44 protein-coding genes (2 of these 44 cut by a window edge) are annotated in these 57,671 nt (G+C 40.2%); 15 read left to right on the top strand and 29 right to left on the bottom strand.

The features are described from left to right. The 20 genes from AC5JM2_RS25275 to aspS form a co-directional block, all read right to left on the bottom strand. Positions 1–1,153 carry the 5' portion of a sugar transferase gene (locus tag AC5JM2_RS25275; protein WP_495837568.1) on the bottom strand. Its footprint begins 275 nt before the window's first position, so only the first 1,153 of its 1,428 coding nucleotides appear in the window; it begins with the start codon at positions 1,151–1,153; its stop codon lies beyond the left edge, outside the window. A 134-nt stretch (positions 1,154–1,287) separates the two neighbouring features. Next, on the bottom strand, positions 1,288–2,454 hold the full coding sequence (locus AC5JM2_RS25270; protein ID WP_495837567.1) for an endo-1,4-beta-xylanase: 1,167 nt from the start codon (positions 2,452–2,454) through the stop codon (positions 1,288–1,290). Positions 2,455–2,466: 12 nt separating this feature from the next. After that, a complete protein-coding gene (locus tag AC5JM2_RS25265) occupies positions 2,467–3,612 on the bottom strand; it encodes a glycosyltransferase family 4 protein (protein WP_495837566.1) in 1,146 nt (381 codons plus the stop codon). Positions 3,613–3,690: 78 nt separating this feature from the next. Continuing rightward, the gene (locus tag AC5JM2_RS25260; RefSeq protein WP_495837565.1) at positions 3,691–4,500 is read right to left on the bottom strand and encodes a WecB/TagA/CpsF family glycosyltransferase; all 810 of its coding nucleotides are present in this window, start codon (positions 4,498–4,500) and stop codon (positions 3,691–3,693) included. A gap of 162 nt (positions 4,501–4,662) precedes the next feature. Further along, on the bottom strand, positions 4,663–5,835 hold the full coding sequence (locus AC5JM2_RS25255; protein ID WP_495837564.1) for a glycosyltransferase family 4 protein: 1,173 nt from the start codon (positions 5,833–5,835) through the stop codon (positions 4,663–4,665). A gap of 20 nt (positions 5,836–5,855) precedes the next feature. Then, positions 5,856–6,683 carry a glycosyltransferase family 2 protein gene (locus AC5JM2_RS25250; protein WP_495837563.1) on the bottom strand — a complete coding sequence of 276 codons (828 nt, stop codon included), beginning with the start codon at positions 6,681–6,683 and terminating at the stop codon, positions 5,856–5,858. An 80-nt stretch (positions 6,684–6,763) separates the two neighbouring features. Beyond that, positions 6,764–8,032 (bottom strand): glycosyltransferase family 4 protein, encoded by a 1,269-nt coding sequence (locus AC5JM2_RS25245; protein ID WP_495837562.1) that lies wholly within the window; start codon positions 8,030–8,032, stop codon positions 6,764–6,766. A 118-nt stretch (positions 8,033–8,150) separates the two neighbouring features. Continuing rightward, positions 8,151–9,458, bottom strand: coding sequence for an O-antigen ligase family protein (locus tag AC5JM2_RS25240; protein WP_495837561.1), 1,308 nt, complete (start codon positions 9,456–9,458; stop codon positions 8,151–8,153). A gap of 436 nt (positions 9,459–9,894) precedes the next feature. Beyond that, positions 9,895–10,809 (bottom strand): glycosyltransferase family 2 protein, encoded by a 915-nt coding sequence (locus AC5JM2_RS25235; RefSeq protein ID WP_495837560.1) that lies wholly within the window; start codon positions 10,807–10,809, stop codon positions 9,895–9,897. A gap of 265 nt (positions 10,810–11,074) precedes the next feature. Next, entirely contained in the window at positions 11,075–12,040 is a 966-nt protein-coding gene (locus AC5JM2_RS25230) for a glycosyltransferase family 2 protein (protein WP_495837559.1), read from the bottom strand. Between the two features lie 31 nt (positions 12,041–12,071). Next, on the bottom strand, positions 12,072–13,082 hold the full coding sequence (locus tag AC5JM2_RS25225; RefSeq protein ID WP_495837558.1) for a glycosyltransferase family 2 protein: 1,011 nt from the start codon (positions 13,080–13,082) through the stop codon (positions 12,072–12,074). Between the two features lie 109 nt (positions 13,083–13,191). Next, a complete protein-coding gene (locus AC5JM2_RS25220) occupies positions 13,192–14,184 on the bottom strand; it encodes a polysaccharide deacetylase family protein (RefSeq protein WP_495837557.1) in 993 nt (330 codons plus the stop codon). Positions 14,185–14,225: 41 nt separating this feature from the next. Next, entirely contained in the window at positions 14,226–15,881 is a 1,656-nt protein-coding gene (locus AC5JM2_RS25215; RefSeq protein WP_495837556.1) for a glycosyltransferase, read from the bottom strand. A gap of 425 nt (positions 15,882–16,306) precedes the next feature. Then, positions 16,307–17,074: a class I SAM-dependent DNA methyltransferase gene (locus tag AC5JM2_RS25210; RefSeq protein WP_495837555.1), complete on the bottom strand. Its 768-nt coding sequence runs from the start codon at positions 17,072–17,074 to the stop codon at positions 16,307–16,309. A gap of 326 nt (positions 17,075–17,400) precedes the next feature. Beyond that, positions 17,401–18,516: a DegT/DnrJ/EryC1/StrS family aminotransferase gene (locus AC5JM2_RS25205; RefSeq protein ID WP_495837554.1), complete on the bottom strand. Its 1,116-nt coding sequence runs from the start codon at positions 18,514–18,516 to the stop codon at positions 17,401–17,403. Beyond that, a complete protein-coding gene (locus AC5JM2_RS25200) occupies positions 18,513–18,956 on the bottom strand; it encodes a cupin domain-containing protein (protein ID WP_495837553.1) in 444 nt (147 codons plus the stop codon). The genes AC5JM2_RS25205 and AC5JM2_RS25200 overlap by 4 nt, the downstream gene beginning before the upstream one ends. 622 nt (positions 18,957–19,578) lie before the next feature. Then, positions 19,579–21,408 (bottom strand): ABC transporter ATP-binding protein, encoded by a 1,830-nt coding sequence (locus AC5JM2_RS25195; RefSeq protein ID WP_495837552.1) that lies wholly within the window; start codon positions 21,406–21,408, stop codon positions 19,579–19,581. 372 nt (positions 21,409–21,780) lie between these two features. Continuing rightward, positions 21,781–23,979 (bottom strand): GumC family protein, encoded by a 2,199-nt coding sequence (locus tag AC5JM2_RS25190; RefSeq protein WP_495837614.1) that lies wholly within the window; start codon positions 23,977–23,979, stop codon positions 21,781–21,783. Positions 23,980–24,031: 52 nt separating this feature from the next. Further along, positions 24,032–24,481: a hypothetical protein gene (locus AC5JM2_RS25185; RefSeq protein ID WP_495837613.1), complete on the bottom strand. Its 450-nt coding sequence runs from the start codon at positions 24,479–24,481 to the stop codon at positions 24,032–24,034. Between the two features lie 2,387 nt (positions 24,482–26,868). Beyond that, complete coding sequence (gene aspS, locus AC5JM2_RS25180; protein ID WP_495837551.1) at positions 26,869–28,656, bottom strand: aspartate--tRNA ligase; 1,788 nt, start codon at positions 28,654–28,656, stop codon at positions 26,869–26,871. 1,043 nt (positions 28,657–29,699) lie between these two features. Between aspS and AC5JM2_RS25175 the strand changes: the two genes are divergently transcribed. The 3 genes from AC5JM2_RS25175 (at position 29,700) to AC5JM2_RS25165 (ending at position 32,671) form a co-directional block, all read left to right on the top strand. Then, positions 29,700–30,551, top strand: a complete 852-nt coding sequence (locus tag AC5JM2_RS25175; RefSeq protein ID WP_495837550.1) for a hypothetical protein — start codon at positions 29,700–29,702, stop codon at positions 30,549–30,551. An 86-nt stretch (positions 30,552–30,637) separates the two neighbouring features. Beyond that, positions 30,638–31,822, top strand: coding sequence for an AbrB family transcriptional regulator (locus AC5JM2_RS25170; RefSeq protein WP_495837549.1), 1,185 nt, complete (start codon positions 30,638–30,640; stop codon positions 31,820–31,822). Positions 31,823–31,855: 33 nt separating this feature from the next. After that, the gene (locus AC5JM2_RS25165; RefSeq protein WP_495837612.1) at positions 31,856–32,671 is read left to right on the top strand and encodes a DUF1838 domain-containing protein; all 816 of its coding nucleotides are present in this window, start codon (positions 31,856–31,858) and stop codon (positions 32,669–32,671) included. 42 nt (positions 32,672–32,713) lie between these two features. Here AC5JM2_RS25165 and AC5JM2_RS25160 read toward each other — a convergent pair whose 3' ends face one another. Beyond that, a complete protein-coding gene (locus tag AC5JM2_RS25160) occupies positions 32,714–33,319 on the bottom strand; it encodes a YdcF family protein (protein WP_495837548.1) in 606 nt (201 codons plus the stop codon). Between the two features lie 54 nt (positions 33,320–33,373). Beyond that, positions 33,374–34,405, bottom strand: coding sequence for a VOC family protein (locus tag AC5JM2_RS25155; protein ID WP_495837547.1), 1,032 nt, complete (start codon positions 34,403–34,405; stop codon positions 33,374–33,376). Between the two features lie 1,359 nt (positions 34,406–35,764). On the opposite strand from AC5JM2_RS25155, the gene AC5JM2_RS25150 reads away from it, so the two are divergent. From AC5JM2_RS25150 to AC5JM2_RS25140, 3 genes are all read left to right on the top strand, one after another. Then, entirely contained in the window at positions 35,765–39,106 is a 3,342-nt protein-coding gene (locus AC5JM2_RS25150; RefSeq protein ID WP_495837546.1) for a GAF domain-containing protein, read from the top strand. Positions 39,107–39,229: 123 nt separating this feature from the next. Next, entirely contained in the window at positions 39,230–39,781 is a 552-nt protein-coding gene (bamD, locus tag AC5JM2_RS25145) for an outer membrane protein assembly factor BamD (RefSeq protein ID WP_495837545.1), read from the top strand. 24 nt (positions 39,782–39,805) lie between these two features. Beyond that, a complete protein-coding gene (locus AC5JM2_RS25140) occupies positions 39,806–40,666 on the top strand; it encodes a DUF3153 domain-containing protein (protein ID WP_495837544.1) in 861 nt (286 codons plus the stop codon). 93 nt (positions 40,667–40,759) lie between these two features. Here AC5JM2_RS25140 and AC5JM2_RS25135 read toward each other — a convergent pair whose 3' ends face one another. From AC5JM2_RS25135 to pdxH, 4 genes are all read right to left on the bottom strand, one after another. Beyond that, complete coding sequence (locus AC5JM2_RS25135) at positions 40,760–41,665, bottom strand: ATP-grasp domain-containing protein (RefSeq protein WP_495837543.1); 906 nt, start codon at positions 41,663–41,665, stop codon at positions 40,760–40,762. Positions 41,666–41,877: 212 nt separating this feature from the next. Further along, complete coding sequence (locus AC5JM2_RS25130) at positions 41,878–42,177, bottom strand: hypothetical protein (RefSeq protein ID WP_495837542.1); 300 nt, start codon at positions 42,175–42,177, stop codon at positions 41,878–41,880. A gap of 210 nt (positions 42,178–42,387) precedes the next feature. Beyond that, entirely contained in the window at positions 42,388–43,308 is a 921-nt protein-coding gene (locus tag AC5JM2_RS25125) for a cyclase family protein (RefSeq protein ID WP_495837541.1), read from the bottom strand. Continuing rightward, entirely contained in the window at positions 43,308–43,952 is a 645-nt protein-coding gene (gene pdxH, locus AC5JM2_RS25120; RefSeq protein ID WP_495837540.1) for a pyridoxamine 5'-phosphate oxidase, read from the bottom strand. The genes AC5JM2_RS25125 and pdxH overlap by 1 nt, the downstream gene beginning before the upstream one ends. Positions 43,953–44,193: 241 nt before the next feature. Here pdxH and AC5JM2_RS25115 point away from each other — a divergent pair, with 241 nt between their 5' ends. From AC5JM2_RS25115 to AC5JM2_RS25100, 4 genes are all read left to right on the top strand, one after another. After that, positions 44,194–45,249: an AI-2E family transporter gene (locus AC5JM2_RS25115; RefSeq protein WP_495837539.1), complete on the top strand. Its 1,056-nt coding sequence runs from the start codon at positions 44,194–44,196 to the stop codon at positions 45,247–45,249. Between the two features lie 522 nt (positions 45,250–45,771). Further along, a complete protein-coding gene (locus AC5JM2_RS25110) occupies positions 45,772–46,131 on the top strand; it encodes a lipopolysaccharide assembly protein LapA domain-containing protein (RefSeq protein ID WP_495837538.1) in 360 nt (119 codons plus the stop codon). 129 nt (positions 46,132–46,260) lie between these two features. Then, entirely contained in the window at positions 46,261–47,103 is an 843-nt protein-coding gene (locus AC5JM2_RS25105; RefSeq protein ID WP_495837537.1) for a segregation/condensation protein A, read from the top strand. A gap of 753 nt (positions 47,104–47,856) precedes the next feature. Continuing rightward, positions 47,857–49,023 carry a nucleotidyltransferase family protein gene (locus AC5JM2_RS25100; RefSeq protein WP_495837536.1) on the top strand — a complete coding sequence of 389 codons (1,167 nt, stop codon included), beginning with the start codon at positions 47,857–47,859 and terminating at the stop codon, positions 49,021–49,023. A gap of 45 nt (positions 49,024–49,068) precedes the next feature. Here AC5JM2_RS25100 and speA read toward each other — a convergent pair whose 3' ends face one another. After that, the gene (speA, locus tag AC5JM2_RS25095; protein WP_495837535.1) at positions 49,069–51,084 is read right to left on the bottom strand and encodes a biosynthetic arginine decarboxylase; all 2,016 of its coding nucleotides are present in this window, start codon (positions 51,082–51,084) and stop codon (positions 49,069–49,071) included. 399 nt (positions 51,085–51,483) lie between these two features. Here speA and ndk point away from each other — a divergent pair, with 399 nt between their 5' ends. Continuing rightward, positions 51,484–51,933 (top strand): nucleoside-diphosphate kinase, encoded by a 450-nt coding sequence (ndk, locus tag AC5JM2_RS25090; protein ID WP_495837534.1) that lies wholly within the window; start codon positions 51,484–51,486, stop codon positions 51,931–51,933. Between the two features lie 85 nt (positions 51,934–52,018). Here ndk and AC5JM2_RS25085 read toward each other — a convergent pair whose 3' ends face one another. Together AC5JM2_RS25085 and AC5JM2_RS25080 are read right to left on the bottom strand one after the other, a co-directional pair. Further along, positions 52,019–52,753, bottom strand: a complete 735-nt coding sequence (locus AC5JM2_RS25085) for a TerC family protein (RefSeq protein WP_495837533.1) — start codon at positions 52,751–52,753, stop codon at positions 52,019–52,021. A gap of 89 nt (positions 52,754–52,842) precedes the next feature. Continuing rightward, on the bottom strand, positions 52,843–53,100 hold the full coding sequence (locus AC5JM2_RS25080) for a hypothetical protein (RefSeq protein WP_495837532.1): 258 nt from the start codon (positions 53,098–53,100) through the stop codon (positions 52,843–52,845). A 149-nt stretch (positions 53,101–53,249) separates the two neighbouring features. On the opposite strand from AC5JM2_RS25080, the gene AC5JM2_RS25075 reads away from it, so the two are divergent. From AC5JM2_RS25075 to AC5JM2_RS25060, 4 genes are all read left to right on the top strand, one after another. Then, a complete protein-coding gene (locus AC5JM2_RS25075) occupies positions 53,250–53,906 on the top strand; it encodes a DUF1345 domain-containing protein (protein WP_495837531.1) in 657 nt (218 codons plus the stop codon). A gap of 163 nt (positions 53,907–54,069) precedes the next feature. Beyond that, on the top strand, positions 54,070–55,266 hold the full coding sequence (locus AC5JM2_RS25070) for an NAD(P)/FAD-dependent oxidoreductase (RefSeq protein ID WP_495837530.1): 1,197 nt from the start codon (positions 54,070–54,072) through the stop codon (positions 55,264–55,266). 79 nt (positions 55,267–55,345) lie between these two features. Next, the gene (locus tag AC5JM2_RS25065; RefSeq protein ID WP_495837529.1) at positions 55,346–56,005 is read left to right on the top strand and encodes an HAD-IA family hydrolase; all 660 of its coding nucleotides are present in this window, start codon (positions 55,346–55,348) and stop codon (positions 56,003–56,005) included. Between the two features lie 627 nt (positions 56,006–56,632). Further along, positions 56,633–57,671: the start of a peptidase domain-containing ABC transporter gene (locus AC5JM2_RS25060; RefSeq protein WP_495837528.1), read on the top strand. Its footprint extends 1,967 nt past the window's final position; only the first 1,039 of its 3,006 coding nucleotides appear in the window; the start codon lies at positions 56,633–56,635; the stop codon falls past the right edge of the window.

The following is a 57,671-nucleotide window of genomic DNA, read 5'->3' as shown; positions in this document are numbered from 1 at the left end:
GTTGGGGCAATTCATCTAGACTATAACGGCGCAGAAATTTACCAACTTTTGTGATCCGAGGGTCATCCTTCATCTTAAACAAGACACCATCTTTGATTTCATTGTTTGTTTCTAAGGCTTTTTGCATCTTTTCCGCATCGGTTATCATTGTGCGGAACTTACAAATTTGAAACTTCTTACAATGTAGACCAATTCGATCCTGCCTGAACAAGATTGGTCCTGGAGAATCGAGCTTAATCACCAGAGCAATTAACGCAAAAACAGGTGAGAGTATTAGTAACAAAATAATGGAACAACAAAGGTCAAAAGACCGCTTTACCCAAAAATCAGTGCCTGCAATAATGGGTGCTGGAATACTCATACAAGGGACTCCACCTATGACCCATAATACGGATTTAGGATGGAAAGCTGTGGCTTGTGTAGGGAGTATTCTCAGGGTAATACCAGCTGTGTAAAAATGCCAGCAAATAAACAGACGATTTTTAATTGCATTCCAAGAAACAAAAACCTCTACTATTCCTTGATTGCGAAGATATTTCAAGGTTTGTTCTCTGTTAGGCCTGTCGAGACACTTAGAGTTAGAAGTTCCCTGTACAATATAGCATTTTTCATGTTGTATTAACTTAAGATGACTCTCTTGCTCTTCTGTCTCTGAAATCAGAAAAACGGGATAACAAATTGCTCCTTTGTTGCGAAGAAGTGTAGTGGTAACATCAAAGATACAACGCCCGAGACAGATAAAGGCTACAGAGAAAAACCACAATAGTAGAAAAAAGGAACGAGAAAAATAACTCTCTGATTCGTAGAAAATATCAATCACCAAGAGGAATATTTGTGACAAAGATACTGCTTTAATCAGCTTATAATAGTTACGACGATTTATGCCTGCTTTATAGAGTCCTTTACCTGCAATAATTCCTATCTCAATTGTTAAAACTAGCGGTAGTTGAGATATTTGTTGTGTCCAAAGAGATTTTAGTTGAATCCCAAAAGATACTGACAACTTCCATGCAAGGATTAGGGAAATAACATCCAAAAAGATAAGTATTAAGACCCGCCAAAATCGGATAGCTAATCCTCTCTGTATCTTTGTACCTTTGGGTGAACGTATATCGGGTTTGAAATTTACTTTTGATTCACTTCTGGAAGCCACAATTCGTATCCCTCCTTATATTTGTGCCGTTATGGCGATTTTTATTCGAGTCGAATACATTTGGTGTATGCAACCATAGGGTCTTACCGTTAAAGGCAAGAGTTATTCTTAATTAATTTGATCGGGAATTGAAATTAACGCTTTGGAGCTTTGTCAAAGGCTCTTGCCATAGCATTCCATGCCAATTTAGGTTTCATATTGAAATCGAAAGGTAAAGGTCGTAATGGCGCTCTATCTGAGCGGGGAAACCTCGAAAGCCATGTGTCGCTATCAGTAAATCCCCAAGTTATGACTGCAATGACAGCAGGTTCATTTAGAACAACAGAAAGATAGTCTTCGTAGACACTTGCAACAATGCGATCGCGGACATCTATATCTTTAGGCAAGTCATTGTCTGCTACATCTAGCTCAGTAATCAGAATTTTTAGACCAAGACTGGCAACATCACGTAGAAAAGCTCTCAGCTTTTTTGGATTGAATGGTTTATCTGCGAACAAGTGAGCTTGTATGCCTAAGGCTTGAACAGGTGTACCTTTAGACTTCAAAGTTTCTAGTAATTTCAGTGTAGCAATTCTTCTTGCTTCATGCTCGGGTATATCATGATCCAATAAAGCATCGTTATATACCAACAGCGCCTTGGGATCAGCATCTCTAGCAGTGCGAAAGGCAATGTCGATATAATCTGGACCCAAAAACTTTAGCCAAGGTGTGTTTTGTAAACCATCAGGTCGTCCGTGTTTCGGCTCAATTGCCTCGTTTACCACATCCCATGAGTGAATTCGTCCAGCATACCGTTTAACAATTGTTGAAACATGGTTTGTTAGAATGTTCTCAATTTCTTTAGAAGTCGTTTTGTGGTCTTGAAATTTACTAGTTAACCAATCAGGAATGACTTGATGCCAAACTAAAGGATGTCCCCGGAAAAGCATCCCATGTTCAGACGCAAATTGGGCAAAAGAATCAGTATCATGAAAGTTGAAATTATTGATACTAGGGCGAGTTACACCCCAATAAAACCCCCCTACTAGAAGACCACACTCCCGAATGAAAGCAGACTGTAATTGCTTATTCTTGGATAAATTTTCGTAACCGAAAGACGGAAATGCTCCATAGATTAATCCTTTAAGAGCAGCCCGTTTGCGTAAAGAGGTATTACCGACCACAGAAAAACGTCTCTTTGGGTTATATAGAGCTTTAACTTGATTGTAGTTCTTGAATCTATTGGCACAAGCAAAAGGAACCGTGCTTGCTAAAGTTCCTAATCCTAGTAGAAGTTCACGCCGTTTGATCAAAAATCGCATTTTGATTAATTGTTAGTACATTAACTCTGCTAACAACGTTTTCACAGTTTTACCAGCCACTGACCAGTTAAGACGAGACTGATATTCATGAAATGAGGATAATGCTAGTTGTTTGTACCTTGAGTACTCAATAAATAAATCAGAAATGTAGTCACAATATTCTTTAATGCTGGCTTCTTTGGAAAAGGTTTTACCGTTCACATTATCTTTGATAATTGTTCCAATTCCACCAACATTCGTTGCAAGACAAGGAACACCAAAGGAGTTTGCTTCACAAAACACTACTCCAAAGCACTCTGCTTTAGAAGGCACAATGAGGAAATGTGCAGTAGATAAGAGTGAATCAAGCTGCTTTCTACCCTCCACAGTAGATTTGCTAATAAAATCAAATACCTTTACATAACTGGGTAGCTGTTGATCAACAATAGGTAGACAGCCTACAACTGACAACTCTGTACTTAAACCTGACTGATTTAATTCTTTGGCCACTTCAAGAGCAACATTACCACCCTTTCTATACCAATCAACACCTAAGAAGACAAGATTACATTGATTTGAGGGTCTTGAATCTATAAGTGCTTTAATATCATCAAGAGTTTGCTCGGATTCTATGTTAGCACCGAAGGGGACAATTTTTACCTTTGCTGGATCAATTTGATAGTTATCAATCGCTGTTTTAGCAGCCCATTCTGATGAATAGATTGCTAATTGACATCGTTCGAGAGCAGATCTTTCTGCTGCATGACCACTTTGAATAGTTTCTTGGCACAAATTACTGAATTGCGGATAAAAATCAACCATGCCTGCGAAAGTGGCATCGGTCCAAAAGGCAATTGGTTGATTGCAATCAAGATAGGAGATGGGAATAGTTCCTTCGCTGAATACAATGTCACAATTCAGGTGAGATAACTTGCTAGCAACCTGCTTTGCATAATGCTTCAAAATGAACGGTTCTCTATCTCGTAAGTATCTCTTTTTAGGGAAGGCACGGTATGCAAGTTGCTTTCCTTTAAATAATAAAACATTTTTCTGTTTTAAAGAAGAGATGTAATCAACCTTAGTGTCTTGTTGGCGCAGCGTCTGCAGCATGTGGTAAACAGTACCCGACCACGCTTTAATGTTGGTAGCATCATGCCTGGTTACATAAGCTAGTTTCATTGCTTTTGTGTGTTTCTAATAAGTGTGCTATCATCTCGTCGTTTTGCAATGAGGCTGCATAATGACTATCATGAAAAGTTAATCTAGGGAATTTGTTTCAAACAGTCTCCAGCCGAACTTGCTTGCTAGCCATTGGATCACAAAAAACAGCAAAAACCGTGGATTGTGCTTAAAGTAACGTTTCCATAAACGTTTTGGTTCCATGATCAGCCTAAAGAGCCACTCCATACCCCTTTTCTGCATCCAGCTAGGGGCTTGCTTAACACGGCCTGAATGAAAATCGAAGGCGGCACCGACACCGAGTGTAACGGCAGGAATCCGGTTTTTGTGGGCTGCCATCCACAATTCTTGTCTAGGACAACCGATGCCCACAAATAAAATTCGTGCGCCTGACTCTACAATTTGCTGGGTGTAAGCATCATCTTCTTGGGGTGTTAACGGGCGAAAAGGTGGGGAAATTTTACAGGCAATCTGAAGGTCTGGAAAACGCTGATGCAAAAATTTTACAAATGCACTTAAGCTTTCTGATGTTCCACCATAAAGCCCAATTGGTATACCAGCTTTTGCTGCAGCTTCGCATACGTACAGCGTCAGGGTAGGACCGTAAACTCGGGAGGCATTTTTGACACCAAGCGCAGTCAAAGCCCAAACTAAGGGCATACCATCGGGTGTTACTAGGGCAGCAGTATTAACTACACTAGCAAATGCAGGATTGTCGTAAACTTCCATAGTCATGTGCACGTTAGCGACACAGATGTAGCAACTTTTTCTCGCTTGGGCCCAGTCCAAAATCCTCTGTGTAGCGTCTTGGTAACTGGTAATGTCTACTCGCATGCCCACTATATAGCGGTGCTTAAGAAGATTCCGTTGACGATTTGTGAGTTTCATGTAGTATTAGTATCTCCGTGTCAGGACGTACATTACGCATACTGGAGTTGCTAAAAAAGTTACGGGTTCAGAACAGATGAATCTGCCTGAACCCGCTATAATTGCAACACGCATATTTAATTTCAAGATAAGTTTGATCACGTTTGCTAGGTCATCATTAACTCACCTCTTACAGTTGACAACTCGGTTATAAATATCCATCAACATCTGGTAATTTTTTTGTGCCGTGTACTTTGCTTCAAACTCAGATCTAGCTTCTCGCCGCATATGAGTGAGCTTTCCTGGATTCGCTAAAATCCACTCCACCTTGGCTATTAAATCATCCGCATCACCAGGACGGAAGTAAAACCCAGTTCTACCAGGATCTACAATCTCTGCTATTGCACCGATATTTGCCGCGAGCACAGGAGTACCTTTAGCAAAAGCCTCAATAGCTACAAGACCAAAGGTTTCATACCATTCTGACGGAAAGACTAAAAACATGGCTTCACCCATCAAAGAATGCACTTCTTGTACCGATCTACGTCCAAGGTATTCCACTTGGGAAAATTTATTAGCTGCTTGTTTTACTTGATCGGCTAACGGACCATCTCCCACAATCTTCAAAGGAATTTGTCTGCCAAGTTTTTCCCAAGCTTTTATAAGTGTTTTTATTCCTTTTTCAGGCGACAGGCGACCCACAAACAGCGCATATTTACCTTTTCCATTACCTTCACCAGGGTCAGGATAGATAAAATTTGGTTTGACAGTAAGCTTTGATGGAGGCAAGTTTGCTTGAATAAATTTTTTGCGAGCAAACTCTGTAATGGTGATGTATTGGTCTACATTGTTTTCCCAGGTTTCTAGAAATCGATGTACAAATTGCATCGTTGCAACGACACTTGCCCCTGTTTTACTATCCCGATAACAACCGTGAAAAATACCAGGCCAAGGAAAAGATTTTCCAAGACAGTCTTCACACACCTTGCCCTCTCGAAAGAAATAGGAATTGAGACAAAATAAACGATAGTTATGCAGCGTTTGTACGACTGGTATACCTACCTCCTGACAGGCATAGTGAACGGAAGGCGAAAGCAGTGGGAAAAAGTTATGTATATGCACAACGTCAGGTTGAAACCTGGCAATTTCTGCAAGTACTAACTGTTTTGATGAGAGGGAATAAATGGCACTGACAGCTGCCTTAAGTTTTTCTAAAGAACTCGTAATATTGTCATTATTGACTTCCAGTAAAGCTATAGTGTGACCATTTGCCTCTAGAAGGGCTTTTTCTGTTTGCATGGTGACATCTTCGCCACCACCAATTTGATAGCGATTATGTAAAATTAAGATGCGCACAATTGTCTGACTCCTGTATTTTAATCAACAGCTTGGTGTTGCCATTGATTAAAGTAATAACCTTTCATTCCTTTGAGAAGGTAACGCTTGCCACGTGCCATTAATTTCAACATTTGTCGTAAAGACGGTCGCGCAGATGATGGTATTTTTTGCAATAATTCATCATGACGTAGTAAAGCAATTTCTTGTTCATTAATTTGTTTCTTCAATGAAACTACAGATTTATTTTCTGTATGCCATCTAAAATCTGCTAGATAAGAATGAACGTGAATAAATTTGTATCTTTTCAGAGCTAATCTCAGAAAGAATTCGTAATCCATAGCATACTGAAAAGAATCATCTAAAAAGTTTCCTTCATCAAATATCCTTCGTTTAAAGAATGTAGAAGTACTGGGTATATATAAAACATGAAGATATTTCAGTATGAAATGGTCAAAATCGATTTCTCTTCGGGATTGAAAAACATCTCCCTTTTCATTTATCCAACGATAGTCTCCATAAGCAATATCACTTTCAGGAGCTTCTGCGAAGCAGTTTGCTATCTTTTGAAAGCATCCAGGAAGATATTTGTCGTCTGCATTGAGCCAACCTACTATGTCCCCTGTCGCCATACTAAAGCCTTTGTTAAGAGCGTCACTTTGACCCCTATCACGCTCAGATTTCCAAATTAGATGGTCGTATTTTTTGAGATATTCAATAGTTTTATCTGTTGAACAATTATCTAGAATGATATGTTCAAAGTTGGGATATTTTTGTTCTATTACGCTTTGGATAGCGAAGTCTATATAATTACCTTGATTGTAAGAGGGGGTAATGATGGATATTTTAGGATACATTTGATGAGTCATGATAAATTAGCTTAATGGAAAGTTGATAGAAATGACGAGATTGAAATGAGAAACCACAGACACATTATTTTTGATTTTTTTCAAGAGATATATTTTTTTCGGCTTGCTCTACTTAAAATCTCAGTGTACAAAGATAGATACCGTTGGGCTTGGATTTGTATAGTAAATTCTTGTTCTGCTTTCTCACGAGCATGATGACAAAGTTTTTGATATCGCTCTGTGTTTTCTAAGACCCAAGCAATTCCATAACCCAAATCTTCTATCTTGTAGGGTTGAGCTAAATAACCATTTTTCTGGTGCTCAATCATATCAGGCATACCACCAATATGAAAAGCAATGCAAGGAGTACCACAAGCAATAGCTTCCATCACAGTGTTAGGCAAGTTATCCTCAATTGAAGGTGCAATGAAAACATCTGCTGCCGAATAAACTAAAGATAATGAAACATCATCTCCTAATTTACCTGTGTAATGAGTGCGAAAGCCTAAGTCAATCTGATTTTCAGATTGTGAAGAGCCAAATATAACTAGTTCTAATTTATCCTGCCAGACAGATTTACTTAAATCTTGCAGTGCTGCCTGTAATAAACTAAATCCTTTTCTCTTATGTTGTGTTGCATTAACTGCTCCGAAAACAATAAGTTGCTTATCTTGAGGTAGATTGAGTAACTCTCTTGCTATATGTTTATTGACTGGCTTGTATTTTTTAGTATCAAGACCATTAGGAATGACTTCTACTCGCGTATTTCGGAAAATAGAACTGGCTTGAGCACATTTAGCAAGCCATGAGCTAGGAGAGACGAGTGTGATATCAGCTTCTTGCCAAGCTTTGGCTTTACGTTGCCATTGCCAGCGAGATAAATCTTTTTCTTTTTGACTATTAAGTTGGGGACAAGCGCCACAAGAATTTATGTAGCGATCGCAGTTCTGGCTATAATGACAGCCCCCCGTAAATGCCCACATATCATGAAGAGTCCAGACTATAGGCTTATTTAACTTTGCAATGGTTTCAACCTCTAAATAACCATTACAAATCCAGTGCAGATTCACGATATCAGGATTGAGTTGTTTAACTTGAGGACGGACTCTATCTGGAAGCCAAGATAAATAATAGTCAGTCAGTTCTCGCTGGGGATAAAAATTTAGTAGCAGTCTACTTAAAGATGGTCTAAGCTTGGCAATTCCCTTTTCTAACTTAGTGTGTTGAGCAATAACTGTTTTATCATCACTATTTTTGGCTTGTACTAAAAGTTGGGAATTGATGCCTATACTGTGTAAACCTTGATGAAGTCGGTATACAGCCCGACCTGCTCCTCCGTTATCGTAAGTACTCATCTGTAAAACTTTCATAGATTAATTTCCTCTTTGCTCTAAATTATTCTTATTTTCTATCTTTCAAGACATACTTAAAAAATCTTAATTTTGCATTAAATTATTTATGAGTTTTCGGAATAAAATGGAAAATCTTCTAACATGATTGTTCCTGAATATCTTTTTGGTTACTAGGTAGATTAATTCTGTATCGAGTGAGTAAAGCTGTCATTTTCACTGAGGCAATTAGAATTCCAATCACAAACAGAATATCCCATCCTGCTTCAATGTAGGCATTAGAGATAAATGCCCAAATACAATATGCAACAATACAACAAAATAATGTTTTGCCAAACAGTGAAACCTCCTGCTGTGGAAATATTGATAACTGAAAAGATTCTTTCAAGAGAGTAAGAAGAAATCCTAAATATATCGAAAATCCAACTATTCCCCACGACACATAAGTCCAAACATATACATTATGTGCGGGAATAACTTCAAATGGATTATCTTCGCCAGCACCTCTGACAATTCCATTGATACGACAAACATATTCCCAACCACGGGAACCAAAACCGAAAATAGGTGAATTTTCAGATGTATAATTACTAGTAGGAGTCCATACTCTTTCTACACGAAATCCCCAAGTTCCTTCACCTTCAGACTCCTTAGAAAAAGAGGATTCAGCAAAGCTAACAACATACACATTGTATATCAAAATAAAGATAACAAGGAATGGAACAAGTCTCGTAAAATTCTTAATAGAGAAAGTAAAATGAAATAAAAACAAAATAATTGGAAATGTTATAAACAGCGCTGTTCTTGTTCCATTGAGAAACAAGAGCGGAGGAATATAGAGTAATAAAATAACCTTTAATACCAGTCTTTTAAGACCTGATTTTTGTCTGATATAAAATAAGGCAAGCGGAAATAAAGTCATTAAGCTATTAGCATCTTCGTTAGCAGAGGCAAATAGACCGAAAATATCCTTTTCCTGAGTACCATAGGAGGCAATGATATTAGATAAACTCTGAGATGAACGCTGAATGACTATTGGATACTGAACAATAGTTGCGAGAAAGACTAATAGTAATGTAAAGAACAAAATCTTCCTAATTAAATGGATTGTTTGACTATTTAAACTCAGTACTGTAGATAGATACAGCAGAGACCAGAAAATATACTTTGTACAACCAGAAAGATGAATTGGCACAGCGGCTGGAGGAATTGCTACGATTTGGAACAAAAAAAGTATCGGAAGTAGCAGCAATGGCCAGCTCATACTAATTGCAAATTTTATTCTCTTTTCATCAACTTTCCTTAATTGCTCAATCAAAACAAGGACTAAAAGTGGAAGAAAAACCAGTCTGGTTGCTCCAATTACACCTAAGTTAAGTTGAGGAAGCGATAAGATAAGGTCAGTCACTACTAAAAATGTAGGTATGTAAAAAATTTTAATTTTCATTTTTCATCATAAGAAAATCACATATTTTTCAATTGAAGTCAATATTAATCTGAACTTACTTGGTGCCAATGTACTAAACAAGCCTTAAACCCTTGCTAAGCAATAAACCTAGATCTTGACGCATAGATTTGTGTACCCATGTAAACGATAGAACTATTGGCACATCTGTGGTAAACCAAGAATTGGCGGGTCAACGCCTCAAATTCGCTCATCTAGACCCTTTGACAATTTGTAAGAGCGTAAGGGCGAATCGAAAAACGTTGAAAATCGCTCTGGTTAACAGTTAGCTCTTTTTGCTTGAGGGGAAGTTCAGATTAATCCAGCTTATTTCCAAATATTTATATACATAAATATTTGATGATTAGTAGATTAATTTTATGCATCTAAAGCAAACATCTATACTTCAAAAATACTGTTTACACTTTTATCCCAGACGTTAGTTGGCTTTTATTATTTTTTTTATCCTCTGTTTAATAACTTGGAGTACAGTTTGCTTAAACAACGTTTTTTGTGTGAAATTATCTGCGTTTACATTGCTAACCATGAAGGGTGGATCCTTGAGAGGAAATTGCATTGCCTCTATAGGCATATTGATATAAGGGCTTACTTTTTTAGAAGTGAAATGAGTCGATTCTAGACCAAAGCCAATGTTAGAAATTAAATTTGTATTGGGAATAATACTTAGACTACTCTGTATCCAACAAGCAAATGTCCATTGATAATCCCAAATTCTATCTGAAGGATTTTCAAAAACAGACTGAAAAAGATTACTCCAATATTTGACTGCCTTATAGTCTCTTAAAATATCGTTCAGATAACCTTCCGCTTGAATCTGTGGCCAAAGCTTCATATAAATATCAAAGTGCTGCCAAGCACGTCTCCAGCTTGCCCAACCCCAGCAGTGGTTGTAGATAGAAAAGTAGTAACTATAATTTGTTCGTCTATGCCCAAACTGATAATTTGACCCAGAAATGGAGGCAACTCGGGAATCATATCTATATTTCTCAAGTAATTCTTCACAAAATGGGAAAAATGTAGGATGAGGTACGCAATCGTCCTCTAAAATAATTGCCTCTTCAACATTGCTAAAAACCCAATCAATACCACTGGATACACGTTTGGCACAGCCCAAGTTGGTATCAGAGTAGTTTTTGATAACTTCGCAATTCCAATCAACTCGCTCTATAATTGCACGAGTAGCTTCGCACTTTTCTGCCTCACCAGGACGTTCAGCACGGGCTCCATCTGCGATGACAAAAAGTTTTGGTGGTTTAGCTTGGCGAATTGCTTCAAATACTTTTTCAGTTGTATGAGGTCTTTTGAAGATGATAAATGCTACTGGAGTTTGCATATAGATCCTTTTGCTGAAGTAAGTACCACTTTCTATTTTTCATTCAAAGACATGGCATATCTATCATCGGCAGCACAAACAACAGAAATAGTTTTTTTTGTGGAATTAGTCACCATTTTCTCTTTTTCATTATGCTTTCTCTTTCGTCGTTCCAACTCTATTTATGCAAGGATTTAAAAAGGAACTGTTGAACAATTGTGCATCTTTTACTGCAGAGAAAGACTACTGCAGAGAAAGACTGATTTTGTAAAGAATTTTATTACCCTTAGTCGCAAACGGAAAATTTAGGTAGTTTAGAGATAAAGCTAGACTTTTTCTTAATTAAAGAAAAACGACGATAAATTTTCATCAATGGATCAACTTGAACTTGAAAAATATGCTTAAAGGTGTGTTGATCAGCCTCTCGATCTTCCACAACAAACGAAGGATGACTGACCTCCCAAATGTCTGTTGTTGTTAATCTTGATCTTGGATCATTACCAAATGTATGAACGGCATCTGGGCGGTTAAAACCTAGATTTGAAATAAGATTTTTATTTGGTGCAATAACTAAACCGCCTTGAGACCAAACTGTATACATCCACTGAACATCCCAGGTATCCAATATTTGTGGATCTTCATGCATTTGGTCAAATAAACCTGTCCAGTACTTTTGCTCGTTTTGATTTTCACATATATATTTTAGTAAAGCTGCTTTCTTAAACTCAGGCCAAGTCTTCATATAGTAGTCATAGTGCTGCCAGGCTCTTCGCCAAGAAGCCCAACCCCAACCATGCATATATTTGGAAAAGTAATAACTATCACTAGTTCTATCCTGATTAACAGAGTTATCGCCGTTGATATGCATAACTCGTTCATCATAACGATAACGGTCTAGCATAATCTGGCAAAAATTAAAGAAAGAAGGAGCTGGGAGTGTATCATCCTCTAAAAAAATTGCTTCTTCAACTTGAGAAAAAACCCAATCGAATCCACTTGCTTCGCGCCGACCGCAGCCTAAATTCTTCTCAGAATAGTTAGTGATAACCTCACAATCCCAATCTACTTTCTCAATAATTGCTCTCGTTTTCTCACACTTTTCCACTTCTTCTGGAAAGCGCGGTCCATCAGCTATAACAAATAGCTTTTGGGGTTTAGCTTGAGCGATCGCTTTAAATACAATCTCTGTCAGATCGGGACGGTTAAAAATTAAAAAAGTAACAGGTGTCTTAAGTGGTGTTATTGAATTCATTGCTAAGTTCTTTCCTCAATTCCACATATAATTACTTTGCTGTTTGCAACACTCGACGTATCAATCCTTTGGAAACAAGATAAACTAGCCATCCAATGACTTCTAATGACAAATTACATTTTAATGCTTCTCGAATTTGTACAATAGCCGTAGATATATCACCTATCACAAGCATTTGGGATGCAATTTTCAGGGCAGATTGTGCAGAATACTTCCTATTTGCATTTAAAAGTTTGCTAACAGTCGTTTTGGGCATGTAAGCAGGTAGATAAGATTGAACAATATCTAAACCTTTTCGTACCTCTTGCATATTTTCACCAGTGCGCACGGTATGTCCACTGTTGGATGCTGAGCGTTGTCGATACATTGCTAACGGCTCAACCTCATACCATACTCGGTATTGCGTAGCTATTCTTACCCACATTTCCCAGTCTTCATAGTAATAAGCAAAGCGATGGTCAAATCCTCCAAGTTTTTCATACACGTCACGTCGCACGACAATAGATGGTGTTTGGATATATTGTTTCATAACAATTCGTTCTAACCAATTGTCGATAATGCCGCTTTCAGGTTGTAGAAGCTCAGAAATAGATTGCCAATGACCATGCTCATCCATGAGAATATGGCGACAGAAAGCTGCACCTAGTTCTGGATGTGCATCAAAAGTACTTTGCATCTTTTGGTAGAAACCATAGCCTATGCAATCATCTCCGTGCAGTAGATGAATCAGTTTTCCCTGTGCTCGTTGGATGCAAGTATTAAAATTCTTAACATGTCCAACATTTTCTTGTTGTCGATAGAACCCAACACGATCACGACCTAGTTCCTCAATCACAGCTTTGGGATCATCCTTCATGGAGTAGTCATCAACTACTTCAATCTGCATGATTTCTGGTCCTGGATCTTGGGCTAACACACTTGCTAATGTCTTCCGCAAATAATCAGCACAGTTATAGGTGGGAATCATGACGGACCATAAAGGTCGTGGAGTGCCCTCTGGAATTGGTGTAATTAGACACTGATATAGATCTTGTTCACTCATTGGGAATTTTTATGACCAATTAATAGCTAATGATTCAACGCAGAATGTCAACGAGTACCAAAGCCAAGGTTAGAAAACTATAAAATAAGATACTGGTTAATCTTTAGTTTTAGAACCAATTTGACAATTGCCTAGCAAATTCCTCACCATCCCAATCGTATATTGGAACACGAGGTAACTGAAAATAGTCAGCATTTCGCCAAACTTTCTTAGGAATGATCGAGCAGGCACAAGCAAATCCCTCCTTTCGAGCAAGAGCGACTGTTTCTGTGGTGTAATCACCATGTGGATAAGCAAAGCTCTTTACTGTATGTTCTGTAATCTCTTCTAAGCAAGTTTTACTCTGCTGTAGTTCGTACTGCTGTTTAGCCACTGGCAGGGTAGAGAGAAAAGGATGGTTGACAGTATGAGAACCAATCTCAATCAGGTTTCCTTGTGCAAGAGCATGTACTTCCGAAGCTGAAAGAAAACGGTGTGTTGGACGGCATGTGGTATCTGCCTTAGACCAAGTTAGTAGCTGATCTAATACTTGTTGGCGTTCTTCTATTGACAAAGAGTGCAACCATTGATAGACAGAACGATAGAGACGCTGGCGTGGACTGGGGTCAGCTTCCTCTGGAAGATACCAATTCCAACTGCAATGACGCTGGTAAGCTTCTTCGCTGTAAGTAGCTGCTTCTCCAAGATCCCATGTGTAAGTGCTACCGTTAATACTCAGGCAAAGAGTTTCAGGTAATGTCCCTGGTTGTAATAGAAGTCGTTCTAGTTCATCAGACCAGAACTCGCGTTTATTTCCAATGTTTCCAGTACCAACAAATACCGTTGCAGGCACGTCGTGTTGCTCTAATAAGGGTTTAGCTGCATAGAGATTATCCGCATAACCATCGTCAAAAGTGACGACCACCCAGCGATGAGGCTGCTTCCCTTCTTGAATAGACTGCACCATTTGCTGTAAGGACATAGGGTGAGTATATTTTCGTAAAACAGCAAGCTGTTCCGCAAAATGGTCAGGTGTTACGCACAGCTTAAAGGGATCTGATGGCAACTGAGCAACACGGTGATAAAGTAAGATAAGTCCCCCTGGTGCTAATAGATTCCTCACTCGTTTAACTTTATGCCTCAATTGGCCAATTCCAGGGACTTTCATGAGTTGACCTCTGGTTTAACCGCCCTGACAGTGATTAAAACCGGATAAGCAGGATCACAGTTATCCATCTCTTTCTTTTTCAATTCTTCTGTTGCCAAGCCCTGTAAAAAGGAAGTTGCTGTTAGCACATTTCCATGAGTCTCGACATTTACATTTTCCTTAGGGAAAACTTCTTCAAACAGTACTTGTGCTGATACAGTTGTGAACCCCCAACACCAGCAATAATTCCATTCTTTGTCGTTGAGTACAGTAATGCCTGGAACAGTGACTAATGCAACTCCGCCAGGCTTGAGGATGCGGTATATGGTCTGTAAGCCACTGCGCAGATCGTAAAGATATTGAAGTGTTTGCGTCAGGATAAGACAGTCAAAGCTATCTGATGGAATATTGTCACTCTTACTGAGATCCCCAACGATTGTTGCATCTGGGTTTCCTTGTTTGACGTGAAGGACATCGCTTTTTGTAACACTGTCGCCTCCAAATTGCCGAGTGTAGAAGTTATCCCCTATTTCCATAACCCGTCCATGAATATCATCAGATTGACAGGCAAGAAATTTTTCAATATAGTAACGGTCGATTGGTAGTCCCCGATCATAGCCAAAGTGGCAACTGATTGGTTTCGGTCGTCGCAGATCACCAAATTGGACATGCCCTACAGGAGGATAGTATGTTTTCCCGAGCGATCGCACCAGCAAACGCTGTAAAAAGACAGGCAGTGTTTTTTTGGTTATTGTCTTTAGTTGATTTTTCATAAATGATTTAAATTTTTGAGTACGTTTTATTACTTGATACAAGATTGGATGCTGATATGGACGAAGTGCTTCTTTAAGCGCTTGCCAGATTTGCGCATCTTCAAGTTCTTGTTCGGACAAATACTTTTCTACCCATTTTAAGAAAGTCAGTTCGGCAGGATTGAGTCCATAGGGATCGTATTGCCCTGCCTTTTGAGCAACATGACAGCAGCTATCTGGGTGTTGCCGATACCTATCCCAACATCCACTTTCAACGAAAACAGGTGCTTTGAGATATACTTTTATAAAAAAAACTTGATCTTCGTATATGAATTGAATTGACTCGTCAAAGCCACCGACATCTTCTACGACCTCACGTCGCAATAAGACACCACAGGTAGTAGGCGTGGAAGCTTTGCGTTGTAGCAACAGAGTTAACAATTTTGGCGGTTGGATTAAAGTATTAAGCGGGACACCAAGCTCTCGTTTGTAATCGCGTTGAAGATCATCAGGTTTGCCCGTCCAGCTAAACCACATTAGAGTCGATCCACAAACCATACCAACCTCAGGTTGTGCTACCAAGATTGCGATCTGCCGCTCCAGTTTTTGTGGTAACCAAATGTCATCTGCGTCTAGAAAAGCAATATAGTCACCTTTTGCTTTACGGATACCCAGATTGCGCGAGGTGCTCTTGCCAAGATTTTGGTGAGCCTCATGCTCTAGATAAATCACCTGATCCGGATTTTTTTGTGCATACCGCAAGGCAATGAAAGTGCTACTGTCAGTTGAACCATCGTCTATGAGCAAGAGTTCCCATTTGTTATACGTCTGGGCAAGTACGCTCTCTATTGCTTCCTCAATGAACTTTTCGGCATTTAAAAAGTTCATGATGACAGAAACCAGCGGTTTGTGATCTTTCATCGTGTTGCACCTAGCCGGCATTAAACTTTCAGTAGCGGATTTTTTTAATGAATACACGGTATCCTTGCTCACTAAGAGAGTTGACTAAGTACAGATCACCATAAATGAGGTATGGAATTCAGTTTTGGAATGAGCAGTGTCTAGTGCGATAGGGCGAAGCCCTTAAGCCTTGGGCTGATCACAATTTTTATTTTCGACCCCTTTTTGCGGTGACGTGTACTAAGCTAATGATGGTTGGAGCAATGCTTATAAGTAAGTCGGTGTAATAAAACCAAACTGTGTGAAGAAAAGTAAATAAGGCTCAAACTCTTTCTCTCCCTGCTCCCTCCTCCCTGCTTTATTCCAAGAAGAATTATTTACGCCGACCTACTTATATCCTTCGTAAAAAAATATGCAGCATGATCTATTCATGGTTTAGGTTCCTCTCATCCACGAATTACAAAGTAAACGCCCCAACTGTCAAACCCTGGTTCTCGATTGGTCATCCACTCCTGATATTCGAGTATTGTCATCTGAAATTTCTGCGACACCAATTCTATTTCTGGCTTAAACAGATAACGCATTCGGTGAGTTTCTCGAAGCTCATTAACCAAATTGCTGTTTTTGTCCTTAATAAAGACTTGGTAATTGACATCTACTAAATTCTCATTTGCATGCACTACTGGCTCTGCAATTCTGGTTACTAGTATTTTTTCATCTTCTAGACGTTTGACTCTAACTGTCGGACGTTCAGTCAACACCGCTGGTCCATACCATATATCAAAAACAAAAATTCCACCTGGCTTTAAATGTTCCTTGACAGTAGTAAAGGCTGCTAGTAAATCCTCATTCGTAGTTTGGTAGCTGATGACATGAAAAAGAGAGATGATGACATCAAATGTCTGATTTAGCCTGAGGTGACGAATATCTCCGTGGGTAAATTTCAGTTGAGAAGCTAATTCTGGATCGAGTTGGGACAGGCGGCTGTCAGCTTTTTGTAACATCTCCTGGCTCAAATCCACCCCATGAATTTGGTACCCTTCCTTTGCTAGGAGAACTGCATGATTTCCTGTACCACAGCCTAACTCTAGAATATTCTGTGCATTAGGTGCATGAGTTTGAATTAACTGTTGAATAAACTTTGTTTCTCCAACATAATCTTTATCTCGGTAGAGAATATCATAGTAACGGGCATAGTTGTTAAAAATACTCATAATGATCAAAACTTAAGTTCTTTGTGAGATTCGTGATAAAAGGGAACGGACTTATCTTAATGAGAGAGAATGATAGAAAAGTCAACTCTATCTTCTCAAATATCAATTAACTTATAGCCAATCCTACTAAATTGTTCTATACATTCTGTGTAATTAAACATGTATTGTAGGTTAAATATTTTACTTTTATTTTTTCAAGTCACATACTGTTTACCGTTGTATAACGGTAAACGATCGAGCAATATATGCTTAGGTTTTCATATATTGGCTTTATTGAAATAGTTAGTATATCTGTTTAGCAAATTGAATTTGCTTGATAATCTTCCTTATTTCAATATGTCCTTAACTGCTAATGCCACCTGTGTCATTTGTTCATCCGTAAGTGCCAGTCCACTAGGAATATAGAAACCCCTACGAGCGATTTTTTCTGCTACTGGGCAAGATTCTTTCTCAAATAATCCCATCTTTATGAACACAGGTTGTTCATGCATACACCAAAAGAAAGGACGAGTACCAATCTTGTGCTGAGCAAGATACTGCATCGCTTCTTGAGCCTCAAACGCTATATTATCTTTCAGAACTAGACCGTACACCCAGTATATATTTGTTGCATATGTAGTACGCGGCAATGGTAACTGTATGTCAGGCACAGTTGCAAGTAACTCCGTGTAAATTTGTCCCATCCGTCGCTTACGTGCTACAAACTCATCCAAACGCTCTAACTGAGCAACCCCAATCGCTGCTTGTAGATTAGTCATTCGCATATTCCAACCCAACTCTTCATGCACAAAGCGTTTTTGGGGTTGAAAGCACAAATTGCGTAAAGAACGGCAACGTTCTGCCAACTTCTGATCATTAGTTAGCAGCATTCCCCCCTCGCCTGTGGTTATGTGCTTGTTAGGGTAAAAACTGAAGGTACTGATAGTGCCGAAGCTACCACAAGGGCGTCCTTTATAAGTTTGACCGTGCATTTCGGCCGCATCTTCTATAATATGCAGCCCATACTTGTCGGCTAAGTTCAACACTTGATCCATATCTACGGGTAGCCCATAGATATGAACAACCATAATGGCTTTTGTCCTGGCTGTAATTTTGTCCTCAATCTGGTTAACATCCATATTCCAGGTGTGGGGATCACAATCTACGATTACTGGTACAGCACCAGCACGGACAATCGCAGCCGCACAAGAAATAATCGTGAATGTGGGCATAATGACTTCATCCCCAGAGCCAATTCCTAATGCTACTACTGCTGCATCAAGAGCAACAGAACCGTTGCAGACAGCTATTGCATATTTGCATCCCACACTGGCAGCAAATTGTTCTTCAAATTGTTTAACAAAGGATCCTTCAGAAGAAATCCAACCAGTTTCGATACACTCAAACAAGTATTTCTTCTCGTTTCCGTCTAGCAATGGTTCGTTGACTGGAATTGGCTTCATAGCTGACTCAACTCTAGTATCTTAGCTTCCTGTGCAGAAATGCCCACAAACCGGGTTTTATCCTGCTCTCCCAAATAGGGACCTTGTTTAACCTCAATCATCTCGATTTCTTCAAGCACCTCAAAACCATGCCCACCAGTGACTAGAAGAATAACATCACTGCCTTCTAACATACGGCTTTCTAGATACTTCTGTTGGTCGTTGTAAAAGTCAACACGCAACTTACCTCTTTTGATAAAGAGGACTTCTTGAGTATAAAGCACTTCACGAGGTACAGCATTATGGACGTGAGGTTGAATAACTTTTCCTTTTGGATGGCGCATATATGCTAATTGCTGGGAAAGTTCGTTGGGTGTGAAGAAGTGAATCCCTGGTTTGTCAAATTTATGGGAAATAATCACAGCGAGTAACTGATCCTGGTAGATGATTTGTTCGATCATGATTCATTCAAGTTGAGTGTAGGTAATTGATAATACCACTAGTGTTATTTAAAAACACAGCTAATAGTCAATCTTTATGCATTTTTCAACAATTGCAAACGTATATACCTAAACCCTTATTTATCATCGGTGGAATTAAGTTTTTTTATCTCAATAGAAATCCTCATAAGTTAGCAATAATTTTTTTCAAAATCTTACATTACGTTATTCGATTGAAATAAAGTCTAGCTAAGAGTTATGGCTTTGGATAAACAGTATTTAAAGCATTTATACTCACTATAAAGTGGTTTTTATTGAGAATTAATCCTAAATTACTATTTCGCAGCATACTCAAAATGACTACTTACATTAAATCCAGGTAAACATTTCTATAAAATTTGGTAAAAGTCTTTACTCATACAGAATGGAATCAGAAGCACATAGTCAGAATGTGATTTCATGGAATTTTCAGTATTTATTATTTAATTGGAGTTTAGACTACGACCCTTGTATAGCAAGCATTTTAGATTTCGGAATCCTAAAGCAGTCATAAATTGGGAAAGCCTGTGGTGGATAAGGCTTTAGCGGTTTGAGAGCCAAAATTAGTCTAAACTCCAAATTTAAAGATTATTTAAATAAAAATTCAAGATGAAATCGTTTGTCCCAAAACCACTTCTCGATAACTTCCTGACTTGACTACCCTTCCATGTTCAAGTACATAGATGCGATCGCAATGTTCGACAGTGGAAAGTCTATGAGCAATAAGGATTAACGTTTTTGTACGACTTAATGACCGGATTGCCTCAGAAATCAGGTTTTCTGTTTCATTATCTAATGCTGATGTAGCTTCATCTAAAATCAAAATGTCTCTTTGGTGGTAAAGCGCTCGAGCAATTCCTATCCGTTGACGCTGACCACCAGACAACCGCACCCCACGCTCTCCAACAGAAGTTTTCATTCCATCAGGGAGTTGCAAAATTAATTCTTCAAGTTGAGCAGTTTGAATTGCTTTTTGCAATTGTTGTGAATCAATTTGATTATCTGGAACACCAAAAGCAATATTCCTCTCAATCGTGTCGTCCATTAGGAAAATAGATTGAGGAATATAGCCAATCATATTTTGCCAAGATCGTAAGTTGTCATTGTTTTCATTATATATCGATACTCCATCAACTGTAATGTCTCCATGATTAGGTACCAATAGACCTAAAATTACATCCACCAAAGTTGTTTTACCTGCCCCAGATTTACCAATGAGAGCAATAGATTCACCCTTTTTAATAGTCAAATCAAGATTGCTTAAAGCATTTTTTGATACATTTGGATAAGAGTAACTAAGAGTTTTAATACTTATCTCATTAAGAAAATTGAGTTTTTTCAGCTTATTTGATTTCTCGATAAATACTTCTGGCTTTGATTTATATAAAACGTCGATGTACTTGATAGAATGTAATTTATTAACTTCTAACTCTTGTAAATCAAAATATAATTTATTGAGTGAATAACTGGAATTTCTTAATGTACCAATTGCGGACATAAATTGACTAGCCGCTGGAATTAATCGAATAGAGGCTACAGCAAAAATACTTAAAATTGAGATTAAATTTTGTGGATTTTGATTAAATACTAAAGATATAGAAATGAAACATACTATAAATGTAACTAGAAGTGCCTCAATTGCAATACGTGGTAAATTTTGAAAAACTTGAAATAAACTACCTGTCAGTGCGTGTCTCTGAGCTTGTATGTTCATCTGGCTCTCAAAGTACGATTCGCAACCTATAACTCTTGTTTCTTTTAATCCTCCTACACTATGATTTATAATCCGAATCATTTCAGTATCTGATTCACTTCCTTCTTTACCCCAATAAGCCATCTTGTCTTTAAATCTATTATAAAAAGCAAATGCCAATATCAGCATTAGCAAAATGCTGGCTGTTGCCGAAAAATCTGTTTTAAGTAACAGAATTATTAAAGCAAATACAACAACAGAGTTTGCAGCAGAACTTAGAAGAGGAAGCGTGACAGAGTAACAGAAAAGAAAAGTTTCGTGAATAATATTTTGAATTAATGAAGCACTATTTTTACTTAAGTGATAAGTATAATTAACTGTTAAATAACCGTGCAGTAAGCGAAGTCTAAGTAATCCCTGCTGAGTTAGGCTGAAATTAAAAATATATCTTTGAACTTGGAAGTATAATAATGACTTAATCCCAAAAACAAAAATAATTCCCAACCCTAATAAAGCAATATATTGACTAGTAGATTTTAAACCTGAATTGACGTAGCCCCAATTTAACCACGAGCTTTTAAAAACTAAATCTGGATTTGTGGCTAAACTCATGAACGGTCCTACTAGTCCAATACCTAAAGCATCCAATACAGAAGTTAATAAAAACAAAAATAATAAAACAAAAATCGTTCTTTTTTTTGCCGATATGACGTATAAAAACTTTGAAAGATATGTTTTCATCTTAATTAGTTAATTAATGAATTGTCTTAACGATTCAATATTTTACTTTCGTTTTTGGCAAAAAAAACTACCGAAAAAATTATAAGCAGCTTAAGATTTATCACAGCTTTATCCAAAAGCTTCAGGAAAAAGCTAACTAAACAACGATGACTAATCAGTTAGTACTATTCATAAATTTTGATATAGGACTCCTATGTGATTTTTGAAAAAAACTCAGTATACCTATATTGCTTTTTCCCTGTTCCCTGCCCTGACGAACTGTTCAGAAATCAAACCGGATTTCTATATGTTTTATGATTGTTTAAGTCATTACCTCAATAGCAATTGGTAGACTGCTTTTCAAAAAATATTGCATCTACCAATGGTTCTTCATCAATTTCGTCTTACAACTATAGGATTTCGAGATACGTTACGACTCGACTCAACTGCTTCTTTCGTGTAGTAAAAATAGCTGTCAGGCTCACCCTTCACATTCACACCATTAATTACCATACCCAACACATTGTGTCCTGACTGTTTCAAAAAGTCTCTAGCTGCATTGGCACTCGGAAAATCAACCACTCCTGGACGAACGACCCATAGTATACCGTCAACTAGATTGCCTAACACCGCAGCATCTGCGACTCCCCCTAAAGGGGCAGTATCAAATATGACAAAATCATATTCCTCTGCAAACGAGCTAACAAGTGCAGCCATACACTTAGAGTCCAATAGTGCTACTGGATTTGGAGGTACAACTCCAGCAGGAATAACGTGTAGGTTAGGCATGACTTCCTGTAAAGCTAGATCAAGGGTATCGGGATTAACTATGACATGACTTAGACCTACAGCATTCGTCAAATTCCAAATATGATGCTGGACTGGATGACGCATATCGGCATCGACCAGCAAAACCCGATGTCCCACTTGAGTCATCGCCATCGCTAAATTTGCTGCAACCTCAGATCTACCCTCACCAGAAACGGAACTCGTCACCACAATGACTCTTGGTTCTCTATCCGAACTTAGAAACTTCAAGTTGGCTTGTAGCATTTGGTACGCGTCACCAATAGGGAAGTGCGGAATGTCTCTGCCAATCACTCTGGGAATTGGTTGATCCACCTTTGGCTTTTTAAAACTCTTCTTCTGATTTTTACCTGTTAAAGGTATGACCCCGAGTAAGGTGTATTTGAACAATTCCTTGGCTTGTTTAACTGTCTTAAGTGATGGGTCAATTGTATCTAAAGCAAAGGCAGCAATGGCACCAAACAAGACACCTAAAACTCCTCCAGCCCCTATAATCAGGATTTTTCCACTTCCGGTAGATTTATCAGGTATCAAGGCAGGGGAGATGACACGAGCATTTCCAATATTTTGATTTTCTGCTACTTGAACCTCTTGCAGTCTTGTCAAGAGTGTTTCGTAAGTCGTTTGAGCCGCTTTCAGTTTCCGCTCAAGTTCCCGCTGAGTCTGTTCTAGCTTGGGCAAGATATTTGCTCGCTCTTTGTAGAGAGTTCGTTGGTTTGACAATGTAGCTATTTGTTTGACGAAACCAACGCGTTGTGTTTCTATGCCAGCATAATCTTCCAGTAGCTTTTGTCGCAGAGAGCCATTCTGTAAATTCTTCAGAGAAATTTGCTGATTGCTACCAGTAACCTGCTTCATGCGCTGTTGTAGCACGCTGTTGAGAGCAGCAACTTTTTCTTCCAAGTTGACGATAATAGGGTGTTCTGGCTTCAAACGAGTACGCTCAACCGCAAGCTGGCTTTGTGCTTCCTGGAGTTGAGTCAGCACTTGCTGAATCCCAGATGCCTGAGTCAATGAGGAATTGATCACGGTTTGCTGCGAATCAATTTTTGCTTGAGCCTGTAATTTTTCTGATTTAGCAGTGGCATCTTCTAGTTGAGCCTGGGCTTGAGAAATTTGATCATCTAACTTGGCGATCGCCTCAACTGCAGCAGTGGCTTCTTCTTGCAGGGTGATGATTTGATTGTTCTCTTTAAATTTGCGCAGCGCTGATTCAGCTTCTTTTACAGATACCTCTGTTGTTGGTAGTTGTTTTTGAATAAACTTGCGGGCTGAGACCGCCTCTTGCCGATTCGCTTCAATGTTATTTTTGATGTAAGCCTGCATGACCTTATTGACAACTCTGGCAGCCAGTTTTGGGTCTTTGTCAGTATAGGAAACTTGCAGGATTTCAGTTCCTTTTAGACTGGTGATTTTAAGTGTATTGGTTAATTGTTCAATTGTGATGTATTTGCCTTTATCATCTTTAAGATTAAGTTCTGCAATGGTTTCCTGAATAACTGGAACAGATGCCACTATCTTTGCTTGAGTCTCAGACGGATTGCTTTCAGTAGTTAAAGTCTCAAGCCGTCCAATAGCTTCCCCCAAACCTGTGAGAGAGGAGGTACGATTTGTCTTAATCAACAGGCTTCCCTCTGCCTTGTACGTGGGTTTTGATGAGAATGCAAGTAAGGATGCAACGATCACAACAACTCCACAAACTCCTACTGCAGGCAGCCAGCGTCTTTGCAAGATCAGCCAGTATTTTTGAAAATCTATTTCTTCAGAGTTTGGTACAGGCTCCATAGCAGACATTGATTTTCCTATTGCATTTTATGATTGTTACTGTCTGACGCACTCAATCTCCAAAGTGGAAATCTTTACTTCCGTTATGGCTAAGCATCTTTGCATGTCTGCGAGTAAACTCGCCTACGGAAGGATTTCCCTCTGGATGAATGATCCCTATCGCTTGTTGCCAAAGTTCTGGAGATACTATCGATACCTCATAGATACAAATTTCCTTGTTTTGAGCTTTGTTAACACGCTTTTTAACGTGATACCATTTAGTTTGTTGGCACTTATCACACCAAAAAGCCTCCAACCACTCACCTTCTAAAGAAACCGCAGTCTTTGCTGCAATCAAAATCAAAGCATTCTGTCGGCTAAATCCCCGTTGCTGTAGTTGTCCTGCACGATCGGCAAACAGAGAATACTTTTGACTGACGCTTTCAAGATAGCACCCATGAATTGGACAGTAGATAGCTCGTCTTTTTGAACGGTTTCGATTTCGCTCACACCTTCTATGCAATTTGACCTCCAGCATCGGTAAATACACCACATAACAAAAGAAGCTTACATTGGAAAAACTAGGGTTAGAAAAACCGTTTCACCCAACACCTACTACTTTAAAATCACCTGTGTCATTAAAGTCAAATCAATAGTTACCTACAAACAGTTTAGAAATCAGCAGTGACCTTCTAAGAATGTTTTCATTAGGGCAATAGAAAATTTATATCATAGGTGACCATTCGTGACTCACTTAATGAAATTGAAAAATACACTCAATTACCAAGAAATTAACCTGTTAACGAGGTAATAAACGAGAGATTTTATGTATCATTTAAAACATGGAATTAACTGGATAGACTATGAGGTTGAACGCTTCTGATTTTAGTTACACTATATCTCTGATTCGGCCTTGTGAGGAAGGCTACGTTGGAGGAACTGAGATCAAAAAGACCATCAAAGTCCAACTCCGCACATTAGTCATTAGATATTTAAGCACAGCGATATATCCAGTAAATCGATGCCAGATAATCTATAGAGATTGCTACTATTTTTCTGATACTCTACATAAACTAAGCCCTAAATACTGCATGAGCTAAATAAAGTTGATCACCAGATATGTTTAACGTGTAATCAACATCTTTGTAGAGTATAACAAATCTCTGTTGTCATTTTATTGTAAGCATAACTTTGTTTGAAATTCACTCGCCAATTCTAGATATAGTATACATTTTGACCAGCATAAGCCTGATTTCATTGACAAAAAGTTTACCAAATGGGTTGCCAAAATTTTTCTGTAGTTTCAGCCAGTAGTAATTGTCATCAGTAATTGTATCGTACTACATATTGCTTTGCAACTAGGTTAGTTAGCTCTAATATTTGAACAATTGATAGAACTGTTGGGCAATTTATCGCTATGACTGTTATATATTCCCTAGTCATGAAGTTTAATTTTTTTACTAACTCTATGTATGTTAGCAGGAAATTATACTTACCCATATAAAAATATGACAAAAATATGTTTCTGATTTTTCAAGTTTTTGAACTTTCGTTTTAAAAAAATATGAATTGGAACAGTATAAATAAGGATAATTTTAAATATGTAAATTCACAGAAAGGGTAATTACTGAGTACTTAAGTGATACATAACACTCGCAAACGCGGCTTACCAATACTTTTATAAAATTGAAATTTCTGAGCATAATATGTATTAAAAATTACCTTTATATAAAAATAAAAAACACAGTGAAGATACTGGTTGAATCAGACATTAATTATAGTGTTATTTACATCCTATATTGAATGATCCCAAGAGCAGGGGGAGAGTGAGATAGTCAAGGAATTAGAAAAACACCCCCTCTACATGGTTTCAACCCCAACTGGTCAAACTATTTATCCATAAAAGTACGGATTGCTCTGCAATTATTTAATTGAACATCTAAAACATGGGGCGCGCTCTGCGATCGCCATGTTTATACTAAGTTGCGTTCTGTTGTATTAATTTGTGGTTAGGGGAGATTGCTACCCTATGGCTGACGCCACGCCTTACGGTGAGTCCAGCGCTGCGGGAGGGTCTCCCTCCGCAGGTGACTGGCGAACCCGGAGGGCTATCGAGAAGCCGCCCTCCGGGCGTCTACGCTCCACTTCGTTTCGTATGCCCTCCGGGCACGCTACGCTAACGCAATGACAGATGCTACGTTTGATTGCAACTTGGTATTAGTATCTAGTTCAAAAGTGTCGAACGCTTGTGAAAACCGCCTAAGTCCTGAAATCATTAGAGCACAAAGCGTGGTAGCACGTCTAGTCTATTTTGTTGGGTAGAGGTTAATCGGCGCACTTTGTCTGTTTTCCTTCTCCCTTGCGCCCCTGCCCCCTGCCAAGAACTGCTGCCTCAACCCAACATTTTGGTGTGGACGCGCTAGTAGGGTGGGTATTGTCCATAAAAGCTATGTGATGTACATTTGAGATATTCATGACCAATCCGCCCAGGCGTGAATTCAGCGCTATGCAGGAGGATTTCCCAACCCAGTAGAGCGCGACAGAAATAATCAGACAGTTAGAAACAGGATAAAACCTAGTTTATATATGTATTTTTCTTCTGACTTCTGACTCATGACTTCTGAGTCCTTGTACTAGGCGACTGGTGAACCACCCAGCGTTAGCGTAGCGTGCCCTCTGAGTATAGTCATCCACAGAGCAGGCTCTCCCCCGAATCCTAGAAGCAACCCCGAAGCCCCTCGTTGTATGCGGAACACCTTCGTGCAGGGTAGGAACTGCTCACCCGATGAAAGAAAACCGAATATTCCCCGCCCTCAACGTAGAGTACAGGACGAGGAATATCAATAGTTGTGTTTTGTTCAACTGAGAACCGTCAAAAAATATAGTTCATCTTTGGCTGCTTTCGTCGCACTAAGACTTAGGCTTATATGTTGAAGCAACATGCAACTCTTTTAATTGCTTTGCATCTACTGCTGAAGGTGCATCTGTTAACAAACAACGTGCTTGTTGCGTCTTTGGAAAAGCTATGACATCGCGAATTGATTCTTCTTTAGCTAGCAACATCACCAAGCGATCTAAACCATAGGCGATCCCACCGTGAGGTGGAGTACCATATTCAAACGCTTCCAACAAAAAGCCAAACTTATTATATGCTTCTTCTGGCAAAAGTCCAATTGCCTCAAAAACCTGCTCCTGAATTTCCCGCTGATAAATCCGCAGACTACCGCCGCCTACTTCAAAACCATTGAACACCAAATCATAAGCTTGTGCTCTTGCAGTTTTTAAGTTGCATAAATCATCGGGATGAGGTGCTGTAAACGGGTGATGCAGTGCTTCTAGGCGATTTTCCTGTGGATTCCATTCAAACATGGGAAAGTCTGTAACCCAAAGCAAGTTAATTTTTTGTGGATCTATTAACCCAAACTCTCTAGCGATCGCTTGTCGCAACCTATCTAACGTTTTATTAACAGTGGCAGTGTCAGCAGCCGCGAAAAGCAGTAAATGACCGGGTTTTGCATCTGTCCGGCGTAAGATTTCCTGTTTTTGCTCTGTGGTGAGGTTGTCTTTAATCGCACCAATAGTGTCGATTTCTCCATCATCCCTGACTCGGATATAAGCTAAACCTTTAGCACCTGCATCAGTAGCTTCGTTGAATAAATCACCGCCTGGTTTGATACGGACGTTAGAAATTGAATCGTTCCCGTTGGGGATGGGAAGAATTTTGACAATTCCTCCTTTGGTAACAGCTTCACGAAAAACTTTAAAGCCACAGTCTTTGACAACATCTGAGACATTAATCAGTTCTAAACCATAACGTGTATCTGGTTTATCACTACCATAACGTTCCATCGCCTCAGCATAGGTGAGACGCGGAAAGGGAAGCTGTATTTCAATGCCTTGAACTGTTTTGAAGATATGACGAACTAACTTTTCATTGAGTTCGATAATTTCTTCTTGGGACATAAAGCTCATTTCCATGTCCAACTGGGTAAATTCTGGTTGTCTGTCGGCGCGTAAGTCTTCATCGCGGAAGCAACGAGCAATTTGATAGTATCGGTCTAAGCCGGATACCATCAGCAATTGTTTGAATAGCTGCGGTGATTGCGGTAAAGCAAACCACTCACCAAGGTTGACGCGGCTGGGTAGGATATAATCTCGCGCACCTTCGGGAGTGGAACGTGTGAGGACGGGGGTTTCGACTTCGATGAAACTTTCTACGTCTTCTAGGTAACGGCGGATAGCTTTGACGACTTGATGGCGTAGTTGCAAATTGTTTGCCATGCGATCGCGCCGCAAATCTAAATAACGATACTTCAGCCGCAACTCTTCCCGCACCGGATCGGCGTCTGCGGTGGAAACTTGAAATGGTAACTGTTTACGGACTGAGTTGAGAAGTTTAATTGTATCGGCGTAGATTTCAATTTCGCCTGTAGGTATGCGGGGGTTTAGGGATTCTTCGGGACGTTGCGTCACTCTACCTGTGATTTCAACAACGTATTCATTTCGTAGGCTATTTGCCAGTTCATAGGAATTAGGGGTACGCTGGGGATCGCTGACGACTTGGACAATGCCAGTGCGATCGCGTAAATCTATAAATATCACACCTCCATGATCGCGGCGACGGTCTACCCATCCGTACAAGGTAACAGTTTCTCCAATGTGTTCTTTTCGGAGTTCGCCGCAATAGTAAGTTCGCATAAGTCTTAGTTCTTAATAACCGAGCTAGAGAATTCAAGTCCATGTTAAAGCTTTTTCATTATCTAGCATCATTAGTCATTCCAGTTCAAGAAATCTCATGCATAAACGCAAATACGTACAATACGACTTGGTTTATTTTTTGGCGGTGAGCGACTTTGAGCAGTAGCGATGCTCATTCACAAAGCCTTGATGAGACTATCGCGTCATTATCGTCTGCTTTCATTAAAGACAAGGCTTTCGATACCTCGAATACTCGTGCTGCTCACGCTCGTAAAGAATGTCGCTTAACAAGGAGTTTGTTCATAATGCTCACTCGTCCTAAACTTTTACATACAAGGCTGTATCGAGACAACTACGCAAAAGGCGGAGTTTTGAAGCGCTATTATGGTACTATTACTCCATTCAGGATTTCTAGTTAAGACTACGCTTTATTTTATTCTCAAGGAGAAGTCATTACGTGGAGCAATAAGTGGATTTACTGAAGCTGGAAAAATAAAAAATATTTTTGCCTACGACTACAACTTGAATCGGATAAAACAGTGAAATCTAAAAAATGTCAAGCTATTGCAAAGGAGTAAGAAGCTATGTGTTGCTAACTAAGTGGTTACCAGTTCAGGTACTATCCTTATCCTGACTTTGTAAGAAATTGGTCAAATGACTTACCCAGACTTACCGGCAACCCCTGAGGCTGTGCGCCCTTGGGATGTTACCCCCCTTGTAGATGCCGATAGAACGGCTTTCGTACAATCTGCCGCATCTGCGGTTCCATTGTAGCGAATTACATCCGGCAGACGAATACAACACTTGTAACTCCTCTGTTGGCACCAAATCAAATATTTATTGAGCCAATGGTATGCAGGCAGATTTTGTGTACACCCTTAAATGCGGCGATTCCAATCTCCCACTAAAAGTTACTCAATTGTGAGTTTTGACTTCTGAATTTTTCTTCAATTATTGAACTCCTTTAGACAATAACCCATATATAGGGCAAAGCAACACAGGGAATCCACGGATTAATACATCACCTCTTTTGGAGAAATCTTATGGCGCAAAATATCAACAGATTAGGAATAATACAGAAGTCTACTAAAATTTTGCACGATTTAGCTATATTTATCATCACCCCTTGGTTAGAGAGAGCATCTGTCAAATCTCTGCAAAAACGAGTCGATTATCTAGAACGACGTTTATGTCAAGATCTACCTAATACAGAACAACGTTTGGGGTCGCTCATTCAGCAACTGCAACGCCAGTTCAACATTCTCCAAGACAGTACAACAAATCGATTAGACAAGTTATTAGAGTACGATTTGCCTCAACAAGTGCTGGACGTGGTGAACGAGCAGACTGATTTGATAACTCAAAACATCAAACCGATCGTGGAAGATTTGATACGCGAGCAAGAGGAAAAGAAACGTTCACAAGAAAGTATCAGCGAAGCACTTAATCAAGTCAAACATCACAAAATTGAAGAATTTTCAGAACATCTTATAGAGTTCACTGCGTCACTTCCACTTGCACAAGGACAATCAGCTGCTTCTTTAGAAGCAGGATTGTGGCTTTTAGCTCATCGAGAAGAAATAACACAACAAGTGGCGGATGAGTTATTGGGTTCCCAAGATGCACAAACACAAGTCTTTCGTCAGAACCTTAGTAAATATTTGAAACTGCTTGGAAGCTGCTTGGAAAACGGGATTCAACCTCGTTTACTTCACAAAGGAATCATCACTCATGAACAGCCGGCAGTTGAGGTATATGTGAATGGGTTCAAGTTGATTCAAAATAAATATATAAAGTCTTGGGAACAATCAGCACAAGTGTCAACGGAAGCAGCTCAACAGTTGAGGGCGTACTTTAAGTACTTGATTAATTATTTGCTCAAAGTTTTAGTATAAATTTTTTCTTTGCCCCTTCTTTTAGAAGGATGGGGCTTTGAGCGCTTTTTGGTAAATTAATTTTAAAATTTCCAAAAAGCAAGTTGATGAATCAGATTTTAAGTGTAGCGCCTCCTAAACAGGTTACTACTCAACAGCAAGCTCTAAAGCCCAACCAAATTCTTGTAAAGCCGTTAATTGTCTTGGGGTGGGAAATGCTTCTGGCATTACCCATAGGTTTGATTTTGGCAAGATTTCACATTGGAGGAATTGCCTGGATATTTGGTGGTATTGTCTCTGGTGCAGTGGTGCTTCAGACGTATCGGGTTTTATATAGCTACACCCTCAAACCTAACCGGACTGCTAGAAAGACAGGAATGGCACTTGTAGGACTGAATGTCGGCTTTTCTGTAGCTCACGGTCATCTAGCTGATGTTGCTTCTTGTCTTCCTATTTTCGCTTTGATCACGTTCTTTTTGTTGCTGTGTGGTACAGGAATTGGCTACATTTACTCGCGCATCAGCAAAACAAATATTTTAACAGCGATGCTGGCTACAGTACCGGGTGGTGTGGGACCGATGTCGGCGATCGCTGCAGACTACGGCAAAAATGTTACGCTTGTGGCACTTGTGCAAGCAATTCGCGTCACAACTGTAGTTTTTTTGATTCCCCTGGTTGCTAGAGTATCATCTGGTCAGCAAATTTATCCGCAAGCACTCCCAGTCAAAGGTGTCTTGTTCAGTCTCGAACCATCCCAATTAGGATTACTATTATTGGCGCTGTTATTTGGTGGATTAGCAGTATATCTTGCTCTGTTAAGCAAAATTCCGGCTGGTGAGTTTTTTGGTGCAATAGTCGCTGGGATAGCGTTTAATCCTTTGTGTGAATGGCTGCCTTTCGTGGGTGATGTAAACTTTATTTTACCGCCTCTGGTCAATATAGTAGGGCAAATGCTTTTGGGAATTACCATTGGTGAGTATTGGGGTAACAAACCAACTTTCACAAAAAGGATTATAGCCTGCGCTTTAATGTCTGTTGGAATGACGCTGGTTGCTGGGGGACTGGCTTCTATCCTTGCTATGGAATTAACTTCTTGGGACTGGCTAACCTGTTTGCTGGTTACAGCACCAGGAGGTTCGGCGGAAATGATTTTAGTTGCCCTGGCATTGGATCATAATGTTGAAATTGTCACGGCTGGTCATTTGGTACGATTAATTGCTATTAACAGTTCTCTACCATTATGGGTGTTTCTATTTCGCCGTCTTGACAGTCAATCTTTGGAATCAACTTAGGATAATAGAGAATTGAACTCAGAGATACTGTCGATGGTTGCCGAAATCAAAGAATTTGAAGCTCAACATTGGGTAAAAACTCGTTCATCCCTTAATCCCGATGAATCAACCTTTCTCGTTTGGCAGGGCAAGATTTATGCTTTTGTCCCAGGTGAGAAGAGAAAACTGCTGTTTCAAATAATGGGTTACAGCGTGAGTAGGTGTATTCCTACAGAAGAAGGATCCTGGGATTTTACCTCAAGAGAACTGACTTACTACCTTGATCCACAAACAGGAGAAATTTTGCATAAGTGGCATAATCCTTGGACTGACGAAACAGTTCCAGTGGTACACGTTGCAAATAGTCCCGTGCAGGGTCATTTTAAAGGTAAGTTTCCAGCACCTGTGGAGGGAGACTCCACAACTTTTGTGTTTGATATATTTCCTACTTACCCTAATCCTCTGGCGGACAATCCCAAGTTTGCTGAGTATAGCCCACACACAATTTATCAAGCAGCGGAATTGTTTAAATTAACTGTACCAACAGCAGATTTATTAAACTCTGAACTTCCCTCAGTAACTGAACTCAAGCTAAGTTGGGATAGAATTGGTCCGTGGCTTCCTTGGATGAAGATGGGTGCACGCCTTGGTCATCTGATCTATAGTGCTTATGGGAGCAAAGTGAATAGCTTGGGCGAGTTACCGCAACTGCTGCAAGATGAAATCAATACCCGCGTTCCTTTGTACAAGAATGCGCCCAAATCGCTTCTTGATGTAGAAGATATAAGTTCTTGGCTTTATTTCCAACAGCACTTTGATGCCTACTTAGCTGGTGAAACCTTTCCAGTGCCAGAAGCGGAGGATGTTTAGCTTTGTTGTGTAGAGAACAACAAAGCAAAGACATAATACGAGTTAGTACTTTAACACCAGGTAGACAAAGTAAAAATATGTCTCTCGCATTAAAAACTCAAACTGGCTTTTGAAACTGCGGTAGCGAGTTGTGGGCGTAGGGGATGGATAAGCATCCATTCCCATGTCTTGTGCCATTAACACGGCTCGCTTAAGATGCAAGGGATCGCTGACAACAAGAAATTTGGACAAATGGTATTTGTCAGCCACCTTTTGAGCATTCTGAAGGTTTTGGTGAGTGGTGTGAGATTCTGTTTCGATAAGAACATCAGTTTCTTTAACTCCCCGCGCCATTGCATAGCGTTTGCCAACAACGGCTTCAGATATATCATCGTTTCTACCAACACCGCCAGTAAAAATGATGGTGCGTACAACTCCTCTTTTGTAGAGATGAATGGCGTGGTTAATTCTTTCTCTGAAAACTGGAGATGGTTCATTTCCCCAAACTGCTGCTCCCAGTACTATTGCAGCATCAGTTCTGACAACACGGTTAGCCCTACCGTAAAAGTATATGCTGAATGCTGTGACTGCAATAACCACTAGAAGTGCAGACATAATCCCAAGTATGACCAAAGCTAGCCATTGTGTGTTGGTTTGATAACTGGGCATTGTTGATATCTCCAAAGTTAAAATTTACAACACTTCATCTATCTTTTAACAACTTTACGAAGCTTCTAACAACGTCCAAAAGTAACCATCTGGTGCAACAAAAGAAAAACTCATTTCTCCAAACTCGTTGGGAACGATATTTGTATACTTCTGCACAGGACTTGCTTTGATGCGATCGCAATACATATCTAGTCCTCGCACCCGGTAGGTGTAAAGACAAACTCCCAAGCAACCCGGTTGTGCAAGTTCAAACCTAGAATCTAATTCGATTAAATCTGGAAAGCGAATCATATAAAGTCTCCCGGAACGTGCAGCAAATATATTTGTTTGAGAAGACCGGGGATCATCAAAGGCGGTAAGATAAAACTTTTCCCCCTTTTGAAGATCGAAAATTTCTCGACCTGCGAGAGAAGATTCGTAGCTTGTCTCTACATCGTCACGCACGCGCAGCAAACCTAAAACTTCGTCATAAAACTTTAGAGTTTCTTTGCTGTCATCCTGAATGATCATCCCCATATGAGTAAACTGGCTTGTCTTCAGGGGAGAATTTATGTTAATGTTCCCATAATATGGTAAAGTATAACCAAATCTCTCAAAGAAAACCTGTCGCATTAAAGGTTGCAATAAGAGCATTTCTCGCACTCCGATCACTGGTTCGATGAAAGGACGGCTTTTTTTCTCTTTGTTGTAAATCACTTCCCAGCGAGGGAATGTATTTTTAATTTCCCAACCGGCTGCTTTTGCCTCCTCCACATGATTTAAAATGTTCAACACATCGTCTGTTAAGGTCGTTGCCCAACGATTTCCCTTCACTTTCATTGACCCCATCCCTAATCCCTGATTTGTGGGATTTTCCCAAATCATCAGGCGAAGCAAACCATGATCTATATATTGATGGTAAAGGCGAATCGAACGTAAGGACGAATTGACACCATACAGTTGATATGCTCCTGCTTGTGATAACTCACCGACTTGACCAACGCGATAGCCAAAGAGTTCCCAGTATTGAATAGCAGAAATTGCTTCTTTGACGCCGATACACACTTCGTAGATGCCTTCAATAGCAGTTTGTTGCCCTTGGTTCATAGTTAGTTATGATGTATAATAAAAGAACTTTTTGAAACAGTGTGCTATTTTCATCATCCATCTATTAGCTAGATATCAATTTATCAGCTTGATAATTGTAAGTTTAATAGAAATAACATGTAATGGTTAATACAATTACATAAGTGGTTGTAAAACCTTCCTAATTTAACTATGTTTTCATATAAAGTAACGTCAAAACATTTTTTCAGAGAAAAAATAAAGACAAAAAGTACCATAAATTGTGAAAAAGAATTGTAAAAAAATCATTGTCAGATACAGAAAACCTGTGCTCGATTGTTACCTTCATTTTGTCGTGTAGACCTCGACTGGAGATAGACAGAAAGTCTATATGGCTAAAAAATCTTGATAAAATATGAGAGCGATCGCCATGCTTGTGTTTGTCTTTAAAGAAGCTATATCTTGACAAGTGGAGTTTTTATCCCTTTTTCCGCTTGAAATGTCTGAAATAGCGACTTTTGGATGATTTTGAAAAAACTTCGACAAAACTTTATAACAATATTGAGTATTATCTAGATATACTGTTACTACCACGTCTTAATGCTAAAATCACAACATATTGTTGGTAGTTCAAGAAAGTGACAGCTGCTGGTATTCAGGGTGACTATCTATACAGATGCGTTAAGAAAGTGTGTTCTTAGCAAATGTGCTTCTACTTAATTTTCTGGTGAATTAAGGAGAAGCAAAATAGCTTGATACACTTTTAGAAAGTTTAAGGAGAATTATCATTTAACCTAACTTGTATACACCATAGGCTACTATCGTTTCAGTAGAGTACCAAAAGCGTAGTGAGCAACAATTTGGAAAATTAGCTCTGATGTTCTTGCTGACAGCAAAAGTGAGTGTCTCAACAGAAAAGAATTTAACAATTCTTGTAGACAGGATGATGTACCACTTTTTTGTTGACTTGACTTGAAAATGACAGTTTATGAGTCAACAAAGCAGTATGGAAAAACTTTTCTGCGCCCTAATTTACGTAGTTGATAACGACTAGTTACTTCTGACAAAAACAAAGACTATAGAAATAGTTAATGATGCTATTTCATGTACTCATTGACTAGTGAGATATAGTCGATTTTCCTATCGATGTTAATACATCTAATTAAATAAACCAATACTATAGGACTCCTAATTCCCCAACAGTATTTTCGATCTTAAGAGTTCCCTGTTAAGCGTTAAGCGTCTTCACGAGTAACTTCATAAATCAAACTGAATTCCTATATTAGACTGAAATTGCTCGGCTATTGTTCAGTATTTTGTATCTAGTAAATTGCATCTACCAAAAAAATCAACCTTGATTGGTTCCAGTACATTATTGGAAAAAATTGGTAGAAAGTTACAATGATTGACACAAGTAAGAATCATTCCACAACCGAAAATAAAGATTTCCCAAACAGTTTATTCATAAACTCGTTGCAACAAAGTACTGTTATACAGTATGCTGATGATCTTCACAATTCACGCAAAAAGGGTGTTATTACCTGGTTAAGACGAGCAAGCTTACGTAGAAAAGCAGTTGCCTTTGCCTTTGCCTTCGGTACTTTACCAATTATATTAGTAGGGGTGTTTACTTATAATATAGTAAACCATTCGACTACAAAGGAAATCACCAATGCGAAACAAGATAGAGCTAATTTCTTGGCGGACAACATAAACAGTTTCATCCTGAGACGGTATGGAGATATTGAAGTTTTCTCTAAACTCTCATTTTTGCAAAATCGCAAATTAAGGCAAGTCTTGAGTCGTGAACAGATGCAAGCACAGCTAAGTAACTTAAATCCTCAAAACAACTATGAAAGCATTGCTGTGTTTGACATTCAAGGTAATTTACTTGCTGAGTCTCAAGGACAATCCATTCCTAATCAAAAAAATGAAGACTATTTTAAAAAAATACTCAAAACTAATACACCTGAAATCAGTCTACCTTCAGCAGCACAAAACAAAGATAAAGCTAAATTTTACATATCTGCTCCTGTCAAAGATATTGATACGGGTGAAACAATTTATATTATCCAAACAGCTACGCTTTTCAAATCTTTAGAAAAGGTAGTCTCAACATCGAAAACAAGTCAAGAAAATTACTATTTGATAGATGATTCCAGAAAAATTTTTCTGAGCAAGGCAGGATATAACTTAGGTAAAGATGCTAAAGAAGAAATTCCGGGATGGGATAAACTGCAAGCACAACAGCAGGTAGTTTCTGGCATATTTTCAAACCAAAAGGAAAATACCGAGGAATTAATAACTTATGCGCCTTTGCCAAAAGTAGAAGGGTTGCCACAATTAAAATGGGCATTAGTTCTAGATGTAGATACAGCAACTGCATTTGCAACACAGAGACAATTATTGCTGGCATTGCAAATGGGGACGTTCATCACAGAATTGTTAGTTGGTGGCTTTGCAGCAATTGTTGCTAACAGTCTCGTGCGACCAATTTTGGTTGCGACAATGGCAGTTCAAAAATTGGGTAAAGGCAATCTTGATACTCGGATTGCGATTAAAGGCGAAGACGAACTTGCAATCTTGGTTTCTAACATCAACAAAATGGCAGACCAAGTGCAAGATCTACTACAAAAACAAGCTACAGAAGCTCATTTCTTAAAGTTACTGACAAATATCTTCCTCTCAATTCGTTCCTCTTTGAGTAGTGAAGAATTATTCAACGTTACAGTTACAGAAGCAAGACAAGCACTTAAAGCGGATCGGGTTGTTATTTATCACTTTAATGCTCAAGGAGGTGGACAAGTTGTAGCCGAATCCGTTGCTTCTAATTTTCCTGTTGCTCTTGGGGAGAACATTGAAGATGCCTCTATAAGTCAGGACATGATAGAGGCTTACAGAGAAGGTCGGGTTATGGTTATTAACAATCTTTTGGAAGCTGGCTTTCCGCCCAAATACCACAATTTGATGGAAAAATTGCAAGTCAAAGCGAAGTTAGTAACCCCTATTTTCAAAGAAAATCAACTCATAGGTCTTTTGATTGCTCATCACTGTCAGGAAATTCATAATTGGGAGTTCAGTGAAATCAATTTCTTGCGGCAGTTGGGGCTTCAAGTTGGGTTAACCTTGGAACGTGTCAGTTTACTTGAGATGGCACAGACACAAAAAGACCTTGCCATCGACTTGTCTAAAACCCATAACTCGCAAGATGTATGCAATTTAGCGGTTCAAAGCATCCGTAAAGCCTTGAAAGTAGAGCGAGCAGTCATTTACAAAATAGACGAAAATTTGCATGGAAGCGTCGTTGCAGAATCAGTAGTCACAGGTTGGGCTTGTTGTTTAGGTGCAGAAGTTAACGATCCTTGTTTAAAAGATTATGTTGACAAGTATCGTCAGGGTCGTGTTGTCGCCATCAATGATATTTACCAAGCCCAGCTCAACGAGTGTTATATCAAACAACTAGAAGCGTTTGCAGTCAAAGCAAATTTAATCGCACCGATTTTGATAGATAACAACTTGCTCGGTTTGTTAATTGTCCATCAGTGTTCTCAATCACGTCTATGGGAACAGTCGGAAATTGATTTGTTTGAGCAATTTGCCAGAATTGTTGGGCTAGCTTTAGAACGGTCTAATCTTTTAGAGCAAGCTGAACAAGGACGCCAAATTGCAGAACAAGGTTCAATGCAGCAACGCCAGCAGAAAGAAACGCTGCAAATGCAATTGCTAAGATTGATATTCTGTTTAGAAGAAGCATCTCAAGGTGACCTAACAGTGCGTGCTGAAGTCACCGGTGGGGAAATAGGCACTGTTGCTGACTTTTTCAACTCCTTATTGGAAAGTTTGCAGGAGATTGTTATTCAAGTCAAGCTAGCAGCCACTCAAGTGAATGCTGCAGTTGCAGACAACTCAGGAGCAATGGGTGAACTGGCAATTAACGCACTCAAACAAGCACAGGAAATTAGCCAGAGTTTAGATGCTATTGACCAAATGAGGCAATCGATTAAAACTGTGGCAAAAAATGCCCAACAAGCCGCAGAAGTTTCCCGTACAGCATATCACGCCGCCAAAACAGGAGACACAGCTATCGACTTGACAGTCGAAAATATTCTCAAATTGCGGGACACAATGGGGGAAACAGGGAAAAAAGTCAAGCGTCTTGGAGAATCTTCCCAACAAATTTCGCGCATGGTGGCATTGATTAATGAAATTGCCAAGCAAACCAACTTGCTAGCTATCAACAGTAGTATTGAAGCGGCGCATGCTGGTGAACAAGCGCAAGGTTTTGCTGTTATTGCTGAAGAAGTTGGTTTGCTGGCAGCTCAAAGTAGGGAAGCCACTTCAGAAATTGAAGAAATTGTTGCCAATATCCAACTGGAAATCAGCGAAGTTGTCAAAGCTATGGAGTTGGGAACCACACAGGTTGTTGAAGGAACGACTCTGGTTCAAAATACCAAACACAGCTTGAATGATATTCTGGAAGTCTGTCGTCAAATTGACCAATTCGTACAGTCGATTTCTAACGCTACAGTCTCTCAAGTGCAAACCTCCCAAGAGGTTTCCCTGCTGATGCAAGATATCGCTAAAGTCTCTGAAATAACTAGCAACTCATCTCACCAAGTTTCCACTTCTCTACAAACAACAGTAGATATTTCCCAACAGTTGCAAGAAAGAGTGCGGACATTTAAGTTAAATCCTTTAGAACAGCAGAGGCTGATTGATAGCGATAAGCCCGTGTCCCAATAGCCACTGTCACTAATTCAGTTTCTCGATAGCGGCGTAGGATGACTTGGTAGCCCCAGTCATCCGTCTTTTTATTTATTCACGAATCCAAAAAAGGACTCCCAAAGTATTACAGGCATTGGCACAATGAAAGCAGTGCTGATTTTTGTGCAAAACGTGAGTTCAGAAAGTCTAGAAATTGCCAAAGCTACGTACCAAAGTGGTAAAGTTGCCTTTGAAAAGGGGCAGTACCGAAAAGCTGTTGAACAACTGGAAAAGGCAAGAACCCAGTTGAGTCCTAATTCTCGCCTTGGTGGTGAGGTACAAATATGGCTAGCCACAGCTTATGAAGCAGCAGGGCGCACAGAAGACGCGATCGCCCTTTGCGAACAACTCAAGCGCCATCCCCATTCAGAAACGAGTAAACAAGCAAAGGAACTACACTATATCCTCAAAGCACCAAGATTAGAACGACCAAGGGAATGGATGACCGAAATTCCCGATTTGGGTGCAATGGCTGACAATCAAACCAAACTTCCTCTGAGTGTAAAGAATACCAAATCTTCCAAAAAGCAGATGCCTCCTGAACGAGAATTTGTTGACCTCACTCAGGTCAATACCAGAGATAATCGATTTATTTGGATGGCGTTGATTGTTATTGGTTTAACGTTAGGTGGTTTGTTTTGGTTGAGTTTGTAATTGACTTTGGGGGGTTTTTTGACAATGAGTTTGTATGCTTTAGCAAAAGATTTTGTGCGTGTACTTACAGCCGTAGGACGTTCTAGCAAGCGCGAAGGCTCCAAATCTAAAATTCAAAATCCTGTTTTGTGGATTGTGCTTGTGGTTTCTCTGTTACTGTCTGGTTGTGTCAAATATGATGTAGGTGTCAATTTTGACAATGCAAATGCCGGCGAGTTTGTACAGCACATTAAGTTGGAAGAGCGACTAACCAGTTTTAGTGGTGATTCTGTGTATGAATGGTTGAATAGTATAGAGCGTCGCGCTCGCAAATTGGAAGGCAAGACACGAAGGGTTTCTAATCAAGAGGTTATTGTTTCAATTCCTTTTAGTAACGGTCGGGAATTACAAACCAAGTTTAATGAATTTTTCCATCCTAGTACCACTCAAACACTTGAGTCCGTAAGAAATGAAACTGACTCGCAATTGCCGCAAATTGATTCTAATTTACTCTTGTTTCAGAATAACTTCCTGCTTTTAGTGCGAAATCGATTGATTTATGACTTGGATTTGCGATCGCTTGCTATACTTTCCAGCAAAGGAAATGTTTTGGCTAATCCTGGTTCAATTCTCGATTTAGAATTTGGCTTGAACACACCTTGGGGTGCACGGAATGTGGAAAATACTGAAAATGTCATTCTTCCAGAAAAAAATGGAAATCAGTTGATGTGGAAGCTCAAAACTGGAGAACTGAACCATATAGAAGTGGTCTTTTGGCTTCCTAGTCCCCTAGGTTTTGGTACTTTATTCATTATTCTGTTTGTCTGGGCAGGTTTTTATCTGAGATACACTTTTATGCCAGATCCCAGAATTCGATTTGTTTCACAAGGAACAGTCACAGAATAGTCCTGTGCTTCATTACGCTGTATTCTACTCCTGGCGGACATAGTTACTTTTAATTATGTCCACATTCTTTAGTTTTGCTCAAACTGCTTGATTTTAATTCATCAAGATATTGACTAATTTTTGTGTAATAGGAAAACCAGTCTGATTTTCAAAATGTATAAACATCGGACTGGGGTTTGCTTCTAAAAATATATACTCACCGTTTGGTTTACAACGCCAGTCAATCGCAGTCCACTCTAACATAAATGCCTTTGCTATTGCTAAACATTGTTGTTGAATTGATTCTGGCAACTCTTTCGGAATTAACTCAGCATCCAAATCTTCGCGAAAATCTACAGCATGACTGCGAATTTCAGCAGAATAAACTGATTCTCCAATAACATAGCTACGAATATTTGTCCCAGGAATATACTCTTGTAGTGTGACTGGAGAAAGACTCAAAGCTAAGTTCAATCTCTTTGGTTCTAAATGTTCTTGTGTCAAAAACTGGGTATGAGCACCACCATAAACTGGTTTAAAAATAACTTTTTCATGTGTTTGAACAAATTCTGTAATTTCTCCTGGATGATTACTAATCAAAGTAGCTGGAATTGTCACTCCTATTTCTTGGGCTTTGCTAAGTTGTAGAGGTTTTTCTTTATGAAACTGGTATGCTTGCCAAGAATTAACCCAATGACATGGACAAGCCTGGATTAATGAGCGCAGTGTACTCATTGAATCATTAAATGCAACATACTGTTGATTTGAGTCTTTTAACTGTGGAACGTGAATGCCGGAAAAGTTACGCCAAAATATACTATGAATATCTTGGAAATTTAATTGATATTCTTCAGATAGAGCTAAAGATCCCACCTTTGTATCAGGTCTCCAAGACATCCTTAATTGTGTTGGAAATAGCTGAGTATCGAAATAATTTACCGTCGCACCAGCATCTGTAAGGGCATTCTTCAGATGGGCAGCATGAGCATCTAAAGAATTGCCCAAGATTAAAATGTTCATTTTAAATTTGCGGTTTTAATAAGTCCGAAAATCAAATAGATTTCACAGCAATAAGTTTCAGCACTTTCGAGCAAAGTGCTGAAACTATACGGTATGTAAATTTGAACTGAAATCGTTTTTCAGTCAATTACTAAAGTGCCTTTTGTCTTAGGCGTGCAGTGATTGCGTTGAGTTTTCAGCCAGTCGTGCCTTTAAACTTCAAATTAACGAGGCTACCAAAAAATGGAACCACCACTTTCAAAAAACCGAGCTTTGGTCACTGGAGGCTTTGTGGGTGGATTGCCTCCTCCTTCACTTCCTGGACAGGGGGCAGAAATACATTGTATCCCTCCTCCTCCTTCTTCACCTATAGATAGACTGGTGACTGTCCCTCCTTCTTCACCAACAGCTTCAGTGGTGAATTTACCCGATCCACCTAAGACTTGAGCAGCCTCTTCGTCATTGAGCTCCTCTTCAAAATTGAGTTCTATTGCTTCTAAATCTGAAACATCTAGACCAAAGGGATGGTTCATAACAGTTCTCCTGGGTTTGTTAAATTTCTGGGCTTGGTACTGGGTTTCCTAAGTGTTAGGAAAAGGTTCTGATTCTTGTACTTGTAGTACATATATCAGATATTTGTGGTTATTATTACAATCTTTTTGTAACATTTTTATACATCCATAATTTTGAAAAAAGTCAAGTAAATACTGCTCTTTTCCTCGTCCTAAATGTCCTGTTATCTGCTATCTGACTCGTACATTCAGTTGTTGATCCCAACGCAGTGGTTTATTTGCTTTTTGCAGAGGAGATTCTGGTATCTGACCGACCGACACGCCATACTTCCAGTCTGGCGGACAGATAGCAATATAGCGTGCGTAACCTCCTGTACCGCCTTGAAATTTGGGATAACCAATTGCTACCAGTGCGCCGGTCTCTGGCGCTTGATCTAAATTCGCGACACCTTCTGCTTGGGTGTATCCGTTTTTCAACAGCCAAGCTTCTCCTTCAAAAGTCGGTGTACTATCTGTATCCAGGGGTTCGTGTCCGTGGAACAGAATCTTACGCTGCAAGTGCAGGAACTGAAGAGCTTGCAGTGAGACGCCAGGAAACTTCTTTCTTTTAGCAAGTTCAGGGTTTGGCCATTCTTTAGACCAGTCAGAGCGGACAAACACAACTGAACCTTCAGGAATCCTGCCATGACGAGTTTCCCAATCCTGAATATCTTTAACTGTGAGGTGATAGTTGGGATCACCAGCGACTTTATCTTGGATGGGAATGACTACTAAGGGACGAACAGCAAAGGTTGCAGGTAACTCATCAATAGCTGGATAATCAGGGTTCCAATGAGCAGGTGGATCTAACTGAGTTCCAAGCTGGTCAGTAGATAAGTCGTAATGGGTTGCCTCAAAGCCATCCTTTTGATAGGTGTATGCCTTGCCCGTCTCTGGGTTAACAGTCGCTTCAAACTTCGACGAACCAAACCCTGCCCAAACAGGAATTGCAGGAGCAATAGTATGAGTGAGGTCAACATACTTGGCTGTTTGAAGTGACTGCTGATAAACCTGCCATAGAGGAGGTACAGGACGCGGCTGTGCTGCGTTGATGGACAGGCAAACAACAAAGCTCAAGAATGTGACTAAATACAAAAGTGCGAGTTTTTTCATTACGGCGACAAACGCTGAATTTTCCAACTGCCATCATCTACACGAGTATAAAACAAGCGATCGTGCAGACGGTTAGAACGTCCTTGCCAAAATTCAATTTCTGTGGGGATCACTCGCAAACCTCCCCAGTGTGGTGGTCGCTTAACATCTTGCTTTTGATATTGAATTTGCAACTCCTGCATCCGTTGTTCCAGTAGTTCTCGGCTCTTTATAACCTGACTTTGCTCAGACGCCCATGCACCTAGGCGACTGTTCAAAGGACGGCTATAAAAATACTCATCTGACTCATTTTCGGAAACTTTTTCTACACTCCCAGAAATACGGACTTGGCGTTCTAGTTCCGCCCACCAGAAAACTAACGAAGCTTGAGGATTTTCTGCTAACTCCTGTCCTTTATGACTGTTGTAGTTGGTATAAAAGATGAAGCCTCGTTGGTCAAAACCTTTGAGCAGCACAATTCTTGCTGACGGCATACCGTTTAGTGTAGCGGTGGCTACAGTCATCGCGTTCGGTTCAGGGAGTTGGGCTGCTAATGCTTGGTCAAACCATTGTCTAAACTGTATAAAAGGATTAGAGTTTACATCCTTTTCGCTCAAACTTTGCAAGGTGTAGTCTTTGCGAAGGTCAGCGATCGTTTTGTCCATTTTCGTTTACTTTCCTATTATTAAGTACGTATTTCAGTACTTTATGCGTGTATTTGCAAAATATCTCAGGACTTACGCACGAACAACGTAACCATAGTCATTGCGACCTCTGGGAAGCAATCACAACCCACTGTTTTTAATAGCGCGTGCGTAAGTCCTATATCTATCTAATCTATATAGTCATCAGCTTTCACCAAGTTGTACTTAATGTATCAAGGCGTTTTAACACAAATAACATAAGATGTACCGTTCAGCCTCAGTTCAACGTCTGTTAATATACGGCCTGAGCGGTCCGATTATCGCTCTCAATCTCTGGTTGCTGTATGTGATTTTTCGCTTATTCCAGCACCCTATCACCATTGTGAGCATTGCAGCAATTCTGGCTTTTTTACTGAACTACCCAGTCAAGTTCTTTGAACGCATTGCCTTGACCCGTGCTCAAGCAGTTATTATTGTATTGCTGCTAACTTTAACGCTTTTGGTCATTCTTGGCGTCACGCTCGTACCTATAGTTATTGACCAAACAATACAACTTTTAAATAAAATTCCAGATTGGCTAGCCACCAGTCAAGCAAACTTGGAGCATATTGAAGCTTTAGCTAAAAAGCGGCGTTTTCCCCTAGATTTGACGGTAGTCAGCAATCAAATAAATGCAAACATTCAGAGTTTGCTGCAACAGTTGGCTTCGGTTGTTGTGGGATTTGCGGGAACACTGTTATCGGGTTTAGTTGATCTGATATTGGTGGTAGTGCTGGCATTTTATATGCTAGTGTATGGCGATCGAGTATGGTCTGGCTTATTCAACTTCTTACCACCTCATATTCGATTCCCCTTAACCACATCTTTACGACTTAATTTCCACTACTTTTTCCTCAGCCAGATTTTGCTAGCATTGTTTATGGTAATTAGCCTCATTCCTATTTTCTTAGTTCTGAAAGTACCTTTTGCCTTGTTATTTGCCATAGTCATAGGTATATCTCAACTCATCCCCTTCATCGGGGCGACTTTAGGTATTGGTTTGGTTACTTTTTTAATATTGCTACAAAATTGGTGGTTGGCAATTCAAGTCGCTGTAGCTGCCATTTTCATGCAGCAAATCAAAGATAATCTATTAGGTCCCAAGTTACTTGGTAATTTTATTGGTGTTAATCCCATCTGGATTTTTGTGGCCATTCTCATGGGATTTGAGATTGCTGGTTTATTAGGAACACTGGTTGCAGTTCCTATTGCTGGTACCATAAAAGTTACCTTCGATGCTATAAAAGGCGGTAACATAAGAAACAGTGTAACTGAGTAGGAGTCTTGGAAATGATTGATAAAAATTTCATATACAGAGGGAAATGTAAAGATTTATATTATGATTTGTTCGAGGCATTTTTGTCACATTAGTAGGTGTATAAAAATATCATATGTTATACTCTACGAGTTAGATTCCTTCTCATAGCATATTGTTTTCTAGCAATCCTAAATAGTTTGTGAAATTCTTCTGGAAGGTTGTCCTAAGTCAATTGTCCAATGTTTTTTATTTGTTTGTACAAATGACTGAAGTGCCATAGACGCGTTTACTGCCTGTGGCTTGTGGTTCAGGAAACTCTCAGTTGAGCCTAAGCTACGAAGACGTACTAGTTCCTAAAAGTACTGAGTAACCCCAAAAGTTGTTTGACAACTCAAATAGGAGTACTGTAGATGTTCAACCTTAACGTTTTCAAACTTTTTTGGATAGCAAGTTGCGCTATGTTGAAGCACGATTCAAAATGGTATTAGCCACAATTTTCAGGGAAGCATTGGGCAAAAACAATTATCTAGTCTTTGATTTTCAATGAGACAAATTAACTTTGTAATAATCTTTATCTTTTGTTTAGCCTTGGCTTTATTTGCCCTCGAGAACACCCAACCTGGAACAATCAATATCGTTCCAGAACTACAGGTGCAAGCACCAATTGCAATTGAATTGCTTTTGGCAAGTGGGATAGGAGCAGTTCTGGCTTGGTTGTATAGTATGTGGACACATCTTCTGCGACTTGTACTTTCTGGTCAACAAGTGCGACAAAAAAATGTCCAAATTAAGGAATTAGAAAGGAAGGTTGAACAATATCAAGCAGAAGTTCAATCTTTGAAACCTGTTCTACCGCCAGTGAATGATTCTGTAGCAAAAGAAGCACAAGTCATCAGTCAATAAAAGAATTGGTGAGTGGATAGTTAGTAGTCGTTAGTCGTTCCACTATCGACTACTAACACAACAAAGAACAACTCATAAGAAATCGTAATTTCTCATACAAAACCAGTAAATCCAATATCCAAACAATTAATGGATGCTTCCGAGTTATTGGAAAACATTACACTCCTGATTCATCAGGCTGAACTTGGGGAAATAGATCCTTGGGATGTCAAGGTGATTTCGGTGATTGATCGTTATTTGGAACTAATGGGATTGGAGGCAACCACCAAAGGCTATGAAACTGACTTGTTGAAATCAGGACAAGCTTTTTTGTCGGCATCCAAACTTGTGTTATTTAAAGCAAATACTTTGGTGGAATTGCAATCAGCAGCACAAGATCAAGAAGCGGCCGTTGATGATGAATTGCTTACGAGTGAAGACGGGATCATTCATCAAGCTCAGCGCTTGCCATTAGAGCGGCACTTGCGTCGTCGTCCAACAGCAATGCCACCATCAAAGCGTCGCGTGACTTTGCAAGAACTGATTTCGCAATTGCAAATCATGGCACAACAATTGAAACTGGTAGAAAAAGCCGATAAACCTGTCCGTCAGAAACGGCAACCTAGTTTGCAAAGTATGCGGGCAGCATTAGAGTTGGCTCACCAGGAAAATCTTACAGAGGTAGCTTTTGAACTAGAGCAGCTATTGCAAAGTGTGGCAACACAATTGAGTTTACAGAACAGTTGGCTCAATCTTGAACAACTGGTGGAGTTGTGGACGCAAACAAAGCAACCACAACAAAATAATACACACACATCGCAACATAGTCATATAGTTGTTAGTGTTTTCTGGGCTTTATTACTGCTTTGTGCTCAATCGAAAGTGGAGCTATTTCAGGAGGAGTTTTATCAGGAAATTAAAATCAGGTTACTGACTGATTCAGCTAATCATGAATCCATAGAGACTCCGCTGAATTCAGAGTTTGCAACATAGGAATATTCAAGATTATCAGAGTTTGGCTTCAGTAGGTTCCAAAATCCGATTAAATTGATAAAGATAATGAATGAAAAAATTTAGACACCAACAGACATTTTGCTAAGTCCGGAAAACCTTTGTGTACAAGTTACCTACTCTGGATGGTGACCAAACAGTGCTCTCTAGATCAAAGTTTTGTGGATCTTGGTGACTGGGTTCACTGTTGGCGCAACTCCTCAGCTTGTGGCGTTGGAAGAGCGTCCCCAGAGGGCATACAAAGCGTGCGTGTGTTTTACCACAGAGCGCATGTCCGTAAGTCCGGTGAACAGGCACTCTGTGGCATAGCATGTCGAAACGGCTTAGGACACAGGTGTGCTGGAGGTATATTCATATCTCCTCCTCCAGACTGTTCTATTGTTGGCGCAAGCCTACGCAAGACTTACGGTGTAGCCGTGCCGCAGGCATAGGGCTTCTCGTAAAGCTCAATGGGCTTTATGCAGGATAGGTTAGAGTAGGATAAAGAATGATATAAAGTCATGAAGTGTGAATGTTGAAAGCTAGGTATGAAAATTTTATACTTTATACTTAATATTTTATATTTTATTCATGCTTTATACTTGACACTATTAGGCAGGTTATGCAGATGACTGCGCCAAAGTCTCTTGATATCTGTGATCCGTGCTTTACGGGGTGACTTCAATCAGAAATAAACTCACGATGAAATATGACTTCATAACAGTAAACTCGCTTGTGGTTGAGGAATAAAGACATATGAAGGCGATGATTCTCGCAGCTGGTAAAGGTACTCGTGTACGTCCGATTACTTACACAACGCCCAAACCGATGATGCCCATTTTGCAGAAGCCAGTAATGGAATTTTTACTGGAACTTTTACGCAAACACGGGTTTGACCAGATTATGGTCAATGTAAGCCATTTAGCAGAAGAAATTGAAAGTTATTTCCGTGATGGTCAGCGGTTTGGCGTGCAAATTGCCTACTCTTTTGAAGGTCGCATTGTTGAAGGTAGCCTTGTTGGGGAGGCTGTTGGATCTGCTGGGGGAATGCGGAAGATCCAAGACTTTTATCCATTCTTTGATGATACCTTTGTGGTGTTGTGCGGTGATGCTCTGATTGACCTAGATTTGACAGCAGCCGTGAAGTGGCACAAATCTAAAGGATCTCTTGCGACCATCATCATGAAATCCGTGCCCAAGGAAGAAGTTTCTAGCTATGGTGTAGTCGTCACTAACGAGGATGGTCGTGTCAAAGCTTTCCAAGAAAAACCTAAGGTTGAGGAAGCTCTGAGCACTAATATCAACACAGGTATTTATATTTTTGAACCAGAGGTCTTTAATTATATCCCTTCTGGGGTAGAGTATGACATTGGTAGCCAGCTTTTCCCCAAACTGGTAGAAATCGGTGCGCCCTTCTACGCTATCCCAATGGACTTTGAATGGGTGGATATTGGAAAAGTTCCAGACTACTGGCGGGCAATTCGTGGTGTGCTTTCAGGGCAAATTAAGAACGTGCAAATCCCCGGACAACAAGTCGCACCTGGTATTTACACTGGCATGAATGTTGCGGTCAATTGGGACAAAGTGGATATTACAGGTCCAGTTTACATCGGCGGCATGACCAAGATTGAAGACGGAGCCAAAATTGTTGGCCCTACGATGATAGGTCCAAACTGCTGGGTATGCAGTGGTGCTACGGTAGAAAACAGTGTGATTTTTGAGTGGTCGCGATTGGGACCGGGAGTACGGCTTGTGGACAAGTTGGTATTTGGTCGTCACTGCGTAGACAAGACTGGAGCAACGATAGATGTCCAAGCAGCAGCGCTAGACTGGCTCATTACTGATGCTCGCCGAGATCCACCATCGCATACGCCAGTGGAACGGCAAGCTATTGCTGAATTGTTGGGAAATCACGCGACTTAGTTATTAGTCATTAGTCACTCATTGATGACTAATGACTTTTAACTTTTAACTATTTAGGTAAGTGTAGCGTCGCAAACTTTGTTCATAGGTTTGTAACAGCCTTTGAGCTTCCGCTAAAGTGATGTGATTTTCTTCTAAAGCATGCTCACAACGTTGGCGAATGCTTTCCACCATATCTTCAGAGTCATACTGCACATAGCTTACCACTTCGCTCATGGTATCACCTTTAACAACGTGTTCAATTTGGTAACCTTTTGGAGTCAGTTGAATGTGAACTGTGTTGGTATCGCCAAAGAGATTGTGCAAATTGCCCATAATTTCTTGATAAGCTCCGTTGAGGAACATTCCGAGATAGTAGGGTTCTCCAGATTTGAGTGGATGCAGTTCTAAAACTGATTTCACATCCCGCAGATCAATAAACCTGTCGATTTTGCCATCACTATCGCATGTCAGATCTGCCAAAATTCCTCGCCGTGTTGGTTCTTGATCCAAACGGTGAATTGGCATGATAGGAAAAAGCTGGTCAATAGCCCAACAGTCAGGTGCAGATTGAAACACAGAAAGATTGACGTAGTAGATAGAAGCCATGATTTGTTCTAGGTCTTCCATCTCGTCCGGTACGTATTCCTGCTTTCTAGTTATTTCAAGAATTTTTTGACAACAAGTCCAGTAAAGCCTTTCAGCTTTAGCCCGTTCTGTAAGACTTAAAATTCCTAAGTTGAAACGACTGATGGCTTCTTCTTTGAATTGGGTAGCATCATGGTAGAGTTCTTGGTAGTTCTCCTCGTTAACAGATTGGTAAGTTTCCCACAGGTAAGTAATCACCGGGGATTCACCCTCTTTTGGCTGTTCTGGTGAGTCAAGCGGGACAACACTGCTACTAAGAACGTCAAAAATCAGTACCGATTGATGGGAAGCGATCGCCCGTCCGCTTTCGCTTATAAGTGTTGGTACTGGTAATTTTCGCTCCGCACAGGTATCTTTTAACTCTGCCACGATATCGTTGGCATAGTTCTGCATATTGTAGTTTTTCGAGGCATAGAAGTTGGTTTGCGAACCGTCATAATCCACACCCAAGCCACCACCAACATCGAGATACTTCATTTTTGCCCCCAATGCTGCTAGCTCCACATAAATACGGCTGGCTTCTTGGATAGCATCTTTGATCACATTGATCGCTGAGATTTGCGAGCCAATGTGGAAGTGTAAAAGCTGCAAGGAACCCAATAGATTAGCTTCGCGTAACTTGTCAACTGCCCGAATAATTTCAGGGATGGTAAGACCAAATTTAGCGCGATCGCCTGTAGAAGTTCCCCAGCGTCCCATGCCTTGGGTACTTAGTTTAGCTCTCACACCGACAATTGGCTCGATCCCCAATTGTTGGCTGACCTCGATTACCAAATCAACTTCTTCGATTTGTTCTAGAACGATAATCGGCTTTTGACCTAGTTTCTGTGCCAGCATCGCTGTCTCGATGTATTCTCGGTCTTTATAGCCGTTACAAATGAGCAGCGCTCCTGGTGTATCCAACAAAGCTAGGGCTATCATCAACTCTGGCTTAGAACCAGCTTCTAAGCCAAATTGATGGGGTTTGCCGAACTTCACCAAGTCTTCAATTAAGTGCCGTTGCTGATTGCACTTGACAGGAAATACGCCACGGTAAACACCAGGGTAGTTATAGCGGGCGATCGCTTTGGCAAAACAAGCGTTTAACCGCTCAATCCTGTCTTCCAAAATATCTGAGAAACGAATCAGTAGGGGCAGTCCTAAGCTACGCTGCTTGAGGGCGTTGACGAGTTCATATAAGTCCAAAGAACCGCCGCGATCGCCTTTAGGAGAAACAGTGATATGACCTGCTGCGTTTATAGAAAAGTAAGGCTGCCCCCAACCTTCTATTCGGTAAAGTTCTTCACTCTGTTCTATTGTCCACGGGCGAGGTACATCTGCTGATGTGGCTGGTGGTAGCAGCTTTTTTTGTTTATTATTTTTCAATTCCGCTTTTTGTCCATCGGACGGCAGTTTCAGCACCCCTTCTAATTTCTCTGTTGACTCAACATGCATTTCTTCGCTGACCTCGATGTTAGACCCACGAAAATACAATTTAGCGTATTCCTCTCTACGCGCACATGCACTTAAAGATACTTTCTGAGATATTCTCAATATTGGTCATAACTCACTCAAAGTTTGTCATTAATTCTTGACAAATTAAAGAAGACAAACGACCCTTCTGGTATGCCTGTGGCACACTATTGGTGAACGCCTAACGGGAGAGCCCTATGGCTAACGCCACGCCTTACGGCTATCGGGGAGAACCTCAGGTTCCGCTGCGAAGAGCGCAGTCGCCTAGTAGGTCGGGAGAGCCGTCATTCGCGCTGTCTCACCAATCGCCAAGGCGCAGGAGATCGTCCTGCATAGCGCTGGCTCACAAAAGACGAATTCTGTAAATTTGAGGAGATAGTTTTGGAACGTACATTTTTAGCAATTAAGCCCGATGGCGTGCAACGTGGATTGGTAGGTGAAATTATCCGTCGCTTTGAAGAGAAAGGCTTTACCCTTGTTGGTTTGAAATTATTAAAAGTTAGTCAGGAATTGGCTCAACAGCACTACGACGTTCACCGGGAAAGACCTTTTTTTGCTGGGTTAGTTGATTTTATCACTTCTGGTCCAGTGGTAGCGATGGTTTGGGAAGGCGAAGGCGTTGTCGCATCTGCCAGAAAAATCATTGGGGCAACAAACCCACTTTCAGCAGAACCAGGCACAATTCGAGGTGATTTAGGCATTAATATTGGTCGCAACCTGATCCACGGTTCCGATGCTATCGAAACAGCACAACAGGAAGTCTCTCTGTGGTTTAAAGAAGAAGAATTAGTCTCTTGGCAACCAACCATAACACCTTGGTTACACGAGTAATTTAGGAAGGCAGAGGAGATGAGAAGCCAAAGTGCGAAGGATCGAAGGATATTTTCCTTCACTTTCTGACTCCCTCATCTCCCTTCTACTCTCTACTCCCTTCCATCACTTCGGGTTTCTTTTGTTCTTCTATTATTTCTTCTGAGTGGGTTCGCTTAGAAAATCCCCAAGCCAAAATGAGGGCGATCGCAGTAATCATGAACCATTCTGGCGGTACCAAAGAATCGTTCACCACTTTAAGTAGCAATCGCAAGCCCACTAATGCCACAGTTATATAACCTGCATCCTCCAAGTGGACAAATTCATCTAACCAACGAATAAATAAACCTGCCATAAAGCGCAGAGTCACAACACCAATGGTTGTGCCTGTAATCAGAAGCCACTGTTCATTAGAAACAGCGATCGCAGTCGTAACGCTATCAAGAGAAAATGCTAAATCTGTAAAAGCAATGATGGGGATCGCTTGCCACAGAGAACTAAACCTGGGTTCATGGTGTTGATTGTCATCGGCTTGTTCGGAAGTAAAATGTTGAAATACTAGCCACAGAAGGTAAGCTCCACCTAGTAACTCAAACTGCCAGAACTGTTGCACCCAGGTGGCTGTTAGAAGTAAAGTGATTCGCAGGACATAAGCAAATACTAAACCAATGTTCAGTGCCCGATCTTCGAGCTCCTTGTCTTCTAGTCCTTGGGCGATCGCAGCGAGAGCGATCGCGTTATCAGCAGACAGTATTGCCTCTAAAAACACGAGCACCAGCAGCACTATAGGTGCTTCAATGCTGAAATGGAACTGAAGGTAATCGAATATTCTATCTAGCATTCCAGTTTTATTAAAGAGCAAAAATCATAAACTACCACAAATCGCAATCTTAATATACAAAGCGCAACAAAATGCTACTTTTATTCAGCTTAACGTGTGGATGGCGAATTCTCAAAGCGAATCAGGATTAGGAGGAGCACCCGAGCAGCCGACGAGTAAGGAATACCTGAGCCTTTGTAATGCACCGACGTTTCCCACGGCGATCGCCCTTGGCGCGCCCTACGCCCCAATCCGGCTGCGCCGGATTGCCCTGTGCTGAAAGCACAGGGGGAGGGTTTTCTGGAGGAAAACCCTCCGGGCGTGATACGGGCGATCGCCACTGCGTAAGGAATAGGGCTTGTGTGCAATCTGCTGCAACTCTCATGCGACTTATAGTTACCAAGATAAAGTCTGAAATCAGACTTTTGAAACATCCTCTAACTCAAGTACTTTTTTAAATCAACTGACTTGGTAGGATTCAATTACCAATAATCATTTTTGGGTTGGACTTAAAAAATTGTTAAAAAACTCTGATTCTCGGCATCGACTGATTATCTCTGTTGCTATTGGAGTATTAGTCTGTGTACTATTGCCGTCTTGGCTACGCTTACCTACGCGCACTATCTGTGCTTGGAACTTAGGCGCTGACTGTTTCTTAGCCTTGACTTGGTGGATAATGTTCAGGGCAACTCCACAAAAAATGCGCCGTTTCGCGCAACTTGAATATCAAGGACGTGTAGCTATTTTAACCTTAATTATCGCTTCTGCTTGTGCAAGTGTTTTAGCGATTGGGTTCTTGCTCACTGGTAATACAAAAAGTTTGTCAACGATTTTATTAACCCTACACGTCACACTTGCTGTGATGACGATTATCAGTTCTTGGTTATTAGTACATACTATCTTTGCCATGCAATACGCACGTACTTATTATCAAGTTAGCAATAGTAATACAGAGCAAATCGCTGGTGGTCTAGATTTTCCGAATGACGAAGAACCAGATTATTGGGATTTTCTATATTTTTCTTTCGTTATTGGCATGACTAGTCAAGTTTCAGATGTACAGACAATATCACGTTCAATGAGGCGTTTGACTCTGTTACACGGAGTTTTATCCTTCTTTTTTAATACTAGTATTTTGGCTATGAGTATTAATCTAATTGCTGCGCTGATTTGAATCTGCTTTCTTCAGTTTAAAAGACATAAATTTGTAGAAAGATTGCCCGCACACGAACTGCACGAGGGAAAGCACTGGGATTCCTGGTTGATGGCAACAAACCACAAGAAATCAGTACACTGAAAGAAATTACCCCGCTGGGATTGACCTTCCGCGCTTACCAATGACTCAACAACCTGCTAGAATCTGTATCCTTGGTGGAGGCTTTGGTGGTCTCCATACTGCCCTGCGCTTGAGCCAGCTTCCTTGGGAACCTTCGCAAAAACCCGAAATAGTTCTGGTGGATCACAGCGATCGCTTTGTTTTCTCTCCTCTTCTGTACGAACTTCTGACTGGGGAATTGCAAACCTGGGAAATTGCCCCACCTTATCAAGAACTTTTGTTATGCACAGGTGTCCGTTTTTATCAAGGTTTTGTATCAGAAATTGACATAAACCAGCAACGTGTACATTTGCAGGATGGACCAGAAATTTCCTATGATCAATTGGTGTTGGCGCTAGGTGGCGAAACACCATTGGATATGGTCCCTGGAGCAACATCTTACGCCCATTCGTTTCGGACTATTGCAGATGCATATCGTTTGGAAGAACGCCTGCGAGTTTTAGAAGAATCGAATGCAGATAAAATTAGGGTAGCTATAGTTGGTGCTGGTTACAGTGGTGTAGAGTTAGCTTGCAAACTAGCAGATAGACTTGGGGAAAGAGGACGATTTCGGCTGATTGAAATATCTGACCAAATTTTGCGAACCTCGCCAGACTTCAACAGACAAGCAGCTAACAAAGCAATAGAAGCACGGGGTGTGTTTCTCGATTTAGAAACTAAGGTAGAAGCAATTGCTCAAGACAGCATCTCATTAGAGTATAAAAATCAAGTAGACACAATTCCTGTGGATTTGGTGATTTGGACAGTGGGAACGCGGGTATCACCCGTGGTACGAAACCTGCCTGTCAAACAAAATCAACGTGGTCAAATTAGCACCACATCAACTCTCCAAGTGCACGATCATCCCGAGATTTTTGCCTTGGGAGATTTAGCAGATTGCCTTGATGCTGAAGGTAAGCAAGTCCCTGGAACAGCACAGGCTGCTTTCCAACAAGCAGATTACGTTGGTTGGAACATTTGGGCAACTTTGACAAATCGCCCTTTGCTTCCCTTCCGCTATCAGTTCTTAGGTGAAATGATGGCATTGGGAATAGACAGTGCCACCCTGACTGGTTTAGGCATCAAACTAGAAGGTTCGTTAGCATACGTCGCGCGTCGTCTTGCCTATCTTTATCGGCTACCAACCTTAGATCACAAACTCAAAGTTGGTTTTAACTGGCTTTCTCGTCCGATTGTAGAGACACTTTACAGAAAATAAAAATTACTACATTTGGCATACAGGACTGTTTGAGTCAGTGGAGATAAGTAGATAGCTAATAGCGAGTCAGTGATAGTTTATGAAGGAAAAACCGCGAGTTATCTTTTTAGATGCTGTTGGCACACTTTTTGGGGTGAAAGGCAGTGTGGGAGAAATATACAGTCAGATAGCGCAGGAGTTTGGAGTCGAAGTTTGGGCTGATACCTTAAACGAAACATTTATACAGAGTTTTAAAGCTGCGCCACCACCTGTATTTCCAGATGCAGAGGAACAAGACATTCCCCAACGCGAGTTTGATTGGTGGCTTGACATTGCGCGAAACACTTTTGAACAAGCAGGTGTTATCCAGAAGTTTTCTGATTTTTCGACTTTTTTTAGTGAACTCTATATTCACTTTGGTACAGCTAATCCGTGGTTTATCTATCCCGATGTCTTGCCAGCTTTGGTTAGCTGGCGGCGGATGGGAATTGAACTGGGAATACTATCGAATTTCGATTCCCGTATTTACTCAGTGTTACAAAGTTTGGAACTCAGAGAGTTTTTCGAGTCTATTACTATTTGCACTCAAGCAGGTGCTGCCAAACCTGATAGCAAAATCTTTGCCATAGCTTTGGAAAAACATAAGTGTTCATCAGAGGCTGCATGGCACATTGGTGACAGTCTCACAGAAGATTATCACGGAGCGAGGGGAGCTGGGCTAAGAGGCATTTGGATAAATCGTCAGATAGTAGATAAATGAGCTGTTGATCCCCTTTTTCTTTGGCTACTAGTAGGTGATGTTCTAAATTATGACGGATATGGTGAGATAAGTTTTGGCTTAACTCACCCTTCGGGTTCGGCAGTTGCTAAGAAAGTGGGAAGCCCTCCGGGTTTGGGGATCGCAGTCTTGACGGTGAGTGTCGATTGCGAACCCTTTACAAGCGCTATCACTGAAGAAAAAATTCTTGCTTGTTGTTTTCATAAAAATATTTTTGTATTAATTGTAACTTTTTTGTAAAAAAGTTCGGTTTTTTCATAAAAATTCATATATAAAGTGTGAGTTTTGCTGATGTGATCAAACTCAATATTAAAAAGTTGTGAATCAACTAATGCTGGTATGAAAAAGGGTGTACTTTGTTTGTGTAGTCAAGCCAGTGCGACCTTGGAGGTTCCCTCGTTGAGTGCAACTGGCGTGTAAATTTCATTCGCTGGATACTTTACAAACATGCTCATAATATAATAAGTGGAAAGGTGCCCTCTAGGCATACAAGTATGCTTAGTTGCTATTTTTCTACGAAACAAGCATTATTAATGGCATTTTTTGAGTGTATATACTTAAAAATGTATTGATTCTTAAATAAATTAACTCCTAAGTAGTTTTTCTGATATGACCTATATTAAGAGCTCTGCTTTCCAAGAATTTATCGCCACTCTAGAGGGTTTTGATCGGTTACCACCTGAAGTTCTGGCCTCTTTATCACAACAACTCCAACCTTTGCGCTACCGTATAGGTCAAAAGATTATCGGTAAAGAACAAGTTCCTGATCGAGTCACAATCATTTATGAAGGCAAAGCTCGTCTGTTGGCATATGATCCACGTACAAATATGCCAACGACGTTGAACTTGCTCGAACCAGGCGCAGTTTTGGGCGAAATTAGTCTATTACGGCAAATTGCGTGCGAGATCACAATTGCTTCCAACGAAGTTATCTGTATAACATTTAGTGCAGCGGAGTATTTACGCTTACTTGCGATGTATCCAGCTTTTGCGGAGGCTCGTCAAAACCACTGTCATTTGATGGAAGTTTTTGATATCCTTAGTCTCCAAAAGCAAGTGCAAGCTTTAGGCAGTACCAAACTCAAAGAACTGACTCAAGACGCTTGGGCTGGAGCAAAAGTACATAACCTGCCACCAGGAAAAAGTTTATTAAATCAACCAGATAACGATTATATTTGGTTTGTCAGTGGCGGAGGAACACTCAAGGGCTTCTCTGTGGGTTCGAGATTGGAATTGAGTGATTTGCATCAAACAGTTGAGGTACAGGGGAATACTCCGGCGCGGTTGTTGGGAATGCTCAGATCTGATATGTTACTGCTAGACAGTATAGACAGACAACAGTATCCAATAGACGAGAGTGAGCCAGAGACAACAGACTTAGAGATTCCATACGCAGCGGACGAAGAGATACCACCACAACCCTCGCAGGCGCAAGAGAAACAAAAAACAAGAAAATATCCTTTTTTTGGGGGTAGGGGACAACTCAATTCGGCGATCGCCTGTTTTCAAATGTTAGCCAAACACTTGGAAATGCCGTTTCGACGGGAAGTGGTTCGCCGGATTTTCAACGAGCAGATTAACCGTCAGGGTGTGATATCGTTTCAGCTATGTGCTTACTTAGCAGAGTTAACAGGATTAAAAGTACAGT

Source organism: Brasilonema angustatum (assembly GCF_059505445.1).
This window is presented reverse-complemented; position numbering and strand designations above follow the sequence as displayed.

Coding starts and splice junctions, on each gene's coding strand:
- AC5JM2_RS25270 (WP_495837567.1), bottom strand. CDS start 2,454: ATGCGATTTTTGATCAAACGGCGTGAACTTCTACTAGGATTAGGAACT.
- AC5JM2_RS25265 (WP_495837566.1), bottom strand. CDS start 3,612: ATGAAACTAGCTTATGTAACCAGGCATGATGCTACCAACATTAAAGCG.
- AC5JM2_RS25260 (WP_495837565.1), bottom strand. CDS start 4,500: ATGAAACTCACAAATCGTCAACGGAATCTTCTTAAGCACCGCTATATA.
- AC5JM2_RS25250 (WP_495837563.1), bottom strand. CDS start 6,683: ATGACTCATCAAATGTATCCTAAAATATCCATCATTACCCCCTCTTAC.
- AC5JM2_RS25245 (WP_495837562.1), bottom strand. CDS start 8,032: ATGAAAGTTTTACAGATGAGTACTTACGATAACGGAGGAGCAGGTCGG.
- AC5JM2_RS25240 (WP_495837561.1), bottom strand. CDS start 9,458: ATGAAAATTAAAATTTTTTACATACCTACATTTTTAGTAGTGACTGAC.
- AC5JM2_RS25235 (WP_495837560.1), bottom strand. CDS start 10,809: ATGCAAACTCCAGTAGCATTTATCATCTTCAAAAGACCTCATACAACT.
- AC5JM2_RS25230 (WP_495837559.1), bottom strand. CDS start 12,040: ATGAATTCAATAACACCACTTAAGACACCTGTTACTTTTTTAATTTTT.
- AC5JM2_RS25225 (WP_495837558.1), bottom strand. CDS start 13,082: ATGAGTGAACAAGATCTATATCAGTGTCTAATTACACCAATTCCAGAG.
- AC5JM2_RS25215 (WP_495837556.1), bottom strand. CDS start 15,881: ATGAAAGATCACAAACCGCTGGTTTCTGTCATCATGAACTTTTTAAAT.
- AC5JM2_RS25210 (WP_495837555.1), bottom strand. CDS start 17,074: ATGAGTATTTTTAACAACTATGCCCGTTACTATGATATTCTCTACCGA.
- AC5JM2_RS25205 (WP_495837554.1), bottom strand. CDS start 18,516: ATGAAGCCAATTCCAGTCAACGAACCATTGCTAGACGGAAACGAGAAG.
- AC5JM2_RS25200 (WP_495837553.1), bottom strand. CDS start 18,956: ATGATCGAACAAATCATCTACCAGGATCAGTTACTCGCTGTGATTATT.
- AC5JM2_RS25195 (WP_495837552.1), bottom strand. CDS start 21,408: ATGAAAACATATCTTTCAAAGTTTTTATACGTCATATCGGCAAAAAAA.
- AC5JM2_RS25190 (WP_495837614.1), bottom strand. CDS start 23,979: ATGGAGCCTGTACCAAACTCTGAAGAAATAGATTTTCAAAAATACTGG.
- aspS (WP_495837551.1), bottom strand. CDS start 28,656: ATGCGAACTTACTATTGCGGCGAACTCCGAAAAGAACACATTGGAGAA.
- AC5JM2_RS25175 (WP_495837550.1), top strand. CDS start 29,700: ATGGCGCAAAATATCAACAGATTAGGAATAATACAGAAGTCTACTAAA.
- AC5JM2_RS25170 (WP_495837549.1), top strand. CDS start 30,638: ATGAATCAGATTTTAAGTGTAGCGCCTCCTAAACAGGTTACTACTCAA.
- AC5JM2_RS25165 (WP_495837612.1), top strand. CDS start 31,856: ATGGTTGCCGAAATCAAAGAATTTGAAGCTCAACATTGGGTAAAAACT.
- AC5JM2_RS25160 (WP_495837548.1), bottom strand. CDS start 33,319: ATGCCCAGTTATCAAACCAACACACAATGGCTAGCTTTGGTCATACTT.
- AC5JM2_RS25155 (WP_495837547.1), bottom strand. CDS start 34,405: ATGAACCAAGGGCAACAAACTGCTATTGAAGGCATCTACGAAGTGTGT.
- AC5JM2_RS25150 (WP_495837546.1), top strand. CDS start 35,765: ATGATTGACACAAGTAAGAATCATTCCACAACCGAAAATAAAGATTTC.
- bamD (WP_495837545.1), top strand. CDS start 39,230: ATGAAAGCAGTGCTGATTTTTGTGCAAAACGTGAGTTCAGAAAGTCTA.
- AC5JM2_RS25140 (WP_495837544.1), top strand. CDS start 39,806: ATGAGTTTGTATGCTTTAGCAAAAGATTTTGTGCGTGTACTTACAGCC.
- AC5JM2_RS25135 (WP_495837543.1), bottom strand. CDS start 41,665: ATGAACATTTTAATCTTGGGCAATTCTTTAGATGCTCATGCTGCCCAT.
- AC5JM2_RS25130 (WP_495837542.1), bottom strand. CDS start 42,177: ATGAACCATCCCTTTGGTCTAGATGTTTCAGATTTAGAAGCAATAGAA.
- AC5JM2_RS25125 (WP_495837541.1), bottom strand. CDS start 43,308: ATGAAAAAACTCGCACTTTTGTATTTAGTCACATTCTTGAGCTTTGTT.
- pdxH (WP_495837540.1), bottom strand. CDS start 43,952: ATGGACAAAACGATCGCTGACCTTCGCAAAGACTACACCTTGCAAAGT.
- AC5JM2_RS25115 (WP_495837539.1), top strand. CDS start 44,194: ATGTACCGTTCAGCCTCAGTTCAACGTCTGTTAATATACGGCCTGAGC.
- AC5JM2_RS25110 (WP_495837538.1), top strand. CDS start 45,772: ATGAGACAAATTAACTTTGTAATAATCTTTATCTTTTGTTTAGCCTTG.
- AC5JM2_RS25105 (WP_495837537.1), top strand. CDS start 46,261: ATGGATGCTTCCGAGTTATTGGAAAACATTACACTCCTGATTCATCAG.
- AC5JM2_RS25100 (WP_495837536.1), top strand. CDS start 47,857: ATGAAGGCGATGATTCTCGCAGCTGGTAAAGGTACTCGTGTACGTCCG.
- speA (WP_495837535.1), bottom strand. CDS start 51,084: ATGCATGTTGAGTCAACAGAGAAATTAGAAGGGGTGCTGAAACTGCCG.
- AC5JM2_RS25085 (WP_495837533.1), bottom strand. CDS start 52,753: ATGCTAGATAGAATATTCGATTACCTTCAGTTCCATTTCAGCATTGAA.
- AC5JM2_RS25070 (WP_495837530.1), top strand. CDS start 54,070: ATGACTCAACAACCTGCTAGAATCTGTATCCTTGGTGGAGGCTTTGGT.
- AC5JM2_RS25065 (WP_495837529.1), top strand. CDS start 55,346: ATGAAGGAAAAACCGCGAGTTATCTTTTTAGATGCTGTTGGCACACTT.